General features: G+C 61.5%; 52 protein-coding genes, 1 tRNA gene and 3 riboswitches (1 of these 56 running past the window's edge). Of the genes, 27 read left to right on the top strand and 26 right to left on the bottom strand.

Translation table 11 applies throughout. The features are described from left to right. A protein-coding gene (locus tag ACP7B9_RS17150; protein ID WP_425865180.1) for an amino acid transporter crosses the window boundary here: on the top strand, window positions 1-1793 show its 3' portion. It extends 187 nt beyond the left edge of the window; only the last 1793 of its 1980 coding nucleotides appear in the window; the start codon falls outside the window, past its left edge; it ends in the stop codon at window positions 1791-1793. Window positions 1794-1970: 177 nt separating this feature from the next. Here the strand turns inward: ACP7B9_RS17150 and ACP7B9_RS17145 are convergent, their stop codons facing one another. Both ACP7B9_RS17145 and ACP7B9_RS17140 read right to left on the bottom strand, forming a co-directional pair. After that, the gene (locus ACP7B9_RS17145; RefSeq protein WP_425865179.1) at window positions 1971-2984 is read right to left on the bottom strand and encodes a DUF2804 domain-containing protein; all 1014 of its coding nucleotides are present in this window, start codon (window positions 2982-2984) and stop codon (window positions 1971-1973) included. Window positions 2985-3011: 27 nt separating this feature from the next. Continuing rightward, window positions 3012-3599, bottom strand: coding sequence for a helix-turn-helix domain-containing protein (locus ACP7B9_RS17140; RefSeq protein WP_425865178.1), 588 nt, complete (start codon window positions 3597-3599; stop codon window positions 3012-3014). Between the two features lie 170 nt (window positions 3600-3769). On the opposite strand from ACP7B9_RS17140, the gene ACP7B9_RS17135 reads away from it, so the two are divergent. Continuing rightward, window positions 3770-5305: a sodium:solute symporter gene (locus tag ACP7B9_RS17135; protein WP_425865177.1), complete on the top strand. Its 1536-nt coding sequence runs from the start codon at window positions 3770-3772 to the stop codon at window positions 5303-5305. A gap of 87 nt (window positions 5306-5392) precedes the next feature. Next, a riboswitch (SAM riboswitch) is annotated at window positions 5393-5503 on the top strand. A gap of 12 nt (window positions 5504-5515) precedes the next feature. After that, the gene (locus tag ACP7B9_RS17130; protein ID WP_425865176.1) at window positions 5516-5800 is read left to right on the top strand and encodes a hypothetical protein; all 285 of its coding nucleotides are present in this window, start codon (window positions 5516-5518) and stop codon (window positions 5798-5800) included. An 85-nt stretch (window positions 5801-5885) separates the two neighbouring features. On the opposite strand, the gene ACP7B9_RS17125 is transcribed toward ACP7B9_RS17130, so the two are convergent. Both ACP7B9_RS17125 and ACP7B9_RS17120 read right to left on the bottom strand, forming a co-directional pair. Then, window positions 5886-6137, bottom strand: a complete 252-nt coding sequence (locus ACP7B9_RS17125) for a biotin/lipoyl-containing protein (protein WP_425865175.1) — start codon at window positions 6135-6137, stop codon at window positions 5886-5888. 135 nt (window positions 6138-6272) lie between these two features. Next, window positions 6273-6494, bottom strand: a complete 222-nt coding sequence (locus ACP7B9_RS17120; protein WP_425865174.1) for a hypothetical protein — start codon at window positions 6492-6494, stop codon at window positions 6273-6275. 196 nt (window positions 6495-6690) lie between these two features. Here ACP7B9_RS17120 and ACP7B9_RS17115 point away from each other — a divergent pair, with 196 nt between their 5' ends. Beyond that, window positions 6691-7782 (top strand): VIT1/CCC1 transporter family protein, encoded by a 1092-nt coding sequence (locus tag ACP7B9_RS17115; RefSeq protein WP_425865173.1) that lies wholly within the window; start codon window positions 6691-6693, stop codon window positions 7780-7782. A gap of 204 nt (window positions 7783-7986) precedes the next feature. Here the strand turns inward: ACP7B9_RS17115 and ACP7B9_RS17110 are convergent, their stop codons facing one another. After that, complete coding sequence (locus ACP7B9_RS17110) at window positions 7987-9057, bottom strand: LOG family protein (protein ID WP_425865188.1); 1071 nt, start codon at window positions 9055-9057, stop codon at window positions 7987-7989. Between the two features lie 147 nt (window positions 9058-9204). Between ACP7B9_RS17110 and ACP7B9_RS17105 the strand changes: the two genes are divergently transcribed. After that, complete coding sequence (locus tag ACP7B9_RS17105; RefSeq protein ID WP_425865172.1) at window positions 9205-9513, top strand: rhodanese-like domain-containing protein; 309 nt, start codon at window positions 9205-9207, stop codon at window positions 9511-9513. A 90-nt stretch (window positions 9514-9603) separates the two neighbouring features. Here ACP7B9_RS17105 and ACP7B9_RS17100 read toward each other — a convergent pair whose 3' ends face one another. Then, entirely contained in the window at window positions 9604-10431 is an 828-nt protein-coding gene (locus tag ACP7B9_RS17100) for an aldo/keto reductase (protein WP_425865171.1), read from the bottom strand. A 24-nt stretch (window positions 10432-10455) separates the two neighbouring features. Next, the gene (locus ACP7B9_RS17095; RefSeq protein WP_425865170.1) at window positions 10456-11679 is read right to left on the bottom strand and encodes an MFS transporter; all 1224 of its coding nucleotides are present in this window, start codon (window positions 11677-11679) and stop codon (window positions 10456-10458) included. 147 nt (window positions 11680-11826) lie between these two features. On the opposite strand from ACP7B9_RS17095, the gene ACP7B9_RS17090 reads away from it, so the two are divergent. Continuing rightward, window positions 11827-12285 (top strand): MarR family winged helix-turn-helix transcriptional regulator, encoded by a 459-nt coding sequence (locus ACP7B9_RS17090; protein ID WP_425865169.1) that lies wholly within the window; start codon window positions 11827-11829, stop codon window positions 12283-12285. Between the two features lie 67 nt (window positions 12286-12352). Here the strand turns inward: ACP7B9_RS17090 and ACP7B9_RS17085 are convergent, their stop codons facing one another. Then, window positions 12353-12850 carry a DUF4253 domain-containing protein gene (locus tag ACP7B9_RS17085; protein ID WP_425865187.1) on the bottom strand — a complete coding sequence of 166 codons (498 nt, stop codon included), beginning with the start codon at window positions 12848-12850 and terminating at the stop codon, window positions 12353-12355. Window positions 12851-13471: 621 nt separating this feature from the next. Between ACP7B9_RS17085 and ACP7B9_RS17080 the strand changes: the two genes are divergently transcribed. Beyond that, the gene (locus ACP7B9_RS17080; protein WP_425865168.1) at window positions 13472-14842 is read left to right on the top strand and encodes an NAD(P)-binding protein; all 1371 of its coding nucleotides are present in this window, start codon (window positions 13472-13474) and stop codon (window positions 14840-14842) included. A gap of 169 nt (window positions 14843-15011) precedes the next feature. Here the strand turns inward: ACP7B9_RS17080 and sucD are convergent, their stop codons facing one another. The 5 genes from sucD to ACP7B9_RS17055 all read right to left on the bottom strand — a co-directional run bounded on the left by sucD (window position 15012) and on the right by ACP7B9_RS17055 (window position 21566). After that, the gene (sucD, locus tag ACP7B9_RS17075) at window positions 15012-15914 is read right to left on the bottom strand and encodes a succinate--CoA ligase subunit alpha (RefSeq protein ID WP_425865167.1); all 903 of its coding nucleotides are present in this window, start codon (window positions 15912-15914) and stop codon (window positions 15012-15014) included. A gap of 13 nt (window positions 15915-15927) precedes the next feature. Beyond that, window positions 15928-17097 carry an ADP-forming succinate--CoA ligase subunit beta gene (sucC, locus tag ACP7B9_RS17070; protein ID WP_425865166.1) on the bottom strand — a complete coding sequence of 390 codons (1170 nt, stop codon included), beginning with the start codon at window positions 17095-17097 and terminating at the stop codon, window positions 15928-15930. A gap of 191 nt (window positions 17098-17288) precedes the next feature. Beyond that, window positions 17289-18017, bottom strand: a complete 729-nt coding sequence (locus ACP7B9_RS17065; protein WP_425865165.1) for a hypothetical protein — start codon at window positions 18015-18017, stop codon at window positions 17289-17291. A 7-nt stretch (window positions 18018-18024) separates the two neighbouring features. Then, entirely contained in the window at window positions 18025-20592 is a 2568-nt protein-coding gene (pcrA, locus tag ACP7B9_RS17060; protein WP_425865186.1) for a DNA helicase PcrA, read from the bottom strand. 128 nt (window positions 20593-20720) lie between these two features. Further along, window positions 20721-21566 (bottom strand): inositol monophosphatase family protein, encoded by an 846-nt coding sequence (locus tag ACP7B9_RS17055; RefSeq protein ID WP_425865164.1) that lies wholly within the window; start codon window positions 21564-21566, stop codon window positions 20721-20723. A gap of 32 nt (window positions 21567-21598) precedes the next feature. Between ACP7B9_RS17055 and ACP7B9_RS17050 the strand changes: the two genes are divergently transcribed. The 4 genes from ACP7B9_RS17050 to ACP7B9_RS17035 all read left to right on the top strand — a co-directional run bounded on the left by ACP7B9_RS17050 (window position 21599) and on the right by ACP7B9_RS17035 (window position 23265). Then, complete coding sequence (locus ACP7B9_RS17050; protein ID WP_425865163.1) at window positions 21599-22225, top strand: hypothetical protein; 627 nt, start codon at window positions 21599-21601, stop codon at window positions 22223-22225. Window positions 22226-22306: 81 nt separating this feature from the next. Further along, a tRNA-Arg gene (locus ACP7B9_RS17045) sits at window positions 22307-22378 on the top strand. Window positions 22379-22470: 92 nt separating this feature from the next. Then, complete coding sequence (locus ACP7B9_RS17040) at window positions 22471-22806, top strand: YnfA family protein (RefSeq protein ID WP_425865162.1); 336 nt, start codon at window positions 22471-22473, stop codon at window positions 22804-22806. 27 nt (window positions 22807-22833) lie between these two features. Further along, window positions 22834-23265 carry an NUDIX hydrolase gene (locus ACP7B9_RS17035; protein ID WP_425865161.1) on the top strand — a complete coding sequence of 144 codons (432 nt, stop codon included), beginning with the start codon at window positions 22834-22836 and terminating at the stop codon, window positions 23263-23265. Between the two features lie 27 nt (window positions 23266-23292). Here the strand turns inward: ACP7B9_RS17035 and ACP7B9_RS17030 are convergent, their stop codons facing one another. Further along, window positions 23293-25194 carry an ABC transporter ATP-binding protein gene (locus tag ACP7B9_RS17030; RefSeq protein ID WP_425865160.1) on the bottom strand — a complete coding sequence of 634 codons (1902 nt, stop codon included), beginning with the start codon at window positions 25192-25194 and terminating at the stop codon, window positions 23293-23295. A 354-nt stretch (window positions 25195-25548) separates the two neighbouring features. Here ACP7B9_RS17030 and ACP7B9_RS17025 point away from each other — a divergent pair, with 354 nt between their 5' ends. From ACP7B9_RS17025 to ACP7B9_RS17000, 6 genes are all read left to right on the top strand, one after another. Continuing rightward, complete coding sequence (locus tag ACP7B9_RS17025; RefSeq protein WP_425865159.1) at window positions 25549-26361, top strand: amino acid ABC transporter substrate-binding protein; 813 nt, start codon at window positions 25549-25551, stop codon at window positions 26359-26361. Between the two features lie 59 nt (window positions 26362-26420). Then, complete coding sequence (locus tag ACP7B9_RS17020; RefSeq protein WP_425865158.1) at window positions 26421-27080, top strand: amino acid ABC transporter permease; 660 nt, start codon at window positions 26421-26423, stop codon at window positions 27078-27080. Next, window positions 27067-27876: an amino acid ABC transporter ATP-binding protein gene (locus ACP7B9_RS17015; RefSeq protein ID WP_425865157.1), complete on the top strand. Its 810-nt coding sequence runs from the start codon at window positions 27067-27069 to the stop codon at window positions 27874-27876. Before ACP7B9_RS17020 ends, ACP7B9_RS17015 begins: the two co-directional genes overlap by 14 nt. Before the next feature lie 149 nt (window positions 27877-28025). Beyond that, window positions 28026-28862, top strand: coding sequence for a hypothetical protein (locus tag ACP7B9_RS17010; protein ID WP_425865156.1), 837 nt, complete (start codon window positions 28026-28028; stop codon window positions 28860-28862). Further along, window positions 28859-30316 carry a hypothetical protein gene (locus ACP7B9_RS17005; protein WP_425865155.1) on the top strand — a complete coding sequence of 486 codons (1458 nt, stop codon included), beginning with the start codon at window positions 28859-28861 and terminating at the stop codon, window positions 30314-30316. The genes ACP7B9_RS17010 and ACP7B9_RS17005 overlap by 4 nt, the downstream gene beginning before the upstream one ends. A 45-nt stretch (window positions 30317-30361) precedes the next feature. Then, complete coding sequence (locus tag ACP7B9_RS17000; protein ID WP_425865154.1) at window positions 30362-30730, top strand: hypothetical protein; 369 nt, start codon at window positions 30362-30364, stop codon at window positions 30728-30730. Here ACP7B9_RS17000 and fdhD read toward each other — a convergent pair. After that, window positions 30727-31560: a formate dehydrogenase accessory sulfurtransferase FdhD gene (gene fdhD, locus ACP7B9_RS16995; RefSeq protein WP_425865153.1), complete on the bottom strand. Its 834-nt coding sequence runs from the start codon at window positions 31558-31560 to the stop codon at window positions 30727-30729. The two genes, ACP7B9_RS17000 and fdhD, sit on opposite strands and share 4 nt — an antisense overlap. A 66-nt stretch (window positions 31561-31626) precedes the next feature. On the opposite strand from fdhD, the gene ACP7B9_RS16990 reads away from it, so the two are divergent. Beyond that, window positions 31627-33954: an FdhF/YdeP family oxidoreductase gene (locus ACP7B9_RS16990; RefSeq protein ID WP_425865152.1), complete on the top strand. Its 2328-nt coding sequence runs from the start codon at window positions 31627-31629 to the stop codon at window positions 33952-33954. Window positions 33955-34048: 94 nt separating this feature from the next. Here ACP7B9_RS16990 and ACP7B9_RS16985 read toward each other — a convergent pair whose 3' ends face one another. The 5 genes from ACP7B9_RS16985 to ACP7B9_RS16965 all read right to left on the bottom strand — a co-directional run bounded on the left by ACP7B9_RS16985 (window position 34049) and on the right by ACP7B9_RS16965 (window position 39495). Continuing rightward, a complete protein-coding gene (locus tag ACP7B9_RS16985; protein WP_425865151.1) occupies window positions 34049-35299 on the bottom strand; it encodes a molybdopterin molybdotransferase MoeA in 1251 nt (416 codons plus the stop codon). 6 nt (window positions 35300-35305) lie between these two features. Next, window positions 35306-36310: an NTP transferase domain-containing protein gene (locus tag ACP7B9_RS16980; RefSeq protein ID WP_425865150.1), complete on the bottom strand. Its 1005-nt coding sequence runs from the start codon at window positions 36308-36310 to the stop codon at window positions 35306-35308. Window positions 36311-36463: 153 nt separating this feature from the next. Then, the gene (locus ACP7B9_RS16975; protein ID WP_425865149.1) at window positions 36464-37267 is read right to left on the bottom strand and encodes an NlpC/P60 family protein; all 804 of its coding nucleotides are present in this window, start codon (window positions 37265-37267) and stop codon (window positions 36464-36466) included. A gap of 4 nt (window positions 37268-37271) precedes the next feature. After that, window positions 37272-37470: riboswitch (cyclic di-AMP (ydaO/yuaA leader) on the bottom strand. Between the two features lie 151 nt (window positions 37471-37621). After that, window positions 37622-38293: a M23 family metallopeptidase gene (locus tag ACP7B9_RS16970; RefSeq protein WP_425865148.1), complete on the bottom strand. Its 672-nt coding sequence runs from the start codon at window positions 38291-38293 to the stop codon at window positions 37622-37624. A 142-nt stretch (window positions 38294-38435) separates the two neighbouring features. Next, window positions 38436-38663, bottom strand: a riboswitch (cyclic di-AMP (ydaO/yuaA leader). A 136-nt stretch (window positions 38664-38799) separates the two neighbouring features. Next, entirely contained in the window at window positions 38800-39495 is a 696-nt protein-coding gene (locus ACP7B9_RS16965; RefSeq protein WP_425865147.1) for a metal-dependent transcriptional regulator, read from the bottom strand. Window positions 39496-39725: 230 nt separating this feature from the next. On the opposite strand from ACP7B9_RS16965, the gene serC reads away from it, so the two are divergent. Further along, window positions 39726-40853, top strand: a complete 1128-nt coding sequence (gene serC, locus ACP7B9_RS16960) for a phosphoserine transaminase (RefSeq protein WP_425865146.1) — start codon at window positions 39726-39728, stop codon at window positions 40851-40853. 78 nt (window positions 40854-40931) lie between these two features. On the opposite strand, the gene ACP7B9_RS16955 is transcribed toward serC, so the two are convergent. Together ACP7B9_RS16955 and ACP7B9_RS16950 are read right to left on the bottom strand one after the other, a co-directional pair. Next, window positions 40932-41570 carry a DUF3027 domain-containing protein gene (locus ACP7B9_RS16955; RefSeq protein WP_425865145.1) on the bottom strand — a complete coding sequence of 213 codons (639 nt, stop codon included), beginning with the start codon at window positions 41568-41570 and terminating at the stop codon, window positions 40932-40934. A gap of 11 nt (window positions 41571-41581) precedes the next feature. Beyond that, entirely contained in the window at window positions 41582-41962 is a 381-nt protein-coding gene (locus ACP7B9_RS16950; RefSeq protein WP_425865144.1) for a cold-shock protein, read from the bottom strand. Between the two features lie 198 nt (window positions 41963-42160). On the opposite strand from ACP7B9_RS16950, the gene ACP7B9_RS16945 reads away from it, so the two are divergent. The 4 genes from ACP7B9_RS16945 to ACP7B9_RS16930 all read left to right on the top strand — a co-directional run bounded on the left by ACP7B9_RS16945 (window position 42161) and on the right by ACP7B9_RS16930 (window position 46909). Next, a complete protein-coding gene (locus ACP7B9_RS16945) occupies window positions 42161-42400 on the top strand; it encodes a hypothetical protein (RefSeq protein WP_425865143.1) in 240 nt (79 codons plus the stop codon). Between the two features lie 12 nt (window positions 42401-42412). Further along, entirely contained in the window at window positions 42413-44278 is a 1866-nt protein-coding gene (locus ACP7B9_RS16940) for a helicase-associated domain-containing protein (protein WP_425865142.1), read from the top strand. Beyond that, window positions 44271-45932, top strand: coding sequence for a DNA repair helicase XPB (locus ACP7B9_RS16935; protein ID WP_425865141.1), 1662 nt, complete (start codon window positions 44271-44273; stop codon window positions 45930-45932). The genes ACP7B9_RS16940 and ACP7B9_RS16935 overlap by 8 nt, the downstream gene beginning before the upstream one ends. Window positions 45933-46117: 185 nt before the next feature. Then, window positions 46118-46909, top strand: a complete 792-nt coding sequence (locus ACP7B9_RS16930; protein WP_425865140.1) for a class I SAM-dependent methyltransferase — start codon at window positions 46118-46120, stop codon at window positions 46907-46909. A gap of 74 nt (window positions 46910-46983) precedes the next feature. Here ACP7B9_RS16930 and ACP7B9_RS16925 read toward each other — a convergent pair whose 3' ends face one another. Together ACP7B9_RS16925 and ACP7B9_RS16920 are read right to left on the bottom strand one after the other, a co-directional pair. Further along, the gene (locus ACP7B9_RS16925) at window positions 46984-48390 is read right to left on the bottom strand and encodes a sulfatase family protein (RefSeq protein ID WP_425865139.1); all 1407 of its coding nucleotides are present in this window, start codon (window positions 48388-48390) and stop codon (window positions 46984-46986) included. A gap of 141 nt (window positions 48391-48531) precedes the next feature. Further along, on the bottom strand, window positions 48532-49476 hold the full coding sequence (locus ACP7B9_RS16920; protein ID WP_425865138.1) for a sugar phosphate isomerase/epimerase family protein: 945 nt from the start codon (window positions 49474-49476) through the stop codon (window positions 48532-48534). Window positions 49477-49659: 183 nt separating this feature from the next. Here ACP7B9_RS16920 and ACP7B9_RS16915 point away from each other — a divergent pair, with 183 nt between their 5' ends. The 3 genes from ACP7B9_RS16915 (at window position 49660) to ACP7B9_RS16905 (ending at window position 52326) form a co-directional block, all read left to right on the top strand. After that, window positions 49660-50370, top strand: a complete 711-nt coding sequence (locus tag ACP7B9_RS16915) for a response regulator transcription factor (protein WP_110484446.1) — start codon at window positions 49660-49662, stop codon at window positions 50368-50370. A 14-nt stretch (window positions 50371-50384) separates the two neighbouring features. Next, window positions 50385-51896, top strand: a complete 1512-nt coding sequence (locus ACP7B9_RS16910; protein WP_425865137.1) for a sensor histidine kinase — start codon at window positions 50385-50387, stop codon at window positions 51894-51896. Between the two features lie 136 nt (window positions 51897-52032). Then, window positions 52033-52326 carry a WXG100 family type VII secretion target gene (locus ACP7B9_RS16905; RefSeq protein WP_425865136.1) on the top strand — a complete coding sequence of 98 codons (294 nt, stop codon included), beginning with the start codon at window positions 52033-52035 and terminating at the stop codon, window positions 52324-52326. Window positions 52327-52404: 78 nt separating this feature from the next. On the opposite strand, the gene ACP7B9_RS16900 is transcribed toward ACP7B9_RS16905, so the two are convergent. Together ACP7B9_RS16900 and groL are read right to left on the bottom strand one after the other, a co-directional pair. Beyond that, window positions 52405-53394 (bottom strand): RNase H family protein, encoded by a 990-nt coding sequence (locus ACP7B9_RS16900; RefSeq protein ID WP_425865135.1) that lies wholly within the window; start codon window positions 53392-53394, stop codon window positions 52405-52407. 233 nt (window positions 53395-53627) lie between these two features. Then, window positions 53628-55256 (bottom strand): chaperonin GroEL, encoded by a 1629-nt coding sequence (gene groL / locus ACP7B9_RS16895; protein ID WP_425865134.1) that lies wholly within the window; start codon window positions 55254-55256, stop codon window positions 53628-53630. Window positions 55257-55719: 463 nt separating this feature from the next. Between groL and ACP7B9_RS16890 the strand changes: the two genes are divergently transcribed. After that, window positions 55720-56277 carry an NINE protein gene (locus ACP7B9_RS16890; protein ID WP_425865133.1) on the top strand — a complete coding sequence of 186 codons (558 nt, stop codon included), beginning with the start codon at window positions 55720-55722 and terminating at the stop codon, window positions 56275-56277. Window positions 56278-56399 lie beyond the last annotated feature (122 nt).

The following is a 56399-nucleotide window of genomic DNA, read 5'->3' as shown; positions in this document are numbered from 1 at the left end:
TGGATTATTTCTCTACCCTTGGCTACCAGCCGGCCATCGCAGCGTTGGCGGCCGGCGTGCTGGCACCACTGGCCACCATTGTGCTGGTGCTCGTGACCTTGCTCGGCGCACTCCCCGTTTACAAACGTGTAGCCAGGGAGAGCCCCAACGGTGCCGGTTCCATCGCCATGCTCGAACGTCTCCTCCCCCGCTGGTGGGGCAAGCTGTTCGTCCTCGCCCTGCTGGGATTCGCCGCGACCGACTTCATGATCACCATTACGCTCTCCGCGGCCGATGCCACGGCCCACGTCATTGAGAATCCCTTTGCCCCGGATTTCCTGCACGGACAAAACATCATTATCACGCTCGTTTTGGTTGCCGCCCTGGCCGCGGTATTCCTGCGCGGCTTCAAGGAGGCCATCGGCATCGCCGTGGTTCTGGTGGCCGTCTTCCTGACGTTGAACCTCGTAGTCATCACGGTTTCCCTCATAAAGGTGGTGCACAGCCCACTTCTGACGAACGATTGGTGGACCGCTCTCACCACCCAGCACGGCAACCCGATCATGGTCGTTGCCATCGCCCTCCTGGTGTTCCCGCGCCTCGCGTTGGGACTCTCCGGATTCGAAACGGGCGTGGCCGTCATGCCCCAGATCAAGGGCCCAGCCACCGACACCGACGAAAACCCGGAGGGCCGCATCAAGGGCGCCCACCGCCTACTGACCACCGCCGCGGTCATCATGAGCACCTTCCTCATCACGTCATCCCTGGCCACCACCATCCTGATTCCTGCGGCCGAATTCCAGCCCGGCGGGGAAGCCAACGGTCGCGCCCTGGCGTTCCTTGCCCACGATCTCCTGGGCGAAGGCTTCGGCACCGTTTACGATGTCAGCACCATCGCCATCCTTTGGTTTGCCGGGGCCAGCGCCATGGCCGGACTGCTCAACCTAGTCCCGCGCTATCTGCCGCGCTTTGGCATGGCGCCCGAATGGGCCAGCGCCGTCAGGCCGCTGGTACTCGTGTTCACCGCCGTCGCACTTTTGATCACCATTATTTTCAAGGCCGACGTCGATGCCCAGGGAGGTGCCTACGCCACCGGCGTGCTGGTGCTCATCACCTCGGCGGCGATCGCCGTCACGCTTTCTGCCAAGCGCAAGGGTGAGCGCGGCAAGACCATTGCCTTTGGCGCGGTCTCGTTGGCGTTCCTGTACACCACCGTGGCGAACTCGATCGAGCGGCCGGACGGGCTGAAGATCGCACTCATGTTTATTTTGGGCATTGTGGTGGTCAGCCTCCTTTCACGTATACGCCGCTCCTTCGAGCTGCGGGCTACGTACATCCGTATGGACGAGGCCGCGATGGGCTTCGTGGCCGCAGTGGATGAGGGCAACATCCGGATCATTTCCCACGACCCCAAGAAGCGCAGCGCTGCAGCGTACCGACGCAAGCTGACCCAGGCCACGCAGGTCAATGAGATGGGCGATCCGCGCTGCGTGCTGTTCATGGAGGTCATTGTGGATGACTCATCGGACTTTGAAACAGCCCTCGAGGTCCGCGGCATCACCCGGCACGGCTACAAAATTCTGGAGGTGCACAGCTCCAACGTGCCGAACACGATCGCCGCAGTACTGCTGCACATTCGCGACGCCACCGGCATGATCCCGCACATTTACTTCCGCTGGACCGAGGGCAACCCCATCAGCAACCTGCTCAAGTACCTGCTCATCGGCGAGGGCGAAATCGCTCCTGTCACAAGGGAAGTGCTGCGCGAGGCCGAACCCGAGCTCACCGAACGCCCCTGGGTTCACGTCGGCTAAGGCGCGATTGGCCCACGACGGCTACGAAAATGCGCCATGAGGTGCATTTTGGGAGTCGGACATGCCCGTCTCTGCGTTGAGTCGTCACGTAACGCCCTTTAGAACGTTTCTAAAGGGCGTTACGTGACGGGTCGACGAACGAAGGGCCGAGGCACGAGGTCAGGGAGGGCGTGGGGACTACCAGCGGTTGTGGACGTCCTCGGCCCACCCCAGAATGTTGGCCACCCGGATCCGTGCGCCTGCGCTGTCGGTGATCGCGCCGTCGTAATGGCCAAAGCACTGATGAGTTTGATTCCCCAGCACGCCGAGATTGATGGCGGAAACCTTGTCGTAAAACGGGGTGAACACCAGGTCCGCGCTGGCGCCGTGGATGTGCCACGGCGCCAGCCAGGCGGTAGTGCTGTAATCCCAGACAAGATTCTCACTGATCTTGTGCAGGCGCCCATCCACCAAGAGCGAGTTCTCGGTGGCGCCGGTGCCGTCGGTCCATTTGGAACCGAGCTGGATGCCAATGATGCGCCCGTCCGTGACCCCGGAACCGGCTCCCCAGTTCCAATGCATCGAGTAGGGCCAACGCCCGCGGCCGTGGTCCAGCACCGCCCACGATTCGCCCGTCGGAATCTCAATAGCGACGCCGTCAACCCACAATGATCCGCTGGCCGGCCGGGCAACATCCTTGACCGTGTACTGAAATTGACGCTCATTCCAGGGCACCACAACACCGAGCGATTCATGCCCGGCAGGCCGTTCCGCCACAACATCCAACCGCACCCGATCCGTCACGGCACGCAGCCGCGTCCCACCGGGCAACTCATCAAGGTCAATCCGCAGCTTCTTGGTCCTGGCCCGGGCCGGCCCGTCCCCCAACGACGGCGCAAGGGTGGCACTGCCGCCGAGCACGCCGGTCACGTTGGCGCCGATCGATTCGCCCGTGCTCCGATCCAGCACCCACAATTCATGCACGGCTGCGTAGTCAAGCGAGGAAACCGTCAAGGCAATGATGTGAGTTGGGGAGGTCACCGCCCAATACTCCCAGCGCTTGTTCCGCCCCCATCGCTGCCTGCCGCGACCAATGCCGGAGGTGTCGTGCAGCGGTGTACGGGTCCAGCCCACCGCTGCAGGATTGAGCCGGCCGTTGGGCAGAACCAGCGCAACGGGGGCCGTGATTTCGGTTTCCACCAGCATGCTCATGACGTCGTCCTCGGGGTGGGTTGACGGTCAGCTGGCGCCGGAGCCCGACGCGGCCGGAACGAGAATCCAGAGCGCTTCCACGGGATGAGGTGAACGGTTTTCCCAAGTGTGCGGCTCACGGCCAGGGAACGACAGCGTGTCCCCGGCTTTTAGGTCATAGGACTCCTGCGTCATGATTAGGGTCAGTTCTCCGCTAATGATGTGCAGCACGTCAACATCGCAGTCCACTGTGTACAGCTCGGATTCGCCGCGACCGTAGGGGTCAATCGTGGCACTGAGGACTTGCAACTGGCGTTCCGAACGGGACGTCAGGAGCCGTTCGACGATTCCCTCGCCGCCCAAGGAGATCTTCGGACCCTCTCCCCTGCGGCTCAAATGGGTTTCCGAAGCGGCAAACAAGTCACCGATGTTGATGGAAAGCACCTGGCACAGCGTGACGAGTGAGGCCACACTGGGCGATGTCAGGTCTCGCTCGACCCTGCTGAGAAAGCCTTTCGTCAGCCCGGTGGCGGCGGCCACTTGTTCAATCGTGAGCCGCTGGTCCTGACGGGCAGCGCGGATGCGCGATCCAATAGCCACCGGATCGGAGCTTGGTTCTACGGGCAATGCTTTCATGACGGCTCCTCTTCGTGCCCACATTTTCAAGCAGCGTATTGACTGTAACTACAATCACAGTTTAGCCTAATAGACAACAAATGTTGCTTAAAGGGCAATTCCCGTTAGATGGAACCCAACTTCCATATTTCTAGGGTAGATCCCATAACTTTCGCATACTGGAGCATCACATGGATTTAAACATCGGCATAGTTGTCTTGTATTTAGTGGCCATGTTGGCCTTTGGCTGGTGGGGTAAATCCCGTACCAAGAACAATAGCGACTTTCTGGTGGCCGGCCGTCGCCTCGGTCCGTTCCTGTACACCGGAACCATGGCAGCCGTGGTTCTTGGTGGCGCCTCCACCGTGGGCGGTGTGGGCCTTGGCTACAAGTTCGGCATCTCCGGCATGTGGCTAGTAGTGGCGATCGGCGTCGGCGTATTGCTGTTGAGCCTTTTGTTCGCACCCACCCTGCAGAAGCTGAAGATCTACACCGTTTCACAAATGCTCAGCTTGCGGTACGGCCGGGAAGCAACGAAGGCCTCCGGCATCGTGATGCTCGCGTACACGATCATGATTGCCGCAACCTCCACCGGCGCCTATGCAACCATCTTCGTTGTCTTGTTCGGTTGGGACCGCTGGCTCGCCATCGCCGTCGGCGGCGCGATCGTGCTGGTCTACTCCACCATCGGCGGAATGTGGTCCATTACGCTGGCCGATCAGGTCCAGTTCATCATCAAGACCGTCGGCATCTTCTTCCTCATGCTGCCTTTCACGCTCAACGCCGCCGGCGGTATGACCGGTATCAAGAGCCGATTGGAAGATAGCTTTTTCCAGTGGGACGGCATCGGCGTAGGCACCATCGTGACGTTCTTTGTGGTCTACACCTTGGGCATTCTCATTGGCCAAGATATCTGGCAGCGCGTGTTCACCGCTAAGACTCCCGCCGTGGCACGCTGGGGTGGCGCCACTGCCGGTATCTACTGCATCCTGTACGGTGTGGCCGGCGCCTTGATCGGTCTTGCCGCCCGAGTTGCCCTTCCCTCCATTGATGTTGCCGCCCTGGGCAAGGACGCGGTCTACGCCGAAGTTGCCACGAACATCCTGCCCATCGGCATCGGTGGCCTAGTGATGGCGGCTGCCGTCGCTGCCATGATGTCAACCGCATCCGGCGCCTTGATTGCCGCAGCAACCGTTGCCCGCAAGGACGTAGTCCCCTTCGTGGCCAGCTGGTTCGGCAAGACGATCGACAACTCCGATTCCTCCAATCCGGAGCATGACATCAAGGGCAACCGACTCTACATTCTGGTACTGGGCGTCTTGGTCGTGCTGATCTCCATCCTCGCCTCCGACGTTGTGTTCGCCCTGACGATCGCCTACGACATTCTTGTGGGCGGCCTGCTCGTGGCCATCATCGGTGGACTCGTTTGGAAGCGCGGCACTGGCCATGGCGCCGCTTGGTCCATGGCGGCCGGTTGCGCCGTAACCCTGGGCCTGCTGGTCCTGTACGGCTCGGGCGTGCTGCATAGCTTTGATCCGTTCAACGACGGCATCTACGCCAACGAGCCCATCTACTTTGGCCTCGCCGCTTCCTTGGTGGTTTATGTAGTGGTGTCACTGCTGAGCACACCCACCCCGGTCCACATCCGCAAGGCCTGGGATGACCGCCTCGCAGCGGCCGCCACGGATTCCAACCCCGATGAGGTTGCTGCAGAACTGCAGAAGTAAGCGCCTCACGTTCGGGTGGGGGCGGGTGACGTAATTTATTACGTCGCCCGCCCCCACGGTGCTTTAAAGCAGTAGCCTAGGAAACAGCTTCATGAGATGCGATGTCAAGCTCCGACTGGTCGCACACCAACCCCATGCTTCACGGGTGGTTCGGATGAGGAAGTGACCGGTGGAAAAGTTCCACGGTAAGAGCACGCAAAGGCATTCACCATGACTCTGACTTCTGTAGCCCCCGTAATCAAGCGCCAGGCCGCCCGCACCTCCGGTATTCCGGTGCTGCCTGGGGTGGACGTAAACCTTGGTGCCGTCACTTTCTTCACCCCCACCGGCCACCACGCTTACTTCTCGCCCGAGCCGGCGGAACTTGTCGCGGCGCTGGAGAAGGCAGTACGCCCGGCCTTGTGGATCCCCGAGATTGGCACCTTGGTTGTAACCGTGGCGCAAACCGGGGTGCGGGCCGGTCGCGGATTGGGCTTCCGGCTGTCCGCCTACTAGGCCTTTACAAACCGCGTACGACGCCGGGTGCCCGGCCCGGGCTGGCCCCTCGCCTTGGCGCTGGGCTGCTCCGGGAATCACCCAACTAGGCGACTGCCGTCGGCAGGCCTTCCTTAACAGTGGCGATTACGGCACCTTGAGCCACCTCGTCGCCCTCAGCAACCAGCCACGCCAACGTGCCGGAAACCGGGGTGTTGATCTCGGCGTCGAACTTGTTGACAGTAACCTCAGCAATCACTTGGTAAGCCGTCACCGCGCAACCGTCCGCCGCACGCCATTCCATAAGGACTCCGGGCTCGGCGGGATCACCCGACATCATCGGGAAGAGAATATCCATAACCCACCGCCCTTCGGGCCGGCTGTTCGACCCCGCAACGACAGCATATGCGAGTCCCGTCCCCTATGGAATGCGCAGTGCCAATGTTCAGCGGGAATGTACAGCGGGAACACCGGCCTACGAAATCGGATCAGTTCAGGAGCCGGCGGCAGCCTTCTTCTTCGCGAACGTGGCGGATGCACTCCACGCGGCGGCCAGCGCTGCGGCGGCGCTCGATGCCATCACCACCATGCCGGCGTTCCCCTTGACGAGTCCCGCGATGAACAATGCGGCCATGCAGACCAATCCCATGGCGAATCCCATCCACTGGTAACGGGTTCCGTTGTTGCGGGCGGCGGCGTTAGTAGTAGCATTCATGGCTGGCTCCTTGGGATGGAAAGCAGATAGTTTGATGCGATGCCACGACTCTACGCAAGTACTTTCCACATTGGCAAGTACTTTCTGAAGCTTGATGGAAGATTCCGGTGACCCGAAACTTTTTCGCGAGGACAACCGGCCGAAAAACCGCGAAAATCCGCGCTAAAGTGGAGGCTGACTTTGAGGAGCAAGACCCGTGGCAGAACGCATTCCCACCCCAGCCGAGATCAAGCGGTGGCGTCAGTACCTGGCCGACGAACGGGCCGAGGCTGCCGTGTACCGTGATTTGGCCAAACGCCGTGAGGGTGAAGAACAGGCGATCCTCCTATCCTTGGCCGATGCCGAAGGGCGCCATGAGCAACACTGGCTGACACTGCTGGGCAGCCATGCCGGTTCACCAGTCAGGGCCTCTCTGCGCAACCAGCTGCTGGGCTTGTTGGCTCGCCGTTTCGGTTCGGTCTTCGTGCTAGCCCTGGCCCAACGTTCAGAATCGCGTTCCCCCTATGCCACCGATGTCGATGCAACCGCAGCCATGGCCGCGGATGAATCCATCCACGAAGAAGTAGTTCGGGGCCTTGCCACCCGAGGCCGGATCCGCCTCTCAGGAACGTTCCGCGCCGCCGTCTTCGGCGCCAATGATGGCTTGGTCAGCAACCTTTCACTCGTCGTCGGCATGGCCGCTACCGGTGTTTCGAGCCAGGTTGTCCTCTTCAGTGGGATCGCCGGTTTATTGGCCGGAGCGTTGTCCATGGGTGCCGGCGAATTTGTCTCCGTCCGCTCACAACGCGAGCTATTGGACGCATCCCAGCCAACCCAGATCACCTTGACGGCCGCCAAGTCGTTGGACCTTGAGAACAACGAGCTGGTGCTGGTTTATTTGGCACGCGGCATGTCGCACGAAGCGGCCGAACACCGGGCAGCCGAGCGCATGGGACAGTTCACCTGCGACTGCGACCCCAGCCTGTCGCTGCGTCCGGAGAATTTTGAGTCCGCCAATGAGCATGAGACGCTCGGCACCGCGTGGGGCGCCGCGAGCTCAAGTTTTTGCTTCTTTGCCTCCGGCGCCATCATTCCCATCATTCCGTTCCTCTTTGGGATGACGGGAATTGGATCGCTGGTACTTTCCTGCGTTCTGGTGGGTCTGAGTCTCATGGGAACCGGCGCCATGGTGGGCCTACTTTCCGGCGCCTCCCCGATGTGGCGCGGACTGCGCCAGCTTGCCATCGGCATGGGTGCCGCCGCCGCGACCTACCTTCTTGGCCTCGCCTTCGGCGGCGTGATCGGCTGATAGCAGCACTGCCTCTCCCCCGATGCAACGCTCGCGCAGCTATGACAAGTTTTTGAGGAACGCTCGCGCAGTAAAGAGCAGGTTTTGACGAACGCTCGCGCAGTTACCTGCGCGAGCGTTGCTTGTTTTCGCCCCGCTACTGCGCGAGCGTTGCCTGTTTTAGCCCCACTACTGCGCGAGCGTTCCAAGGGATGGGGCGGCAATTCACTTGGCCAGAAGTTGGCATGCCTCCGCGACGGTGTCCACAACATGCACATGGGGTGCCATGGAACGCCCCACCGCCAATTTCCTGAGCAGGGGCAGGACCGGGACCTCTTCTTCCCAATAACGGCAGCCCACCAAAACCATGGGTACCACGGCACCTTCGGCCGCATAGTAGTTCTCGCAGGCGTCCTGAAAAATTTCTTGGACCGTTCCCGCTGCTCCGGGCAGGAACACGATTCCGCCCCGTGACCGGTCCAGCAGGACCGCCTCGCGCAGCGCGTTCGTGAAGTACTTCGCGACCTTCGTTGCGAAAATGTTGGGCGGTTCATGCCCGTAGAACCATGTGGGAATGCCCAGGGTTTGGGCACCGTCAGGATACTCAGCCACAACCTCAAATGCGGTCCTGGCCCACTCGGTCACCGAGGGGCGGAAGCCGGGGATGGCAGCCAAGGTGAGGAGGGCTCGATCCAGGGTCCCGGCGTCGTACGCGGAAAGGTAGGCACCCAAATTGGCGGCCTCCATCGCTCCGGGGCCACCGCCGGTAGCCACCAGGAAACCGGCCAAGGTGAGAGAGCGGCCGAGCTCCGCGGCCTGGGCATATTGAACACTGCCGCGCGGCGCATCGTGGCCACCCATGACACCCACCACCGGAGTTGGCACCGCGGTCAAAAGATCATCGAGAGCATCGGAAATGGCGTGGTCATGCATGGCGGTGGCGAGCGTGGCATGTAGCGACGGGGCACGGCCCGCTTGGAGACTCCACTGGTAAATACGGGCATCGGGGACGCCCTCGTACTCAGCGTCGTCGATACCTGCGAAGAGTTCGGCGCCGGTGTAAAGATGCCCACGGTAGGCGTTAAACGGAAGATGGGGCAGCGTCGGGAAAATCAAGGCGCCGCGAGAACGCAGCAACTCCTCTACTCCAGGATCGAAGGTGCAACCCATGAAAACGGCCCCCGAAGCACGCAATGCCACGAGGATCGGTGACTTGCCGCGCAGATCCAACGATTGAAAGTGCCAGCCCCGCATGGACTTGGCGCCATGGGCCACCAGCTCATCAAAGCGGGGCATCGATTCAATCTCAAGGTCGCGGGGCGCAAGGGGTGCATTCACGCATTCAGCCTAGCCGCGGGGACGTCAGCCGGCGCCCCAAAATCCCGTTACGGTTGAAGTGATACTTTCAGGCGCCGCGCTGGCGCCCCACCAGGAGGAGCACCCATGCAGGAAATCAACACCGCCGATGTTTTGGCCGCGGATTCAAACGTCCAGATCATTGACGTGCGCGAGTCCGCAGAGCTGTCCACCGGCATGATCGAAAATGCTGTGCATATTCCTTCGGGATCGGTGCTGGACCGCGCAGGGGAACTCGACAAGTCGCGCCGCGTCATCGCCGTCTGCCACGGCGGCGGGCGCAGCAGTCGCGTTGCCGAGATGTTGACCGAGCTCGGATTCAATGCCGACACTCTGGGTGGCGGGATGAGCGGCTGGGAAGCCGAAGGCCTGCCGATGGTTCCGCCAGCTCAGTAGCGGCCTGAAGTTAAAGGAAACAGAAAGGGTCTTTGCCGTTGATATCAACGGCAAAGACCCTTTCTGTGTCCTGGATGCAGTACGGCCTGTTTAGCCGTTGAAGTCAGCCGGGTTCGGGCCCGTGCGGCCGTCGCGCTCCAGCGCATCGATTGCGGTCAGCTCGGCGTCCGTGAGGTCAAAGCCCAGGATGTCCAGGTTCTCGGCAATGCGGGCCGGAGTGACCGACTTAGGAATGATGACCCTCCCCTGCTGCAGGTGCCAGCGCAGGACCACCTGAGCGGACGTGCGGCCATGCGCTTCGGCGATCGCCAGCACGGCAGGTTCATTCAGGACGGCACCCTGCGCCATCGGGCTCCACGCCTCGGTGACAATGCCGTTCGCAGCAGCAAAGGTGGAGATGGCTCGCTGCTGCAGGGCCGGGTGGATCTCAACCTGGTTCACGGCCGGGACGGTCCCGCCCAGGGCAATGACCTTTTCAAGGTGCTCGGGCAGGAAGTTGGAAACGCCGATGGACCGCACACGGCCGGCAGCCAGCAGTTCCTCGAGGGCCTTCCACGAGTCCAGGTACGAATCCGTTGCGGGAGCCGGCCAGTGGATGAGGTACAAATCGAGGTAGTCAAGGCCCAACTTGGCCAGGCTGTCCTCATACGCGGCCAGGGTTGCCTCGTAGCCGAGATCGGCGATCCAGACCTTCGAGGTGATGAACAGTTCCTCGCGGGCCAGGTTTGAGGCGGCCAGCGCCCGGCCAACACCTTCCTCGTTGCCGTAGATGGCGGCGGTGTCGATGCTGCGGTACCCGGCTGCCAGCGCTGCCGTTACAGCCACCTCGGTCTCATCGTTGGGCACCTGGAAGACGCCGTAACCGCTCTGCGGCATGACCACACCGTTGTTGAGCGTAATCGTGGGGATGGAATTCATAATGTTCTCCTTGAATTGGATGGTTTAGAGGGCTTGTGCAGGCTCGCCTGCATGCGCGGCAAGAGGTTCGACGTCGGATGGCAGCTTTGCGTCGTCGGCTGCACTGAGCTTTTTGGCGTTCGCTGCCGCGTAGCTCATGACAATGACTGCCAGCACTGTCAATCCGGCACCGGCCCAGATGGGCGAGGTGTAGCCAAGTCCTGCCGTGATGGTGACGCCGCCGAGCCAGGCGCCCAGCGCGTTGCCGAGGTTGAAGGCGCCGATGTTGGCACCGGAGGCCAGCGTTGGCGCCGCTGCCGCGTACTTCATGACGCGCATCTGCAGGCCAGGAACGGTGGCGAAGCCAAATCCGCCCATGAGGAACAGGGAGGCGATGGTCATGGGCTGGCTGCTAGCAGTGAGTGCGAACAGGGCGAGAATGACCACCAGGACTGAGAGGGCGATCAGGAGCGTCTTGTCCACGTTCTTGTCCGCGGCCTTGCCACCGAGCGTATTGCCGATGAATAGGCCCACGCCGAAGAGGATGAGCAGCCACGGCACGGTTGTTGCGGCGAAGCCGGTTACGTCGGTCAGGGTGAAAGCTATGTAGGTAAACGCACCAAACATGCCGCCGTAGCCAAGAACCGTCACCGAGATGGACAGCCACACTTGGCGGGACTTGAAAGCTCGCAATTCCCCGCGCAGTCCGGCTCCGCGTTCATGGTGCAGATTGGGGACCAGTGCCAGGATGCCAATCAGCGAGATCACGCCGATGGCCGTGATGGCCCAAAACGTTGAGCGCCACCCGGCATGCTGACCCAACAGTGTTCCGAAGGGAACACCCAGCACGTTGGCCGCCGTCAGGCCGGTGAACATGATGGCGATGGCTCCGGCCTTCTTGCTCGGGGCCACCATGTCGGCTGCCACTACGGCGCCAATGCCAAAGAACGCTCCGTGACACAGGGCAGCGATGATGCGCCCAATCATCATGGTGGTGTAGTCCGGCGCCATGGCGGAAATCAGGTTCCCCACAATGAAGAGGACCATCAGGCCGGCAAGTACGGGCTTTCGCGGAAGTCGAGTCACGGCTGCCGTCAGGAACAGCGCACCAACGACCACGCTCAAGGCGTATCCGGAGATCAACCAGCCAGCGGTGGCCTCGCTGACCTGGAAATCTGCCGCAACGTCAGGGAGCAACCCCATAATGACAAATTCGGTGAGTCCGATGCCGAACCCGCCAAGTGCTAATGCGATCAGGCCGAGTGGCATGATTCTCCTTCAAAGACTTGGGAATGTGAAATAAGGCGCGTAGGCTAGTAGTTGCAGACGCTTTATAAATTGTTGCACACGCAATTAGCAGGCGCAAGCAACTAAATGCCTTTGTGCCACACCACACATTTCTCGAGAGGATCACGCATGGGAATCCAGGACGACGCCGTCGAAATTCGCGCGCAGGGTTGGCGGACCTTGGCAGCCCTCCACGGCCTCATTGAAACGAGCATGGAGAAAGCCCTCCAGAACGACGCCAAGTTGTCCGTAGTTGAGTACACGGTTCTGGATGCTTTGGCGCGACAGGATGGATGGCACATGCGCATGCAGCAGCTGGGACGCGCCACGGCCCTGAGCCCGAGCGCCACCACGCGACTAGTCAACCGCCTTGAGGACCGCGGACTACTCACGCGCATTCTCTGCGCGGACGATCGACGCGGCATCTACACCGAGCTGACGGCCGCGGGCTCTGAATTGCTGGCCACGGCACGCCCCGTCCACGACGAGGCCTTGGAGTGCGCCCTGGCCGAGGCCGCAGCACTGCCCGAATTGGCGCCGTTGGTCGAGGCACTGCCCCAGCTGCACGCCGTGGTGCCTGCCGGCTAAACCAAGAATGCCGCCAAACGGCGGCATTCTTCACACGGTGTAGCGTTTTTGGGCTGCGACTTGAGGTTCAGTCCCACCAAAAGTCCCAAACCGGAGCATTGACCAGCCGCTGCGCATACTCATCCTTACTAAGCGGCTCGTTCCCGTCCTGGGAGCAAAAGTTGTCGAAGCACAGCAAATAATGCTCTTCCATGACAGCCCTGGCCCCGGCCAACGTGGTTGGCGGGCGCGCAACCCGCAACGTCATTGTTGTTCGTCCCAGTTCGTACAAAACGGCACCGAACCGGTCCTCCCATGACCTGAGAACGGCTGATATGTCACGGCCTGCCAAGTCATGGTTGCACGGCCCGGTCCAGCCGACGAGTTGGGGCACATCTGCCGGGCGCGTTGCCGGGACAAGCAAGATCCCAGCCTCCACTCCACCGTAGCCTGACCCCCACCCACCCGATTGCGCCAGAGGAACGCTCTCGACGTTTCCAGCTGGCGGAGTCCCTGGTCCAATCCCAGGAAATGGCGGCCTTCTTTCCGGCACGGGTTCACCCGTTTCACCGTTCACAAGCCGCATTCCATCCCAGCAGCCTTGAAGCACATTAGAGGCTTCGTCACCATGGTCACGGCTCGGTGACTGGCCGGAAAATTCGTGTTCCGGATCGCCGCAACGGTTTCCTGGGCCGCCAACGACCGGCCACAGGCCAGTGCGTTTGAAAGCCCTCGCCAAGTCTCCCCAAAGGGCGCCGGTCCTATCCCAATCCGTGGGCGTGTACCACCCGATGTGTGGCAGCTCATCGCTGAGCGTTTCCTTGCCCGGACCTTCCCAGATCTTGTACCTTTCGGGCCGCAACGCAAACCCAGGCGGGACCGCTACGCCACCGACCTTCGATGTACCGTCGGCTGGGAATGCACCGCGTTTTTTGGCCCTAATGGCGATGTCGACCGGCGCTTCAGTTGAAAGGGTGCGGCCGGAGGGCATGCCCCACATACTGTCTCCAAAAATATCCATGTATCGATCGTGGCCCTGACCGCCGGCACTGACAATCCTCCGCTTTCCTAATGTGGATAAGGTGCAGGTTAAAGGGCCCTGTGGAGGAATGATCCGGCACTCCCCAGCCGAACGCCGCCGGATATTGAACTTCATAGACCCTCCATTTCCCTTGTTCTGCAGGCACGGTGGTGCTTGGATTAGTCCATGACGCACGTGGTGCAGGCAGACTACCTCGTGGTCGGGGCCGGGGCCGCGGGCATGGCCTTCACGGATGCCCTGATTGACCATTCCAACGCGCGCGTGGCCATCGTGGACCGGCGCCACGGGGTCGGCGGTCACTGGCTGGATGCTTACCCCTTCGTCCGCCTACATCAGGCATCTGCGTTCTACGGCGTCGCGTCCACGCTGCTGGGCCGTGGCCAGCTTCAACATCGGGGTCCGGAAGTCGGACTGCACGAGCGCGCCGACGCCGCAGAAATCTGTTCCTATTACAGTCACATCCTGACGGACCGGATGCTGGAGTCAGATCGGGTGGAATTCCTTCCCAATTGCGAGTACCTGCCCAACGCTCAGATTCGATCTCGCGTCTCGGGCCAGCTCCTGGAGATGTCCCCGGATTGCCGCGTTGTGGATGCGCGCTACCTCTCCCCCGATATTCCGGCGAAGACCCCCGCACCGTTCGAGGTGGCCGCCGGCACTCGGGTCATTCCCGTCGGCGATTTGGCCCAGATAGATGTGGCGCCAAGCCAGTACGTCATCGTTGGCTCGGGCAAGACGGCGAGCGACGCCTGTATCTGGCTGCTCAACCATGGCGTGGATACCGGGAACATCTGCTGGGCCAGGCCCCGGGAACCCTGGATGCTCAACCGGGCAGTGGTTCAACCGAATCCAACCGTTTTCCTCGGCATGGTCGCCGACATCATGGAGGCGGCTGCGACGGCAGACTCGCTCGATGAGCTGTTCCTGCGGATGGAAGACGCCGGCATCATGCTCAGGATCGACCGCTCCGTCACGCCAACCATGGCGAAAACCCCCACACTGGCCATCTGGGAACTAGAGCTGCTTCGCACCATTGAGCACGTGGTGCGGCTGGGGCATGTCCGCTTGGCCGAGCCGGGGCGCATCACCTTCGACCAGGGATCGGTTTCGACAGCGAAGGACGCCATCGTGGTTCACTGCGCGGCATCCGGCCTGAAGTACCCGCCCACCATACCCATCTGGGGCCGGACCGCCATCACCTTGCAGCCCATCCGGGCAGGATTCCCTTGTTTCGGGGCCGCACTTGCGGGCTATGTGGAGGCCACCCGCAATGACGACGCGGAAAAGAACCGGCTCGGCCCGCCGACACCGTATCCGAACAGTCTTGCCGAGTGGGCCACCATGAACATTCTGGGAACCCGGGCCGCAATGGCCTTCGGATCTGAACCTGACATCAAGGCCTGGGCCGACGGCGTCGCCATCAACCCTGCTGCTCTCCCGCCGGAGCAGGACAGGTCCGTGGCACTGCAGGACGTGCTCGGTCGTCTAAAAATCCAGGTACCTCGGGGCCTTGAGGGTTTGGCCAAAATCAGCTGAGGCTGCCGAAGGTGAGACCGAAAGCGAGCTACGCGAAGCGAAGGTGCGCCAAGGCTGAGCGGCGGGAAACGGCGTCGTACCTTTTGCTCGGGACACGGATGTGGGCACAAAAAAGCGCGGCCACCCCACCGTGAAAGTGGGGCGGCCGCGCTTTCGCGTGTAAGAAGACTTACAGAGCTGCGAAAACTTCGCGCAGCAGTGTGGCGGTCTCGGAAGGCGTCTTGCCAACCTTTACACCGGCAGCCTCGAGGGCTTCCTTCTTGGCCTGGGCCGTACCTGCGGAGCCGGAAACGATGGCGCCAGCGTGGCCCATGGTCTTGCCCTCAGGAGCGGTGAAGCCTGCAACGTAGCCAACAACGGGCTTCGTGACGTGAGCCTTGATGTACTCGGCTGCGCGCTCTTCAGCGTCGCCACCAATTTCACCAATCATGACGATGGCCTTGGTCTCCGGGTCAGCTTCGAACGCAGCAAGTGCGTCAATGTGCGTGGTGCCGATGACGGGGTCGCCACCGATGCCGATCGCGGTGGAGAAGCCCAGGTCGCGCAGTTCGAACATCATCTGGTAGGTCAAGGTACCGGACTTGGAGACCAAGCCGATCGGACCCTTCTGGGTGATGTTGTTCGGCGTGATGCCAACCAGTGCTTCACCGGGGGTGATGATGCCGGGGCAGTTCGGGCCGATGATGCGGGTGATCTGCTTGCCGTCGGCGTCAACCTTGGACTGAGCAAGTGCCCAGAACTCGGCTGCGTCCTGAACGGGCACGCCTTCGGTGATGACAACGACCAGCGGAACGCCGGCTTCGATGGCTTCAACAACAGCGTCCTTGGTGAATGCCGGGGGGACAAACACGATGGAGACGTCTGCGGCGGTCTTTTCGACAGCCTCAGTGACGGTACCGAAAACGGGCAGTTCAACGTCGCCGTGAACAACCGTGGTGCCGGCCTTGCGTGCGTTCACGCCGCCGACTACCTGGGTGCCAGCCTTGAGCATGAGGGCGGTGTGCTTGGTGCCCTCGCCGCCGGTGATGCCCTGAACGATGACCTTGGAATCTTTATTCAAGAAGATAGACATAAGTTTCTTTCCCCTACTTCGAGGCGTTGGCGAGTTCGGCGGCCTTGTCGGCGCCCTCGTCCATCGTGGCGGCCAGGGTTACCAACGGGTGGTTGGCTTCGTTGAGAATGCGACGGCCTTCTTCAACGTTGTTGCCGTCGAGACGGACAACCAGCGGCTTGTTGGCAGCTGAACCGAGCTCGGCGAGTGCGCCGACAATGCCCTTAGCAACAGCGTCACAGGCAGTGATGCCACCGAAGACGTTAACAAAAACGCTCTTGACCTGAGGATCGTTGAGGATGACGTCCAAACCAGCGGCCATGACCTCTGCGGATGCTCCACCGCCGATGTCCAGGAAGTTGGCGGGCTTGACGCCGCCGTGGTTTTCGCCAGCGTATGCAACAACATCCAGCGTGGACATAACCAGGCCGGCACCGTTGCCGATAACTCCGACTTCGCCGTCGAGCTTGACGTAGTTCAAGTCCGCAGCCTTAGCCTTGGCCTCCAACGGGTCAGCTGCAGCAGCGTCTTCGAGTTCCAGGTGGTGCGGGTGACGGAAGTCGGCGTTCTCATCGAGTGAGACCTTGCCGTCCAGAGCCACGATGTCGCCGGCGCCGGTGAGAACCAACGGGTTGACCTCTACGAGGGTGGCATCTTCCTTGACGAAGACGTCCCACAGCTTGATGATGGTTGCGGCAACCTTGGGTGCCAGCTCAGCGTTGAAGCCTGCAGTTGCAACGATCTCGTCGGCCTTGGCCTGATCGATGCCAACGGCGGGGTCCACTGCAACGCGGGCCAGAGCCTCGGGGCGCTCAACGGCGAGCTCCTCGATTTCCATGCCGCCTTCTACCGAGCACATGGCCAGGTAGTTGCGGTTGGCGCGGTCCAGCAGTACAGAGAAGTAGAACTCCTCGGCAATGTCTGCACCCTGGGCGATCATGACCGTGTTAACGGTGTGACCCTTGATGTCCATGCCGAGAATGTCAGAGGCATAACCGAACGCTTCTTCAGCGTTCTTGGCTACCTTGACGCCGCCAGCCTTACCGCGGCCACCGACCTTCACCTGTGCCTTGACGACGGTTACGCCGCCAATCTTCTCGGCTGCTGCCTTTGCTTCTTCAGGGGTGTGCGCCACGATGCCGGCCAACACGGGAACGCCGTGAGCCTCAAACATGTCGCGCGCCTGGTATTCAAACAGGTCCACGGATTAGTGTCCTTCTGCGTCGAAGTAGTGATTTTGAGGGCGTTAACCCCCTTTCACACATTACCGTCTCACACCGCAAGCACATATTTGGCGCGCTGGCCACAGTATATTGCGGTTATTCAGCTCACAATTACTTGCTTTTAGCGCACGACGGCGTAACTCAACTAGCGGCGTCAGCTCGCCTGGCTCGCCTAGCTTGCAGCTTTCGCTGTGGCTTTGTCTGTGCCGAACAGTTCGTATTTCTCCGCGGCGACAAAAAACCCAAGGCCACTGGCCAGATTCGCGCAAGCTACGCCGTCGTCCATCGGCGCACAGCGGTAGCCCTGGGCCTCAATGGCCTGGCCCGGCGCGAGAACGGGGATGCTCGCCATTTCCTGCGTCACGGTTCCCTTGGCACCAAAAGCGGCCTCAACGGCTGTCACTCCAGCCCGACAGCCGCCATAGATTGCAGCGTCGGGGTACAGCACGGCAGTCCCGCCAAGGTAGCCAACATTGGTCCCGGAACAGTTATCTTTTTGATCGGCTTCCTTGACAGCCGGGTACCCCGCCATCTGGCAATTCACCACGGGAATGGTGGGAGCGGCCGCAATCGCGGAATCGGAAAAGTTGTTAGGTTCCCACGGCTGGTTCAGGTTGCCGGCTTTGGACCCCGTAAACACGCACGCGATATTGCGTGAATCCGTCACAAACTGCGGCAGCTCCGTTTCCACGGCGTCTTCGGTGGCCTGAGCGACGGGCGTTGCCTTGAGCCTGTCGACGTAGGTCAATGGCGTAGTGGGGCCTTGGGTTGCGGCGGGAGTTCCCCCATTCACCGGAACGGTGATGCACCCGGCCAACGCCAAAGAACCAAACAGCACAACAACAACCGCGGTTGCCCGCCGTCGAAATCCTGGCCCTGAAGCAGTCCGTTCCCGGCTCATACCGTTACTACCCTTCGACCTTGACCAACGGTGCGTAGCGCAGCAAGAGACGCTTTTCACCAATATCGAAGCGAACCTTGGCCACCGATTTGTCCCCCGCACCGCTGACTTCCAGTACCGTGCCGTTGCCGAAGCTCGTGTGGTTGACCTTGTCGCCCACACTGACCGAAACAACTTCCTTTTGCGGCTGCACGCGGCCGGCCACGGCACGGGCAGAAATGCTCGGGGGAAGCGTCCCGGAATCACGCCCACCGACGGCAGAGCCAGCACCCCACGATGAACCCGAATAGCGGCTGCTGCCAAAGTCCCCCGACACGGGAGCCACGCGTGCGGTGCCTTCGCGCTTCCACTCAATGAGCTCGGCAGGCACTTCCTCGATGAACTGGCTGGCGGGGTTGTACTGGCTTTGGCCCCACAGGCTGCGCACTTCCGAACGCGTCAGGTACAGCCGCTTGCGTGCCCGCGTCAGACCCACGTAGGCCAAACGGCGTTCCTCCGCCAGTTCCTTGGGATCCGTGGCCGATCGCGAATGCGGGAACAGTCCGTGTTCCATACCGGTCAGGAACACTACGGGGAATTCAAGGCCCTTGGCAGTGTGCAGCGTCATGAGCGTCACGACACCCAAGCGCTTGGCTTCGGCTACGGCCGCCGCGGCCTCGGCTTCGGAACCACCCGGGGCATCGGGAATCTGATCGGCATCGGCCACCAGCGAAACCTGTTCGAGGAATTCTCCCAGCGTGCCCTCCGGGTTCTCCTGCCCAAATTCACGCACGACGGCGAGAAGTTCCGCCAGGTTTTCAACGCGGGACTCGTCCTGTGTATCCGTGCTGGTACGCAACGCCTCCAGGTAACCTGTCTGCTCCAGCACGGCTTCCAAAGCCGTGGCTGGGCTGGCTGTTGCGGCCACCTCGCCCAGGTCCGCCATCATCTTGGCGAAAGCGTTGACGGCGTTGAGGGAACGTGAGGCGATGCCGGGTGCTTCATCGGCGCGGGCCAAAGCCGCCGAAAACGTAATCCGTTCCCGCTCTGCCAAGGCCGCGACCGCACCTTCGGCGCGGTCGCCGATGCCGCGCTTTGGTTCGTTGAGAATCCTGCGCAAGTTGACGTCGTCGTCCGGGTTTACGAGGGCTCGCAGATAGGCCAGCGCGTCCTTGATTTCCTTGCGCTCGTAGAATCTGGTGCCGCCAACTACGCGGTACGGCAGCCCGACGCGGACCAAAATATCCTCGATGGCGCGTGACTGGGCGTTGGTGCGGTAGAAAATGGCCACATCGCCGGGACGGATGTCGGTCTCGTCCTGGAGCCGGTCAATCTCTTTGGCGATGAAGCGGGCTTCCTCATGCTCTGACTCGGCAACATAGCCGATGATCTTTTCGCCATCGCCTTCGGCGGTCCACAACCGCTTTTCGCGGCGGTTGGGGTTGCGGGAGATCACGGCGTTGGCGGCACTGAGGATGTTCTGCGTGGAGCGGTAATTTTGCTCCAGCTTGATGGTGTCCGCGTTGGGATAGTCCTGTTCGAACTCCACGATGTTGCGGATGTCCGCGCCACGGAACGCATAAATGGACTGGTCTGAATCGCCCACAACCGTCAGCTGTGCCGGTGCCATCTCGGTGGTTGAGCCTGCCGAATCGCCGGCGTCCGTGCCAACGATCTCCTTGACCAGCGCATATTGGGCGTGGTTGGTGTCCTGGTACTCGTCAACAAGCACGTGCCGGAACCGGCGCCGGTAGTAATCGGCAACGCCCGGGAAGGCCCGGAACATGTAGACGGTCTGCGCAATGAGATCGTCAAAGTCCATGGCGTTGGCCTGGCGCAGACGCTGCGCATAGCCCTTGTAAACTTCGGCGACTGCAGCGGCGAAGGGGTCGTTGAAATTGGTGTTCATGGAGTTTTCATCGTCATCGATGAGCTCGTTTTTTAGCGCCGAAATCTTGTGCATGATGGCCTTGGGCGCGAACTTCTTCGGGTCCAGGTCCAGCCCCTTGGAAACGAGCGTGATCAAGCGCAGTGAATCGGCGGAGTCATAGATGGAGAAGTTTGAATTGAGGCCGATGGTCTTGGCCTCGCGGCGCAAGATTCGCACGCACGACGAGTGGAAGGTGGAGATCCACATGCTCTTCGCCACGTCACCAATGAGGGCCTCGATGCGTTCACGCATCTCTGCGGCGGCCTTGTTGGTGAAGGTAATGGCCAGGATCTGGCCGGGATGAGCCTGTCCCGTAGCCAAGAGATACGCGATCCTATGGCTGAGGACACGGGTCTTGCCCGATCCGGCACCTGCCACGATCAGCAGCGGCCCACCGGTGTGAACCACGGCTGCTTCCTGCTCGGGGTTCATTCCTTCAAGCAGCCCCGCGGGGTCCGGCCAGCGGCGCGCCGAGCTGATGCCTTCACTGCCGTAGTCCGGTCCCGGGGCACCACCGAATGCCGGCGGCTCCGGAACGGCTCCGTCGGCACCGAATTCGGGCGCGTCAGCACCCGGATCGTCCTGTTCAAAGGACGGCCAGACTGGCAGACCGGCACCTGCACTGAGCTTTGGTTTGGACTTTTCGGGGTAAGGGTCAAACAACATATCCATGGTGCCATCCAGTCTAGTTGGCCCCACCGACATTCCCCACGACCTCCCATCCACTCGCAAGCTCGCGGCGGGGCCCTCGGTCGTGTGGGCCCATGTCCGCCCTCGCGGCACTCCCTCGCAAGCTACGACGGAAGGGTGCCGCTTTCCAGCGCCGCCTTGACCTGTGTCACCGCGTGCTGCGGTCCGGCCACAAACCAGTCAAGCCCGTTGACATGTACGACGGCGGTGTCCCCACCTGCCGCCCGAACGATCCCCTTGCCGGGGAGCCAGTCCCAGGACGGGCAGCTGTGTTGGAACCAGGCGCCCAGTTCACCCTGCGCAACCCGTGAAAGATCGCAGGAACCCGAGCCCATCATGCGCAGAGTTGCCGGAAGCCCCGCGGCGGCCTGCCACGGCGCGGCCGCTCGGGGTTTGGCCAGCCAGCTCGGGTGAATATAGGTACCGGCGGACAACTGCGCAATGTCGTCCCGGGAATCCACCGCGATCGGTTCACCGTTGAGCGTTGCCGGGTGTTCTGTTCCACCCATCCACAGCTTGTCCTCTTCCGGCTGGTAGACAGCTCCTAGCAGTACCTCAGCGTCGGCGAGGGGGTCCGGCGTCGTACTTGCATCCGGGACGGCGGCCAGGGCCATCGCGGCACACCAATAGGTCGATCCACTGGTGAAGTTATAGGTTCCGTCAACCGGGTCAATCACCCAGCAGCGGCCCGAGGTTCCTTGATATCCGGCGCCTTCTTCGCCAAGGATCGAGTCCTCGGGGCGGGCGGCGCGCAAGGCATCGAAGAGGTATTTTTCGGCGGCGAGATCGGCGGCCGTGGCAAAATCGGAGACGCTGCCCTTGATCTGGCGGCCGTCGCGGAGTTCGGCTAAACCGCCTGACCGGATCGAGTGGGCTAGGGCGCCGGCGTCGCGCAGTAGTTTCGCCGCCAATTCACTGTCGGTGGGCGCTGAGGGAGATTCATTAGCCATGGCTCCACCCTAATCTGGGCGATAATGATTTCATGGCTAAAACTCCCGCCCAGCGCGCTGCAAAACATGGCAATGCCGCCACACCACCGGTCGCTCCCGTGGTCAACACCAGCACCCAGCGCTCTCCGCACAAGGCTCAGAGCAACGCGAATATGCTGCTGATCGCCGGTTCCGTGGCCTGCCTGTTCCTTTTTTGGTACTTCCATCTGCTCACGCTGAACCAGATGACTGACATTTCCGGCGGCTTGACGATGCCCGATTCCATGGTCTTCGGTTTTGACGTCGCCCATGTTGAAGCGTTGCGGTCCGCCATGGACTCAGATGCCCGTGGCCAGTTGCAGTTCGTTCACAAGACCGCAGGCATGCTCTTCCCCTTGGTCCTTGGCTTGGTTGCCATGACCATGATCGCCATGAACGTTGCGAAGAAATCCCTCCGGCGCATCCTGTGGATCTTCCCAGTCCTGTTTGCCGTGGCACAGTTGTGGGCCAACGTGTCCATCGACAACATGCTCGGCGCGGAAACCCTGGACTCCGGGGCAGTCGCTCTGGCTTCGGCACTGGTCTCTGCGAGCTGGCTGCTGCTGATTTTGACCCTGGCAAGCATCGGTGTGGCCTTGTTCCTTGGCCGGAAGAAAAACCCCGTTCCCTCTCAGGCCTAGCGGACGGCCGGGCGCCTCCCCCGACGCCCGGCCGCCGTCCGTTTTTTGCTTGCCTGCCTAGTCCGCTAGGCTTGGTGACGCGCCTCTGTAGTCCAATGGATAAGACAGCCCTCTCCTAAAGGGCAGATCCGGGTTCGATCCCCGGCGGGGGCACTCTTTCAATCAGCAAGGAATAGCCATGACCTCTGGCGCCGACCCTGTTTCTTTGCCCGCGTTTCTCCGTCTGCGTTTCGTTGTCCGCGGCCATGACAATCCTTAGAACCGTTGTGCTCTTTGCACTGGCCGCCGTGGCCGAGATTGGCGGCGCCTGGCTAGTGTGGCAGGCGGTCCGCGAGAACAAATCGTGGTGGTGGGCCGGCCTCGGCGTCGTAGTCCTGGGCGCTTATGGTTTCATCGCCGCCATGCAGGCCGACGCCAACTTTGGCCGGGTCTTGGCCGCATACGGCGGCGTTTTCATTGCCGGATCCCTCATTTGGGCCATGATCTTCGACAAATTCAGCCCCGACCGTTGGGACGTCATCGGCGCACTCATCGCTTTGCTCGGGGTCAGCGTCATCATGTTCGCCCCACGCGCCAGCTGAATCGTCCCTCACGAAGCCTTCGATAAGATGAGCGCTAGGATCGAAGGCGTGAAAACTGTTCTCAAAGTGTCAGCCGTCTGCATCTACGATCCCACCGGCCGGCTACTGACCGTCCGCAAGTCCGGCACCACCAAGTTCATGCATCCCGGCGGCAAGCCGGAGGTTGGCGAGAGCGCCGCCGAGGCCGGCTCCCGCGAACTGTCAGAAGAAGTGGGCATCAACGTTGCCCCCGCCGATCTGGAACTTCTCGGCGTCTGGACGGGAACGGCCGCCAATGAATCCAACACGGACATCGAGGCCACCGTCTTCACCGCCCCTGGCACTTGGGATGCAGAGTCAATACGGCCGACGGCGGAAATCGCCGAGTTGCGCTGGATGGACATTTCACGGGCGGCCGACCACGACGATCTCGCTCCACTGCTAACCGAGTACGTCCTCCCCCGCCTGCTGGCGAGCTGATTCGGCGCTGCCGCACCAGCGGCGGCGCTACGCTTCCTCGGGGATCGCAGCCTCGGAAACGGCAGCAACGGCCTGGGCGAACTGGGTGTCGTGAAGTTCCGCGTAGCGTCCGCCACGGACGATGAGTTCATCGTGCGTTCCGCGTTCCACAATGCGTCCGGCCTCGAGCACCAGAATGACATCAGCCGAGCGGATCGTGGACAGCCGGTGGGCAATGACGAGTGCCGTCCTACCTTCCAAGGCCTCGCCGAGCGCGGCCTGAACAGCGGCCTCATTCGTTGAGTCGAGGGCCGCGGTGGCCTCATCCAAGATCACCACGGCAGGCTGGACCAACAACAACCTGGCAATGGTCAGACGCTGGCGTTCGCCACCGGAAAGCCGGTAGCCGCGCTCACCCACCACGGTGTCGAGTCCGTCAGGCAGGGCGCGGGCGAAGTCCTCAAGCCGCGCACGTTCCAACACATCCCAGATCTCCGCATCCGTTGCGGTGGGCTTGGCCAGACGCAGGTTGGAGCGGATCGTTTCGTGGAATAGGTGACCGTCCTGGGTGACCATGCCAACGCCTGCGCGGAGGCCATCGAAGGACAGGTCGCGGACGTCTACGCCACCGAGGCGCACGGTGCCGGAATCGACGTCGTACAGCCTGGAGAGTAGCTGGGCAATGGTTGACTTTCCGGCGCCAGAGGATCCCACCAGGGCGATGGTCTGGCCGGGTTCGGCACGGAAGGAAATCTCGTGCAGGACATCCTCACCGCCGCGGTTGTCCAGCACGGCCACGTCCTCAAGCGAGGCCAGCGAAACCTTGTCGGCCGAGGGGTAGGCGAACTTAACATCGTTGAACTCAACGGCCAACGGCCCGGGAGGCAGCGCAACGGTGCTGGACTTCTCGGCGATCAGCGGCTTGAGATCGAGGATCTCGAACACGCGATCAAAGGAAACCAGCGCACTCATGATGTCCACGCGGGCATTGGCCAGCGCGGTGAGTGGCGCGTAAAGGCGGGTCAGCAGCAGTGCTAGCACCACGACGTCGCCCGCGTTAAGCGTGCCGCCGATGGCCAGCGCGCCACCGAGGCCATACACGAGGGCCAGCGCCAGCGAGGAAACGAGCATGAGTGCCGTGAAGAACACGAACTGCATGATGGCCGTGCGGACACCAATATCGCGAACCCGGCTGGCCCGTGAGGCAAACTCGCGGGACTCCTCGGCAGGGCGGCCAAAGAGCTTGACCAGAGTGGCGCCGGGGGCCGAGAAGCGCTCGGTCATCTGTGTGCTCATGTCGGCGTTCAGGTCCGCGGCCTCGCGGCGAAGTCCTGCCAACCGGCGGCCAAAGCGGCGGGCCGGCATGAGGAAGATCGGCAGCAGCACCAGGGCCAGCAGCGTCACCAACCATGAAGTATTCAGCATGACGATCAGCGTCAGGATCAGCTGGACGGAGTTGGAAACGATGCCAGAAAGCGTGCCGCTGAACGCCTGCTGCGCACCAATGACGTCATTGTTGAGCCGGCTGACCAGGGCACCCGTGCGGGTTCTGGTGAAGAAGGCGATCGGCATGCGCTGCACGTGATCAAAGACGGCGGTGCGCAGATCCAGAATCACACCTTCACCAAGGTTTGCCGAAATCCAGCGGATCACCAGTGACAGTCCGGCGTCGAGCACGGCAACAACGGCGATCAGCACGGCAAGGCGTACCACCACGTCAACGGCCGACTGCGCAACAATCGCATTCACAACCTGCCCGGCCAAGACCGGAGTGGCCACGGCCAGCGCCGCGGAGGCCACCGAAAGCGCAACGAAGACTAGTAGTTTTCGACTGTAGGGCTTGGCAAAAAGGACCGTGCGGCGCAGGGTGTCCTTGGAGATGCCGTCGTTGGATTTGTCCGAGCGCATGGTGCTCCAAAGTGAGCTCCAGGCCGCGCCTTCCATACTCATGCGTGTATTCCTTACTCATTAAGAGGGCAAGCTATAAGCCTAAACGCCCAACCGTGCCAGGGGAATTCCCGTGGCACCAATTCCGCTGCAGGCCTTGCTAATGCGCACGCCTGGGCCCGAAAAGGAACGACACCGGGGCTGCCGCCACCACCGCCGCCATCTCACCGCGGCCTCACCGCTGCCGGGTGTGTCAATTCACACGCTTCATATTTGCGCAATGGAGGGAAATATTTGGGCGGGTTTTCCGGTTGGCCAGTGGTAGCGTCCTGTAATGGACTGCCGCGGCCTGATCTTTTCGCGGCTTAGTGGATCTCCTCCCTTGGGCGATCCTTCACAGCAAAGGAACACACAGTTATGAATCGTCGCAGCTTTGGACTCGTTGGCTTGTTGGCCGCAACATCATTGGTCCTCGCGGCATGCGGTGGCGGTGCCAGCGACGGCGCCTCCTCGGCCAGCGGCGATACCTCCTTGAGCAGTGTGAAGGACGCCGGCCAGATTATCTTCGCCACGGAAGGCACCTACAAGCCGTTCAGCTTCCACGAAGGTGGCGCCGGCGAGCTCACCGGTTATGACGTTGAGGTGGCCAAGGCCGTTGCAGAAAAGCTGGGCGTGGACGCCAAGTTCGAGGAAACCCAGTGGGATTCCATTTTTGCCGGGTTGGAGGCCAAGCGCTTTGACGCGATCGCCAACCAGGTGACGGTTAACGCCACCCGCCAGGAAAAGTATGAACTTTCCAGCCCGTACACGGTTTCCCAGGGCGTCATCGTCACCGTTGACAGCAACTCGGACATCACTTCTTTTGAAGATCTCAAGGGCAAGACCACCGCGCAGTCCCTGACCAGCAACTGGTACACACTGGCCACGGAAAGTGGCGCCAAGGTTGAAGGAGTTGAAGGCTGGGCGCAGTCGGTGTCGCTGCTCAAGGACGGCCGTGTTGACGCCATTGTCAATGACAAGCTCACCTTCCTTGACTACCAGGTGACCAACCCGGATTCCGGCTTGAAAATTGCCGCGACCACCAAGGAATCCTCGGATTCATCCTTCGCTTTCCGCAAGGGCTCCACGGCCTTGAACGAAGCCGTGAACACCGCGTTGAAGGACCTGGCAGCCGACGGCACATTGGCCACCTTGAGCGAGAAGTACTTCGGCCAGGATGTCAGCAAGTAGCCCGGCGCGGCGCCACGGGCACGCAGTCCAACTAGGTGCCCGCGGGTTAGAGTTCAGCCATGGACTTTGATCTTTTTTGGAGTTCCCTGGGTCCGCTGCTTTTAGGCGCCGTCCGGGGCACCATCCCCCTAGCCTTGGCCTCGTTTGCACTGGGCCTGGTGATCGCGCTGCTCATCGCCATGATGCGCATCAGTTCCAGCAAGCTGGCCAATGGCGTTGGGCGGGTCTACATCTCGCTCATCCGCGGCACACCCCTGTTGGTGCAGTTGTTCGTGATCTTCTACGGGCTTCCTGCCATCGGCGTGAAGATCGATCCCTGGCCCAGCGCCATCATCGCCTTCTCCCTGAATGTGGGTGGTTACGCGGCCGAGGTTATCCGCGCTGCCATCCTTTCGGTGCCCCAGGGCCAGTGGGAGGCGGGCCACATGATCGGCATGTCCCGTAACCAGACCTTGTTGCGGATCATCCTGCCCCAGGCTGCCCGCGTGTCCGTCCCGCCGCTGTCCAACACGTTCATCTCCCTGGTCAAGGACACCTCCCTTGCGTCGTTGATTCTTGTCACGGAAATGTTCAAGGTTGCCCAGCAGGTTGCGGCGTTCAGCCAAGAGTTCATGTTGCTGTACCTTGAGGCGGCTTTGATTTACTGGGTCATCTGCCTGATTTTGTCCACTGTCCAGACCCGTGTGGAGAAGAGGTTGGATCGCTATGTCGCCCACTGATACCGTTCTGCAGGTTCGCGGCCTGACCAAGTCCTTCGGCACCAACACAGTGCTGCGCGGAATTGACCTGGATGTGCCCCGCGGCAAGGTTGTTGCCCTGATCGGCCCGTCGGGTTCGGGCAAGACCACCATCCTGCGTTCCCTTAACGGCCTTGAGGTGCCCGACGCCGGATCGGTCACCGTAGGTGCCTCCGCCGACAAGGCCCGCGGAACAGGGCAAGCCCTGACCGTCGACTTCGACGCCCCACAGCTGTCAAAGAAGGCACGTGCTGCAGAAATTGCAGCTTTGCGCGATCGCAGCGCCATGGTCTTCCAGCACTACAACCTCTTTCCGCACATGACGGTGCTGCAAAACGTCCTCGAAGGGCCCGTTCAGGTGCAAAAACGGCCGCGGGCCGAGGCCGTTGCTGAGGCTGAAAAGCTGCTGGCCCGTGTTGGCTTGCTGGAAAAGAAGGACGCCTATCCCTTTGAGCTTTCGGGCGGTCAGCAACAGCGCGTTGGAATTGTGCGCGCACTAGCGTTGCGGCCGCAGCTGCTGCTCTTCGACGAGCCAACCTCAGCGCTGGACCCCGAGTTGGTGGACGATGTTCTGGCCGTCATCAAGGAGCTGGCTGATGAAGGCTGGACCATGGTGATCGTGACCCATGAACTCGCCTTTGCACGTCAGACGGCCGACGAGGTGGTCTTCATGGACGGCGGTGTGGTGGTTGAACGCGGCCCGGCAAGCCAGGTCTTGCGCAACCCGAAGGAAGAACGTACACAGGCCTTCGTTCGGCGCCTCCTCCACGAGATCTAGCCACACTCCCCCGCCCCGCACTTCCCGCCCCGATTTTGGATCTGTGGCCGGGGAATGGGGAGTGCACCCCATCGTCACCCCCGCAGTGGTGACGTAGCGTGGTGCAAAGTTGATCCACATCGGATACGACCTTGCATCGGGGGAACCACATGAGCGAAACAGCAGCACCGCGTCCCATCGTTTTGCGGCGCGTCCAACTCAGCACCGCTGCATGGCAGCTAATGTGCGAATCGACCAGCGCAACCTTGGGACTCCAAGAAGCGACACCCACGGGAGGTCCGGAGCAGCCCGCCCCCTTGGACGAGGCAGCCGCCGCAGCTGGCTGGGCCGAACTAAACAAGCTCGAGATGTCCCCAGCAGCGGGCGAGGTGAAGCGGCAGTGGGCTGGCGCCGTCGCACTTCTGCTGACCGCCCCCATCACTGTTACGGCACGCGCAACCTTCAACGATGTCAGCACCACCAGTGTTTTGGGGCTGCGTGCAGGGCGCGGTCTGGCCGTCCACCAACGGCACCTTTCCGAGCGCGACGGCGAATCCACCGTGATCACCGGCAGCGAAGACAGCGTTGAAATCACCTTGTTCGACGAGGAAAATATCTGGGGTGCAACGGCCCGACTTCTGCCGCCCCTAGATATTCTGCGAGCCGCCGCCACGGCAGCCCCCATGGGTCTGCAACCGGCCGCGGTGGTCAGGGCAGGATCGGATCCGGACAATCTACCGGAACCGGCGGCAAGCCTGGTCCACGACGAGGACGCCAACGTCACCCTTAGCGTTGTCACCTCTGCCGCCGGGCAACCGTCCCGGTTGTGGGCTGGAATGTGGTCGGTCAAGGGCGAGCAGCTGTTTTCGGTGACCACCCGCAGCGGCGACACCCCGGAGCTGCGCCTGACCGAGGTCCCCGCCGGACACATCGCCAATGAACTGGTGTTCGCGGTAGTTGGTGCCCATGACGCCCTGGCCGCCGTTGCGAAGGACGGCGCGCTATGAGCCTCGGAATTCAGGGCCTTGATCCCCAAGACTGCCGAGAGCTGGTCAAACTACTGAAGAACTCCGCCCACCAGCTTGAACAGACAAGCGGCCAGTTGAGCCAGACCGTTGCCCGTACAGGTTGGCAGGGGCCGGACAGCCAGCAGTTCCGCGCCCAATGGCCGGGCAACCGCACCCGCCTCCACCAAGCCGCCAAAGACATGACAGAGATGGCTCAGGTAGTTCTGCGCAACATTGCCGAGCAGGAACGCACCAGTGCCGTCGATGACGGCGGCGGATTCCTCGGCGACCTCCTCGACGCTGGCAAAGACCTGTGGGACGACTTCACTGAGGGTGCCGAGGATGTACTTGACAGTGTCGTGGACGGTATCGGCGACGGCTTTGAATGGCTTGGTGGCGTCCTCAAGGGGAACATTGATCAAGCTGGTGGATCGTTCCTCTCCAATCTGGCTCACTTGGGGAAAATGGGCGTGGATATACTGTCCGGCAATCCTCCCTCGGTAGCGGGACTATTTTCTCAGCTCCTCCTCACAGGTGGTACCGGACTTAACCAGCTCATTGTGGATTCGACCGGAGGGCTCATCAACCCCCACATTTTCGACGACGGGACTCCTTACGCGGGCGAACCCCAAACGATCACTCGTGGATCCGATAACCCTTTGCAGTTACCCACCTCCGCAAGTGCGATCTTCGGCAGCGTCGAGGACGCGTACGCCATGGGCCACGTTCCGGGCACCGAAGACGGCGACATTCGGATCGTCAAGGTGGAACAAGCCGACGGCACATTTGCCTACATCGTCAACATTCCGGGAACGGAACAATGGGTTCCCAACGGCAGCGGCCAGGCCCGAGATTTGACCAGCAACCTCATGCTCGTGGCCGGGCAGTCCACCACGGCCCAACGCGATATTGTCCTTGCCATGGAACGGGCCGGCATCCCCGCGGACGCACCGGTCATGCTGGCCGGGCACAGCCAAGGTGGCATGTTGGCCGCGCAACTGGGCTCGGATCAGGAGTTCCTGTCCCGGTACAACGTCACCAACATCATGACGGCTGGCTCCCCCATTGACGTGAACAATGTTGACCCAGGAATCAACGTCTTGGCGGCGCAGCATGGGGGCGATATTGTCCCGAAACTGGACCTTGGCGGGCTGGATACCAACCTCACAATGCCGGGTGCGTCCAGCAACGTCAGCGTTGTCACCATGGATGACCCGCCTCGTGACGTCCTGGGAAATGTCCTGCATTACGCGCCCTCACCCTTGGGCAATCTTGTCCAGGATGTCAGGGACGTCATGGGTAATCATGCAACAGACGGTTACAGGGCCGATCTGGCCAACACGGACAAGTACCCTGAGATAGCGCAGTACGAACAAGACCCCTCCATGAGGGTCTTCCTCAGCGATGACCCGTCCAGGGTCACCGGTGTGGATGTTCCCGTTGGCCGCAAGTAACTAGGAATGGACATGATGACCCGCAGACTGAGTATGGTTCTTCTTATGGGAATCTTCGCAATGCTTCTGGCCAGCTGCGGTGGCGGCGCGTCGTTTGCCAAGGACATGGATGCCGCCCTTGGCAAGGTTCCCGGCGTGGTTTCCACAGAAACGCAGTACAACAACAGCGCGGGCATGAGCACTCGCATCAATGTGCGCATCACGGCGTCCACGGACGCCGATCTGCCAACGGTCTTGGACGATTCGCTGCGCACCTTCGCTGCCACTTCGGGCGACACCAAGGGCAGCATCTCCGTGGCCTACTATGTCTTCGCTGAGGGAGCGGAGGAAGAGGGGCTTCGCCCCGACGCCGTGGGCTTGACCATCACCCCTTCAGTGGACGAGATCCGCCAATATGCCAACTCCGGAGACTAGCCAACCCGGCCTAGATGCGTGTACACATTCATGGTGTTCCCACGGCTGAAGCCCACTAAGGTGACGCCGGCGGTGTTGGCCAGTTCAACGGCCAAGGACGACGGCGCGCTCACGGCCGCGAGCATCGGCACCCCTGCCATCGCGGCCTTTTGAACGAGCTCAAACGAGGCCCGTCCGGAGACCTGCAGGACAGCGCCGGATAGGGGAAGTTGCTTCTCACGGAACGCGGATCCAAGCACCTTGTCCACGGCGTTGTGCCGCCCAACATCTTCGCGCAGTATCAACAGTTCCCCATCGGGAGCGAAGAGACCGGCCGCATGAACACCACCGGTCTTTTCAAAGAGCTTTTGCTGCTCGCGCAGGGTATCGGGCAGGACCGCAAGGACGGCGGCCCCGATCAGTGGCTCATCAACGGGCGCGGCCATGTCAAAGTGTGCGGATTTCTGGACAGCATCAATGGACGCAGTGCCGCAAATGCCGCACGCGCTTGACGTGGTGACGTGCCGTTGCGCGGCTGCCAACGGCATCGCAACATCGGGTCGCAACTGCGCCTCAACCACGTTGAATGTCTGCCGGCCATTTTCATCTTCCCCTGCACAGAAACGCAGGGAAATTAGCTGCTCGGGTTCAAAAATGATGCCCTCGGACAACAGGAATCCGGCCACCAAATCAAAATCATCGCCCGGAGTGCGCATCGTGACGCTGAAAGATTCGTGCCCCAGCCGGATTTCCAGCGGCTCTTCCACGGCCAACGCTTCCTCACGCACCACCCGGCGCGCCCCGGCGATGTCAATCTTTGTAGCTTTAACCCGTTGGACCAGTCGTCCCATGCAATCCTCCAAAAGAAGCAATACGTCTAGGATCAGACTAGATGCTTCACGCTGAAGGGAACGATCATGGCTGGCAAGGCGCCCCGCGAAAACATTGATGAGAGCCAACTTTCCGTTGGACCGGTGAAGAAAGCTGCCGTGGGCATTCCCGGCATTGTGCACGCCTTGGAGGCCTCCTTCAATCAGATGGGCGTTGTCCGCTCGGCACAGGCGCTGTTGCACATCAACCAGAAGGATGGCTTTGACTGTCCCGGCTGTGCCTGGCCCGAAGCAGACAAACGCCACAAGGCCGAGTTCTGCGAGAACGGGGCCAAGGCGGTAGCCGAGGAAGCCACAAAGAGGCGCGTGCCGCCGTCGTTCTTTGCAGAGCACAGCGTCAGCGAGCTTCGCGGTTGGGACGATTACCGCTTGGGGCAACAGGGGCGGCTGACGGATCCCATGTTCCTTGCCGAGGGCAGTGATCACTACGTCCCTGTCTCCTGGGATCGCGCGCTGGGGATCCTTGCGGATGAACTGCTGGCGCTGAAGGACCCCAACGAAGCCATCTTTTATACCTCCGGGCGCACCTCCAACGAGGCGGCGTTCCTGTACCAACTTCTGGTGCGCGGGCTCGGCACGAATAATCTTCCTGACTGCTCCAATATGTGCCATGAATCGAGTGGTTCGGCCCTGACGGAGACCATTGGCATCGGCAAGGGCTCTGTCTCCCTTGACGACATTCACCATGCAGAGCTCATCCTGATCGCGGGCCAGAACCCTGGAACGAACCACCCGCGCATGCTCAGCGCACTTGAGAAGGCCAAGAAGAACGGCGCCGTGATCGTTGCCATCAATCCGCTCCCCGAGGCCGGGCTGATGCGTTTTGAAAACCCGCAGACTGTGCGCGGCATGGTGGGCGGCGGCACGGCACTGGCCGATGACTTCCTGCAGATCAAACTTGGCGGCGACCAGGCGTTGTTCCAGGGTTTGGGCAAGTTCCTGTTGGAGGAACAACGCCGCCCTGGATCCGCCCATGCCGGACGTGTGTTTGATACTGCCTTCATCGACTCCCACACGACGGGTCTTGGCGAGTATTTGGCGCAGCTTGAGGCGGTCACGTGGGAGGAAATTGTCACCGCAACTGGGCTCACCGAGGCTCAGATCCGCAGCACCGGAGAGAAGCTCGTGGCGTCCAAGGCCACCGTTGTGTGTTGGGCCATGGGCCTGACGCAGCACAAACACTCCGTTTCCACCCTCCGCGACGTTGTCAACGTGCTGCTCCTGCAGGGCAATATTGGCAAGCCCGGCGCCGGTGTGTGCCCCGTCCGCGGCCACTCCAACGTCCAGGGCGATCGCACCATGGGCATCTTTGAACGCATGCCCGCCTCCTTCCATGACGCCCTCGATCGTGAGTTTTCCTTTGCTTCCCCGCGCCCGCACGGCTTCGACACGGTCGCGGCCATTCAGGCGATGCGCGATGGCAAGGCTGGCGTCTTCCTCGGCATGGGCGGCAACTTTGTGCGCGCAACCCCGGACTCCGATGTCACCGAGGCTGCGCTGAACAATCTCTCCCTCACGGCGCAGATCTCCACGAAACTGAACAAATCGCATCTGGTCACGGGCCGCCAGGCACTCATCCTTCCCACCCTTGGCCGCACGGAGCGCGATGCCCAGGCCGGCGGCGACCAGCGTGTCACCGTGGAGGATTCCATGAGCGCCGTCCACGCCTCGCGCGGACGGCTTGCCCCGGCGTCGGAGAACCTTCTGTCAGAGGTTGCCATTGTGGCCCGCCTGGCCAAGCTGCTCTTTGAAACGGACGACGGCGGCGCCCGCCCGGGTGCGCCGGTGGCCGACTGGACCGCGTTGGCCGGCGATTACAGCCGGATTCGTTCCCACATTGCTGCGGTGATTCCAGGGTTCGAGGACTTTGAAGCGAAGATCGACAAGCCCGGCGGTTTTGTCTTGCCGAACGGCCCGCGCGATTCGCGATCATTCTCCACGGAATCCGGGCTGGCCCATTTCACGGCCAACCTCCTTGAGTATCCCAAGGTTCCGGCTGGCCGGCTGCTCCTTCAAACACTGCGTTCACACGACCAGTACAACACCACCATTTACGGCAAGGATGACCGGTACCGCGGCATTAAGAATGGCCGCCGCGTGGTGTTCGTGAACCAAGCGGACCTTGACGCCTTCGGCATTGCCGACGGGACCATGGTTGATCTGGTTTCCGAATGGAAGGACGGTGTGGACCGCCGCGCCCCTGACTTCCGCGTCGTGGCCTACTCAACGCCCGTGGGTTGCGCGGCAGCCTACTACCCCGAAACCAACGTCCTGGTGCCGCTTGATTCCACGGCTGACATCAGCGGCACCCCCACCTCGAAGTCCGTGGTGATCCGTTTGGAGCCCGTGGCGTAGATCGGGGCGTAGATCGGGGCGCTGACCGGCTGGTCAGTAGGCAGATAATGCCGCTATGAGCAATCTAAACGGCATTATCTGACCACTCAAGCGTCTAGCTCCACGGCAAGGGCATGGCTATGAGTGATTCCCCCATTTTGGTGCCATGCGGCGGGACCACCATCACGCCGTCGGCCGCTGCCAGACCGCGCATCATGGCGGAATCTGTGTACGCGCAAGGGGATGCCAACCCGTAGACCAGCCTGTACGGCATGATGCGGGTGGGACCTTGAAATTCCTTGATGGGACTACCACAGGCCACCTCCGTAGTGGCGGGGCGGGGACGGCTGCCCAATCTGGCGAGCAACGGGGCACCAACTGTTATGAGCCCCATGATCGCCGCGAGCGGATTGCCGGGCAGGCCCAGAATGAAGCGGCCGTCGGGGAGTTCCGCCAGCAAGGTGGGGTGGCCCGGGCGCATGGCGATGTGTGAAATGTGGAGTGTGCCGCCCATGGTGGTGATGGCCTCGCGCAGGAAGTCGGCGCTTGAGTTGCCGGTGGCACCCGTGGTGATGATGACGTCCGCGGGATCGTCGCCGTCATCGGCAAGGGCATCAAGCATAGAGGCGAGGTTGTCGGCGGCGCGTTGCAGCCCCACCACCGCTCCCCCAAGCATGGCCACGACGGAACCGAGTTGCGGCGAAAACGCGTCACGGACAAATCCGGGCTCGGGAATGCCGGATGCCACAACTTCATCGCCGGTCAAGACCAACTTCACGGCGGGCTTGCCCAGAACGGCAAGCTCGTCCATGGCACCCAGCGCGGCCAGCGAAATATGGGCAGGGTTAAGGACAGTGCCTGCCTTGATCAACAATTCATCCAGCCCCGCTTCCTGGCCGGCCGGACGGATGTGCTGACCGTTTTTCGGTTCCCCCGGCCGGGCAGTTCCGCCAAGGACCAAAACCGGCAAACCGTCGTCGTCCTTGGAAATAAGGCCGGATTCGCTGCGCAGAACAGACTTGGCGCCTGGTGGAATAAGCCCGCCAGTAACGATCGGGACGGCCTGTCCTGCGGAAAGTTTCGCGCCCGGTTCCGCCAGAATCCAGGGCGGACTGCCTGCAACGGCCCATCCGTCCATGGCCGAAGACGCATAGTGAGGCATGGCGTGGCGCGCAAACACGTCCTCAGCAAGGATCCGTCCCAGTGCCGTCGCCAGCGGGACCACATGCGCCGGCAGCGGCAGGGCCGCCTCCCAGGCACGCTCTCGCGCCTCCTCCCACGTGTGAGGAAGGCTCCGGACCTCGGCGGCGTCGGGAAGCGCGGCTCCTGAATCCTCGGCCGGACTCGTGCTGGCGGCGGTCACCATGAACCGTTAGTTCCCGGCGGGGGTTTGCGCATCCGGTGCGACCGGCGGCACGGCAGCTGCTGGCTCTACGTGCGCTTCCGCGGCTGCCAATTTCCTGGCCAAGCCCAACGCCGCCGCCATGGCGGTAGCCTCGCTGGCCTGTCCCGTTCCAGCGGCAAGTCCAGCGGCAAGTCCCGCCACGAAGGTGGTCAGTGGGGCAGCCGGACGAACGATCGAATGCGCGGCCACGCCAGCAAGGTTCAACACGGCGTCAACGTCGACATCAATGTCTGCAATTTCAAAGGCCTCAAGGAGTTTCTTTGTCCAGGCCTGCAGAGCCTCGTCGTGATTTTCCAATTGCTGCCCTTCTGCGTCGGCCGGCCCCGCGCCCATGCCTTGCGCGCGGGCATCCGCCCAAGTGTCGATATCGGCCGCGAGCCCGGATGGCACGGCACATTCCTTGATGTTCACATTAGCAATCAGGGAGAAAACAGAGGCGTTCTCCAGCCGGTGCGCCGCCCGCGCCGCACCCACAGCGTTATGCAGTTCCGCGAGTGGATAGATGGCGGCCAGTGGTTGCTTGCGGCCATCTGCAACAGCCATGACACCCTCCCCCGGCGCGCAGCTTGCCAGTTTCGGCGCAAGGAGCTCCACAATGGCGCCGGCGTGCGGCATGTCGCACGCAAGGACGAGCACGTAGCCAGCGTCCCCAGCATCCTCAGTCAAGGCAGACAGGCCGGCAGCAATGCCCGCGGCCGGACCTGCAAATGGCGGGTCCTCCTGCACTGCCACTGTAGCTGCGCCGCTCTTGGCAGTAGCCAGCCACTCGGCAATACGATCAACGGGACCCACGACGACGATGGGAGCTGGGCGCCGCCCGTCACCAATGGATGTGGCAGGCTCCGCGGCAAGAAAGTCTGCTGCCGCGTCAACGGTGCGAGCCAGGAGCGTTTGCCCGTCCAGCAAAAGCCCCGCCTTGGGTACACCGCCGAGCCTGCGGGACAATCCACCCGCCAAGATTATGGCCTGCACGCGGGTCCTTCGAAAGTTTTCATGATTGCCATGCTATCTCTCGGCCGTAGCAAGGTCTCAGGTGAGAATCCTAGAATTCAAGCCTTGTCCGTGGTGTGCAGATTAAATAAATGAACCCCGTCCGAAGACGGGGTTCATTTGGCAAAAAAGTTCTTAGTGACCCATTGCAATGAAAACGGGACCCGAACCGACGTTGGCGGAGAAGACAGCAGTCATGCCGCCGCCCCATCCACCGTGTACGGCCTGGCCGTTGCCAATGTAAACAGCGATGTGAGCCATGCCCATGCCGCCATCTGCGTAGTAGATCAAGTCACCGGGCTGTGCTTCGCCGGCGGAAACCGTGCGGCCCAAGCTCAGGTAGCCAGCGGGCCAGTCGTGGAAGTTAATTCCAGCGGCAGCCAAGGAGTTGCTAGCAAGCGCGGTGCAATCCTGAGCAACGCCAATCTGCGACAAGGCAGCGCTGGCGATTGTGGCGCCAATTCCGCTTGCAACTGCAGGCTTGGCAGCGACCTCAGGGGTGCTGGTGGTTACTGTCGGAGCTGCGGCTACTGCTACAGCTGCTTCTGCTGCCGGTGCGGCAACTTCTGCTGCTGCGGCGGGAGCAACGTCGCTGCTCTGTGCCTCTACAACTGCCGGTGCCTCAACAACAGGAGCCGGGGTGGAGGTGATTGCGGGGGTGGCGAAGGAGATCTTCACCGTGGACGCTGCGGTGATCGCGGAAGCAGCTTCCGTGTTCAGGTTCAGCGTAGTTGCACCATCAGAAGCGCGCTCCACAGTGGGAGTAGCCGCGTTTGCTGCGATGCCGGATGTCAAGACCAAGCCTGATGCCGCTGCGATAACAGCTGCCTGACGACCAACCCCGCCGACATTGGAACTGACGGCTTTCGTGAGGGTGGAGATCGGACTGGTCTTAGCAACCTCGGCGCGGTGGCGCCCAAGAGCAATATTTGAAGCCAAGAAGGTTTCCTCTCCCAATGCCTGCGAGGTAAGCTGTCGGATTCGGATGGGAGTCACCCGGCCGCTCCACATTTGAACAGCGAAGGAATTTCTTCCTCTGCATGAACTAACGCTTCGCGGCTTCACCCCAAGGTCTTCGCGCATTGCGCTCAGACCGATAATTGGTTCCCCCGCCCCTGCCAGACGATTGATACGAACGGACCATGTGCAGTGGCAGAGCTAGGCAATCTACGCATGGGCGCCAACTTGATTCGAAGTTGACGCGATTACGAATCTACAACAGATTTTTCCCAATGTCACGTTCAGGTCACGGTCTTGTGACTTATCCGTAACTAAAAGTGGGCTGTGGAGGAATTAAAGCCAGCCGAGGGGGTCGACGGTCTCGTCATCGACGATGACCTCAAAGTGCAAGTGAGGGCCGGTAGAGGCGCCAGTGGAGCCACTGAAACCTACCAATTCGCCACGTTCAACCTTTTGGCCAACCTTGACGGCATTGCTGCTCATGTGGTTATAGGACGTTGAGAGCCCGTTACCGTGGTCAACAACCACACGGTTGCCACCACCGTAGGTGTGCCAGCCCGAGAAGGTCACGGTGCCACCTGCGGCCGCAAGCACGTCGGTGCCGCTGGCGATGGCAAAGTCCTGGCCGGTGTGGTGTTCGTCAACCTGGCCCGTGATGGGGCTAATGCGATCACCAAAGGGAGAGCTTGGAACCAGATTTTTCAGCGGGGCTGAAAGGGTTCCCTTGGAGGCCTGCGGGGTGACATTGGAGGCTTCAACCTTCAACGTTTCCTTGAGCTGGCCATCCGGATTAAGGGAGCTGCCGATCTGGGGGGCGGCGAAAGTAATGGGAACATCAGCCGCTGCGCTGACAATAGTCTCCACTGAGGAGACCGAGGAAGCCTGAATACTGGGCGCTTCTACGGCTTGAGTGGAAGGCAGGGTTACCGCCAGCACCAAGCCGGCGGCGGCCATGGCCACGCCAACTTTTTGCCCGGCGCCGCTAGCGACACCTGCACGTAGCATCTGAGCTACGGAAAGACTGGGGGTTGAGCTTGCGCGCTCTGCTGCGAGAGCTTCGCGACGGCTACCTGCATGAACTGACAGCTCATGTGTTGCCGGCAATGACGCCCTACGGCGTCCCCGCTGATTGATCTCTGACACTAATTGCCTCTCTATAGATCACCTGCGAAGTTAGCTGTCGGATTCGGATCAGAGAGTCAAGCTTTCGATCCGGCCCCATTCTCTTGGCACGCGTCAATCGGTGGCGCTTTCCCATGGAAAGCGTCACTTCAACGTGATGCATAGAGATTGGGCTTCACCCCAAGGTTGGCCATTTGGCCAACCAAAAGTGGTTCCCCCGTCCTTGCCTGTTTATTTTCAGTCCATTGTGCGAAGGCAAGGTTCGGTGTCACACAAAGGTAACGCTTTGGTTACGGCGTTAGATATTTACTATACGGTACAAGCGGTAAACGTGATAATTCCGTTACCTGTCTTGTCAATAGCCGCCTATCACTGCGAGTCGGCAGTGATTAGCTCATGGAAACGAACACATGGGAGGCAACTTCCGGAGGCAACTCCAGCGCTCCTTCGATGCCTGGCACGCGCACAGAGATGTACTCTCCCACTTGTTCTAGCGAGATTCGCGCCCCCGGACGCAGTCCACCTTCATCCAGCTGCAAGAGCAGTTCGGGCTCAACCTGGATACGTTCAGACAGGCGATGGATGACAACTTCCTGACCCGGAGCGTAGCTGCTCATGGCGTCGACAAGTGTGACCAATCCCGCAGCAAAGAGCGGGGAAACTTGCCCTCCGAGCTCCTCGAGCCCAGGGATCGGGTTGCCATACGGGGACTCTTCTGGATGGCCAAGGAGGTCAAAGAGGCGCTGCTCCACGCGCTCACTCATGACGTGTTCCCAGCGGCAGGCTTCCTCGTGTACATAGGCCCAATCCAGGCCGATGACGTCGGAGAGCAGGCGCTCTGCCAGTCGGTGCTTTCGCATGACCCGGGTAGCCTTATCGCGGCCAGCCGGGGTTAGCTCCAGGTGGCGGTCGCCTGAGACGATGACCAGACCGTCACGTTCCATCCGTCCGATGGTTTGAGAAACAGTGGGCCCTGAATGGTGGAGACGCTCGGCGATGCGGGCGCGCAGGGCAACAATGTTCTCTTCTTCCAACTCCAGGATGGTCCGCAAATACATCTCGGTCGTGTCGATCAAGTCAGCCACGTGAGCATCCTCCTGTTTTTGGGCAAGTTTTTGGTGCAAAGACTTTAGTCTCTACGTTAGCCTGATTGCCGCGATCCCGGGAAACCACACCATCCATTGGAAACCGTCACCGGCCAGGAATATTTCTTGCCGTACGGACACTTTTCCCCTATCGGCGGAATGTACGGCAGAATTGGCAACAGCCCTTGGCAACCAATGAAACTTCCATCGCTTAATTTTTGGAGTAACCCGTGAGCGAATCCACGCCCCTCACCATTCCCGCCAACCTGCGTCCTGTTGATGGCCGCTTTGGTGCCGGCCCGTCCAAGGTCCGCCCCGAACAGGTTGCTGCGCTCTCCGAAGCTGGCTCAAAGTTGCTCGGCACCTCCCACCGCCAGGCGCCGGTGAAGAACCTCGTAGGCGATGTCCGCAGCGGCCTGAAGCAGTTCTTTGGGGCTCCGGATGACTACGAGGTCATCCTGGGTGTTGGTGGCTCCACCGCGTTCTGGGATGTTGCGGCTTTTGGCCTCGTAGAGAAGAAGGCACAGCACCTCTCCTTTGGTGAGTTCGGCTCGAAGTTTGCCTCGGCCACGAACAACGCCCCGTTCCTGGATGCCTCCTCCATCATCACCTCAGCCCCCGGCACCCGCCCGGTGGCCGTCGCTGAAGCCGGCGTCGACACTTACGCCTGGCCGCAGAACGAGACGTCCACGGGCGTTGCAGCCCCCGTCAAGCGCGTTGCCGGTGCCGACGACGGTGCGCTGGTCCTGATCGATGCCACCTCTGCTGCCGGCGGCTTGGCCGTGGATGTGAGCGAGAGCGATGTCTACTACTTCGCGCCGCAGAAGAACTTTGCGTCCGACGGCGGCCTGTGGCTTGGCCTTTTCTCCCCCGCCGCGCTGGAGCGCGCCAAGCGCATTGGTGCTTCCAACCGCTGGGTGCCCGACTTCCTGAACCTGAACACCGCCATTGACAACTCCCTGCTTAACCAGACGTACAACACGCCTGCACTGTCCACGCTGGTGACCCTGAATAACCAGGTGCAGTGGCTCAACGACAACGGCGGCCTTGAATTTGCCTCGGCACGCACCGCCGATTCCGCAGGCCGCCTGTACACCTGGGCCGAAGAATCCGCCGTCGCCACCCCGTACGTGGTCAACGCTGAGGACCGCTCGAACGTCATCTGCACCATCGACTTTGATGAGTCGGTGGATGCGGCAGCCGTGGCCAAGGTGCTGCGCGCCAACGGTATCGTCGACACCGAGCCTTACCGCAAGCTGGGCCGTAACCAGCTGCGCATAGCAACGTTCGTTGCCATCGATCCCGAAGATGTCACCGCGCTGACCAAGTGCATCGACTACGTGATTGAGAACATCTAAGACGTACCTTTAAAACAGCAAGGGCCGCTTCCCCACCGGGGAAGCGGCCCTTGCTGTTTAGCCGGTCAACTCAGGTGGTTAACCTGTGAAAGTTGGCTGGTTGGACTCCGTCGATTCGACGCCCTGCGGCTGCTCCATGTCGGCTGTGGCTTCGTCGTCGTCGGCTTCGTCGTCCGCAGCAGCAGCGTCGGAAGAAGCGTCGTCGTCGGACTCGTTCTGAGTCAGCTCCTCCGGGTGCGGCTCCCCATGGGCCCCATAGCTGGCGGCTTCATCGGCTGCCTGCTGGTCTTCGGGACGGACGCGCTCCGACCACGGCACCCAAGCCGGGGCCAGCACGGAATCCTCGGTAGGCAGCATGCCCACTTCGTTGACAGTTGCCTCTTTCCCGCGCGAAATGCGTGAAAGCGTGGCAAACCACACCCAGCCACGGTACCCGGGCTTCTCGGACTCAAAGAGGTGAGTCACACAGCGAACGCCCTCGCTGCGGGCTCCCACGTGCTTGCCAATGTCTTCAGTTGCAGCAATGCTCAGCACGGCCTTGCGGGCAGCCGATACCTCGCCAGCAAGGAAGGAATCGGGCTTACCCACACGCCAAAGCGGAATGCCGGGGCGCTGCGATTCGGACTCAACAGCATCTGCTGCGTCGGTCAGGGCGGAGTCGGTCGAGACGGAGTCGGCAAGGACGGAGCCGGTTGATTCACCAGAAAGTTCGGTCATGATGGGCCCCGTTACGCGTCGAAGTTGTCGGCAACCTTGCGCAGTGCTGCAGCAATCTTGCTCGCGTCACCGTCAGGATACTTGCCGTTATTAAGGGACCCAATGGAGTGCTCCAGAAGGGAAACGAGATCCTGCACAATCGGAGCCAGATCCCTGGCCGGCATGCGCTTGGCCTTGGCCACGGATGCGCTGCGGTCAAGAATCTTCGCGGCCATGGCCTGGGCGCCCTTGCGGCCATCGGCCACGCCGAATTCCATGCGCATGCCGGGCTTGATGTCGCTGGCGTCGGCGGGCAGGGCATTGGCGCGCAGAAATACTTCGCGTCCGTCATCTGCTGCGATGATGCCGAAGCCTTTTTCGTTGTCGTACCACTTCACTTTGCCGATTGGCACTTGCTTTACCCCTTTAAAAGTCGTTGGCGTGATTCACGATCCTGCCTTGTGCGGCTGCTCTTCGCCGTACTCGCGGCCGGGAATCTTGCGGCCGGTACGTGCAATGGCTGATCGTATAGCTCTACTAGTGTCTAGGTTACCGCGTTGGCCACAGTACCGCGGCTTTGTGCTGAAACTGTCCGCTGTTAGCGTTATGGCATGAGCCCCCTTTATTCCGCCCCGCAAACCGTCGGCCGCGGTTGGCAGATCTTCAATTACACAGCCATGGTCATGGCCCTGGTGGCGCTGGTGGCGCTGATTATTGTCCTCATAAGTAAGTGGGCAGGCGGCGCACCTTGGCCCGGGTTCAACTGGATCTCCATGATTGCCCTGCCGCTGGCATTCCTCATGATGGGTGCCAGCGTCCTGCACTCGGTGACTGCCCGACGCCGTCTTTAGACGTTCGCGTCCATGAGCACCCTCGCCGAGCTTGCCCAGGATCTGACCCAGCGTTCCGATGCTCAGCTGGCGCGTCTCCTCGCGCTGCGCTCGGATGCCATGACACCCCCTGTCGCCAATTTCGCCGACCTGGCCAGCCGCCTCACCTCCGCACACAGCATCAATCTGGCCCTCGATCGTCTGAATCTCCCGGAACTCCAGACTCTTCGCCAATCTCCCGCAGCTGAAGGCGAGGCTTGGCTTCCGTTGCTCCACGAGCTTGCCCTCGTGATCGTCTCCCCTCTTCCAGCGGACGACGCCGGATCTCACCATTTCCTGCCCCTCCCCGCCGTGAGACTCGCCTTGGGCGCCGGCTTAGTGCCGGAAGCTGTGGCGGCGGGGGACCCTAAGTCTGCGGCGAAAGCTGTGCCGGTGGTGGCGTCGCGGACGGCCGATCCCGGACCGCCCTTCCTATCCGGACCGTTCCAGGCCCAGCCTCCAATGCCGCACATGGTCGTGATAAGCCGGGGTCTGCGCGATAACGCCGCTTCGAGTGCCATCGAATCCCTGCTCCGGCATGTGAGCGTGCTGCTGGAGCACATCCACCTCACTCCCCTTGATTCATTGCGGGGCGGAACTGTAGGAGTCCGAACCGTCAGGAAACTCGCAAAGGACCTGGAGATCGAAGAAGCACTGTTGTGCTTCTATTTGGAGCTCGCGGCCGCAGCCAATCTCCTTCATTTCCATGACGAAGAACAGCAATGGTGGGCCACCGATGACTCCTGGCACCGCTTGGACAGATCGGAACAGTGGCTGCACCTGAGCGGTGCATGGCTGGGCAGCACACGTATCGTGGGCAACAAGCCGCTGGGAATCAACCCGAATACGCTGGCATGGCCAATCCGCCGCTTTGCTCTTTCAGCCGTCCTAGAGTTGGTCGGCGCGGAATCGGCGGCCCCAGCGGTCACGTCCGTCGTTGGGCTTCTTTGCTGGCGGCACCCACGCCACGGCGCAGCCCTAGCCGAACACGTTCCAGACATCTTGCGAGAAATGGAGCTCATGGGCATCACGGGTGCTGGCGCTCCCAGCGCGCCCGGACAGGCTCTCGGCATTGGCAGCGGAACGGGCAGTGACGCCAAAGTAACAGCAGCCCTGGCCGGCCTTCTGCCCGAACCCATCGAGCATTTTGTCATTCAAGGGGACCTGACAGCGATTGCTCCCGGCTTCCTCTCCCCTGCTGTCGCCGCCCGGCTGAAATGCATGGCGGCACCAGAGGGCCAGGGCGCGGCAGCAATCGTCCGCTTCAGCCAAACCACTCTTGAGGCCGCCATGACCGGCGGGATGGCAGCCGATTCCATCCGCGACTTTCTGCACAAGCATTCCAGCACAACTGTGCCACAATCGCTCGACTACCTGATCACGGCGGCTGCCCGGCGCGTGAAAGCACAAGGAGCACCCCAGGGCCCATTGATTCACGCCCAACTGCGGAAGCCACCGAAGCCGAGACAACCGCAGCAGGCGGGATCCGGCGTCGTCCATTCCTTGGCCAAGAGTCCCGCCGAAACCGATATCGCAGCCCAGATTCTGCGACTACGCAGCCAGCCCACATGGGGAACGCCGGACAGTGGTGAATCGGGCCCGGCACTGGTCATGGAAGAATTGCGGCAGGCCATCCGAGCCGGCACCTCTGTGTGGCTGCGTTGGGTGAATGCGCAGGGCGAGGTTGAGCGGGCGATGCTGCGGCCCGTCTCGCTCGCGGAGGGCACGCTCAGGGCGCGGGTTCCGGGCGGGACCCGCGAGCGGCGGTTCAGTATTCATCGCATCATGGCTGTGGAAGCGGCGGACGCTGCGGATCCGATCGGGAAAGGTCCGGATATGAAAGGGGCACAGCATGGCTGACGGTCCCTTGATCGTGCAGGGCGACAAGACGGTATTGCTGGAGGTGGCGCATCCGGATTCGACCGAGGCACGCCATGCCATCGCAGCCTTTGCCGAGCTGGAACGGGCACCGGAGCACATGCACAGCTACCGAATTACGCCGCTGGGACTGTGGAACGCGCGGGCCGCCGGGCTCGATGCCGAACACGTGGTTGACACTTTGCTCAGGTTTTCGCGCTACGCCGTGCCGCACTCGCTGCTGTTGGACATTGTCGAGATCATGGCACGCTATGGCCGGCTGCGGCTGGAAAAGGATCCACAGCACGGCCTCGTGTTGCGCAGCGATGACGAGCTGATCCTGACCGAGGTGTCGCACGCGAAGAAGGTGGCTGCGCTGCTGGGCGCCCGGATCGATCCTCTGACCGCCGTTGTGCACGGCTCGGCCCGCGGTGAGCTCAAGCAGTTGCTGCTCAAGGCCGGCTGGCCAGCCGAAGATCTGGCCGGTTATGTTGACGGAACGGCACATCTGATCGCCCTGACCGAGGGGGCTGCGCTTACCGAGGGTGCCGCACCGTGGACGCTGCGTGATTACCAGCGCACGGCCGTGGAGAATTTTTGGGCGGGCGGCTCCGGCGTGGTGGTTTTGCCTTGCGGGGCCGGTAAGACAATTGTGGGTGCCGCCGCCATGGCCGCCTCCGGAACCACAACCCTGATCCTTGTCACCAACACGCTTTCGGCCCGTCAGTGGAAGGCCGAATTGCTCAAGCGGACCACGCTGACCGAGGCCGAGATTGGTGAATATTCCGGTGCTGTAAAAGAGATCCGGCCCGTCACGATTGCCACCTATCAGGTCCTCACAACGCGCCGTAACGGCATCTATCCGCACCTGGAACTGCTCAACGACAACGATTGGGGGCTGCTTATCTATGACGAGGTCCATCTGCTGCCCGCCCCCATTTTCCGCATGACAGCAGATCTCCAGGCCCGCCGGCGTCTGGGCCTGACGGCAACGCTGGTGCGCGAGGACGGCCGCGAGGGTGAGGTGTTCGCACTGATCGGCCCCAAACGGTACGACGCCCCGTGGAAGGAAATCGAGGCGCAGGGCTACATCGCCCCTGCGGATTGCGTGGAGGTTCGTGTGGATCTTTCCCGGGCAGAGCGGCTCGCGTATGCCACCGCGGACGACGGCGTGAGGTACCGCTTGTGTGCCACGTCCCCGGCTAAGGCCGTGGTTGCGCAGGCACTTGTGGCGACCCATCCCGGTGAGCAGATTTTGGTCATTGGGCAATATATAGACCAGCTCGATGAGCTTGCCGCGCGGCTCAACGCACCCCTTATTAAGGGGAGCACCCCGGTCAAGGAACGTGAACGGCTCTTTGAAGAGTTCCGCCGCGGCCGCATCTCCGTGCTGGTGGTCTCCAAGGTGGCAAACTTCTCCATAGACCTGCCCGAGGCATCCGTCGCCATTCAGGTCTCCGGAGCCTTTGGTTCACGGCAGGAGGAGGCTCAACGTCTGGGACGGCTCATGCGCCCCAAGGCAGACGGCAGAACTGCCCGCTTTTACACGCTCGTTGCCCGCGACACCGTCGATGCCGACTTCGCCGCCAAGCGTCAGCGTTTTCTGGCCGAGCAAGGCTACGCGTACAGAATCATCGACGCCGCCGACGCCCACTAAACGCGGCACCACTTTCGGGCCGTTTTATCTAAACGCGGCACCACTTTCGGGCCGTTTTCACTAAACCCCGCATCCCAAAAAACCTCGTGCCCCACCAGCTCTTCCGGAGTAGGATCAAAAATGAGGTTTCGCCGCCGGGCGCGGGTGCCCTCAACTGAATGCGGGTCCATATATATGGAGGCGTCATGAGCACCGAAGAGTCAGTTGCAGCCCACTACAGCCGCGGCAACGTTGAACAACTATTGCTGGGCATTATCACCGCGGCAGGGGGAAATCCCGAGAGCTTTGCGCCCGTCGAGCTTCACGGCGCAGACCAGCTGCACATCGGAGGGGCCCTGGCCACAACACGCGTGGCCACACGGGCCGGCATCAATGCCGGCAGCCACGTCATTGATCTAGGTTCAGGAACCGGGGGCGTGGCCCGTCATCTCGCCCATGACTTTGGTGCCACCGTCCACGGCGTTGACCTGACCCCGCAATTCGTTGCCGCAGCGCGCTCCCTCACCGACCGCACAGGCTTGTCCGGCCTAGCGACATTCAGCCAAGGCAGTATTTTGGCGCTGCCCTTCGAAGACGCATCCTTCGATGTGGCATTGATGGTGCACGTGGGCATGAACATTCAGAACAAGGACAAGGTCTTTGCTGAGGCCGCTCGGGTCTTGCGGCCCGGCGGCATCATGGCCGTGTACGACGTCATGCTCATGGGCGGCGACGTTGAGCAGTATCCGCTCCCGTGGGCCGCAACATCGGACACCTCGTTCCTCCAGCCACCGCTTGCCTATAGCGATGCGTTGGAACAGGCCGGGTTTGAGGTGGACCAAGAAGTGAAACCGCTGGCCGAAGGCATTGAATTCCTGGAAACAGCCATGGCCTCCAGTGGTCCCGTGGGCGTTGACATGGCAGCATTGGGCAACTTAATGACAGCTTTCCGATCCGGCATCTTGGCACCGGTGGAGATTTACGCGCACCTGCCCTAGTGCCACTGTCCGAAATCTGAGGGATGGTCCGCTCCGCGGTTCGGCCGGAGCGGACGCTGCTCAGTTCGATCACATTATGGCTGCCGGTGCCCTCCGTCGACCCAGGCCGCATGAAGGGCCTCGAGTTCCGCCAATGCTGCGGGCTCCGCATCCTTCAGGTTGGTGGTCTCGGCGGGATCAGCGGCCAGATTACACAGGAAATAACCGGAGCCCGGTTCGGCGTGCTCAACATCCCTGATGGCTTGTGCTACTGGAGAACCGGGTTCAACCCACTTCAGCTTCCAATCGCCCCGACGCACCGACCATTGCCATCCGCAGTCCCAATGCAATGTCTGGTGCCCGGTGCCTGATTTGGCGTCCCCGGCAGCAGCCAGCAGGTCGATTCCATCGCTGTGCGCATACAGCTCCGGATCGGACCCCGCCGCGGCCAGCGCCGTGGGCAGAATATCCATGGAGCTGGTGAGCGCGGTACTGGTGACGCCGGCCTGGACACGTTGCGGCCACCGGAGAATGAAGGGGACTCGGACGCCACCTTCCCAGAGCGTGTATTTGGTTCCGCGCAGCGGAAGGTTCACGCCGTAATTGCAGGTTGAACCGCCATTGTCGGTCAGGTAGAAAACAAGAGTGTCCTCCGCCAGGCCCAGCTCGTCGAGCTGATCCAGGATGAGACCGATCTGTGCGTCCATCAGTTCCAGCTGGGCCAGGTAGTACGCGCGCCCGTTCTCCAGATGGGGGCTAATGGCACCGTCGTACCAATCGATGTACTCACTAGCACCCGGGTTCCAGTCGTCATAGGCGGGAAGTCCGCGCTTCTCCAGTTCCTGCGCAGGCAGCTGCCAGCAGAAGTTGTGGACCGCGTTGAACGCCACGGTCGCCATGAATGGCTTGTCGGCATGCTCCGCCACAAACTGCCGGCTCCGCTCGCCAATGGCGTCCGTGAGGAATCCCTCCAGTTCCTGGGGCTCCTCACCGTTCCACAAGGGCTGGACGGCCATGGGATAGGCAGCCTCACCATATGATTCCACAGCGGTGTCCGAGTGGTGGAGGTAGTTCAGCCTGCCCATGGACTCCCCCGCAAGGCCGTAAAACGATTCATCGTAGCCGTGACGAGGTGGCGTTCCACGATCTCCGTGGTTTTCCGTGCCGTAGTGAACCTTGCCGAAGTAGCCTGTGGTGTAGCCCTCGCCGCGCAGCAGTTCGGCCATGGTGGGTACGCCGTCCGGGCTGATCTCCGAATCCGTGAACCAGTGGGCACCCCATCTCTGCTGGTAGCTACCCGAGGCCAGCCCGGCCCGGGACGGCGAACAGATAGGCGCGGTGACATACGCATCGCTATAGGAGGTGCCCTGCTGCGCCAAACGGTCGAGGGCTGGCGTGGATACATCGGCCTGGACTCCCAGAATGGAGCGGTCGGCGTAGCCGTGATCGTCGGAAATGATGACTACGATGTTGGGCTGACGCGACTTTGTTTCACTTGGCATTGATGGATTCTCCTGAGCAATGGGCTTGGCTTGTGGGCTCGTTTGTCGTCCAAACGGCGCCCCCAAACAGCCCCACCAAGGAGCTGAAGCAATCCTTGCATGAACTGCCCCGGCTGACGGCTTTTGATGACTACAGCCGTGTCAAGGCAGGAGCACGGCTTTCAGCGCAGCCAGTGCGTCGGCAACCGGCGGCAATTCGGGATGCCAGGCTCGCTCCCATTCCAGGGAAACCCAAGGATCCGCAATTCCTTGCCTAGCCGCAATGCCAGCGGCCAGCAACTGCATTTCCGCCAAGGGAAGTGCGCCCTCCCCCGGCAGGGTCAGCGTCACGGTACTGCCTTCAGCATTCCGGAAACCGTCCTTGTATTGGGCATAGGCCAACGAATCGGCCAGCAGCTCGGCCGTGCAGCCCGGCGCCTCATCGTGTCGCCAAGGATGCATGAGATCCCAAATGACCTTGACCGGCGCATCGGCATCAACATGAGCCAAAATCCGCGCAACGTCCGATCCCCGAGGATGCGAATCATGCGTCTCCAACAACATGGTCACCCCGCGCTCCGATGCCAGCCGGGCCGCGGCGTTGAGTCGGCGCGCACCCAGCAAGTCGGCGGCCATCATCTCCGCAGACGGCTCCTGACCCGGAACGCATGGCACCAAGTCTGCACCCGGGAAAACGCGCACCTGGGCACCTGCCCATCCAAGAGTGCCGTTCCCTGCGGAAAGATCCGCTGCAAGTTCGACGGCGGCCAGCAGCTCCGCGAGCATCGGATCGTTGGTGCCGGACCCAAGCGAAGCGACGGCGACGTTGGAGCCAGACTTGGCGGAAGCACCGGCGTCGTCCGCCGGAAGAGTGGCAGGCAGCGGCGCGCAAACCTTCACGTAGCTGGCCAGGGACAGCACTGTCAGCCCGGCCGCGGCGAGCTCCGCGGAAACCTCAGCTCGCGCGGCGGCGGTCATGCCGGGAAAGACGAACTCGCCGTCGGCCGCGCGCAACTCAAGTCCGGTGGCGCCGGAAGCATGGGCCGTGGCAATGACCTGGGCCAGGGAATCCCCGGGGCATCCAAGAGTGGAGAACGCCAATGGCATGGCAAACCTTTCAGCGGCGAACGGTGACGATAGTTCAACACTAGCTCGGCAACCGCTTTCCAGCAACGGTGCGCTACGAACGCCTAGCCCTACTAGTCGCTGGGAACTCTCTGGGCGTAAGCTGACAGTACTTACCCACGGAATGTCCAGCATATTCCCAGCCAATGGTCGGAGACTGAAATGGTGAAAAAGACCGGACCTGAAGCCAAGTTGCTCGTTGTTGACGACGAGCCCAATATCCGCGAACTACTTTCGACCTCCCTGCGTTTTGCAGGTTTTGAGGTCATTGCGGCAGCAAATGGGCGCGAAGCCCTGGCCGCCGCCGAGGAGCACAACCCCGACCTTGCTGTCCTGGATGTCATGCTCCCGGACATGGATGGATTTACTGTCACCCGCCGGCTGCGCGCCGCGGGACGGCACTTCCCCGTCCTATTTCTGACCGCTCGCGACGACACCGAAGACAAGGTCACCGGCCTGACAGTTGGCGGCGACGACTACGTCACGAAGCCGTTCAGCCTTGACGAGGTGGTGGCCCGCATCCGCGCCGTTCTGCGCCGCACCCAGCCCATGGAAGATGACGACGCCGTCCTGCGCGTTGCCGATCTGGAGCTCGACGACGACGCCCACGAGGTGCGCCGCGCCGGCAAGACGGTGGAACTTTCGCCGACCGAATTCAAGCTGTTGCGTTACCTGATGCTGAACCCCAACCGGGTGCTGTCCAAGGCCCAGATCCTGGATCATGTGTGGGAATACGATTTCAACGGCGACGCCTCGATCGTTGAGTCCTATATCTCGTACCTGCGCCGCAAGGTGGACATTGATGCCTCGCTGCCTGCCCTGATTCAGACCAAGCGCGGCGTGGGTTACGTGCTTCGAACGGCTGATAAGCGCTAATTACCTTGATTACGTTGTGGAAGAACGCCTCCCTGCGCTCCCAGCTGGTGGCCATCATCAGCGCCCTACTGAGCGTGTCCCTTCTGGCGCTGGGGGCCACAACGTTCCTTTTGCTGCACTCCGTTCTGGAAGACCAGATGGACACGCAGCTGAGAACCTTCCAGACTTCCATCATCAAAAAAGGCACAGTGGATTCCCAATCCACAGGCCAGGCACCGTTTACGTTTGACTACTACGTAGGCTTCCACTTCGCGGATGGCACGCTAGCCGACCAGAACCGTTCGGGCAGTGACAAGCCCACGTACCCTGTCTACTCCTTGGCAGAAGCCAGGAAGTTGAATGGAACAACGTTTACCGTACCCAGCAGCGACGGGGGCGCCGCCTGGCGCATCACGATTCTTGCTCCACAAAGTTTCGACTTCAATCCGGCTGGCGGCCCCCTGAGCGCGCAAACTTATGAAGGATTCGTGGTGGTTGGGATCCCCTACGAGGGCCTCAACCTCACCATGGAACGGCTTGCCGTAGTGATTGCCGGGGTGGCAATTTTGACCATCACGCTGGGCACCATGATTGCGTACTGGACCGTCACTCGTTCCTTCAAGCCCCTGAGCCGGGTCGAGAAGACCGCTGCAGCCATCGCCGCCGGTGATTTATCGCGACGCGTTGACGTTGAAAATCCCGCCACGGAAGTCGGCCGGCTTTCAGTCTCACTGAACTCGATGCTTGCCCACATTGAGCATGCTTTCGCTGTCCGGACGGCTTCGGAGACGAAGATGCGCCGCTTTGTTGCTGATGCCTCGCATGAACTCCGGACTCCCCTCGTGACGATTCGTGGATTCTCCGAGCTTTACCGCCATGGTGCCCTGCAAACCACTGAGGACGTTGGCACGGCCATGGGCCGCATCGAAAGTGAGGCCAAGCGCATGGGTGAGCTCGTTGAGGACCTGCTGATGCTGGCCCGCATCGACGAGCAGCGCCCCTTGCAGCTCAAGCCGGTGGATCTGCTGATCATTGGCCATGACGCAGCCTTGGACGCTGCAGCGTCGGCGCGGGATCGCACCTTTGCTGTTGTAGGGCTCGACGGCGGCCCCGGCACGTCCGCGCCGGGCCTTGGCGACGATGCAAAATTGCGCCAAGTCGTGACAAACCTGATGGGTAACGCCCTGCGCTACACGCCCGAGGGATCACCCATTGAGATCATGGTGGGTACTCGCGCGGAGGGTGCAGCTACGTACTCCGTCATCAAGGTCCGCGATCATGGTCCGGGTATCTCCGAGGAAGAGGCGCCCCGCGTCTTTGAGCGCTTTTACCGCGCGGATTCTTCCCGCGACCGGAACACCGGCGGAAGCGGCCTTGGGTTGGCCATCGTTTCGGCCATCGTGGCCTCACATGAGGGGACGGTCCGCCTCGAACACACCCCGGGTGGTGGTGCCACCATGGCCATCGAGCTGCCGTACCAGCCGGCTGCTGGCGATGACCGCGACGACGCAGATTCCGACGGCTTCGACGATTCCGCAGTGGACTAATTCCTCCACAGGCGCTCCTAAAGCGCGGCTCATCCACGGATGTTGATGTGCCGCTTCCCGAGTCCGCGCATGAATTCTAGGCTGGTCCTTGTCAGGGCAATTCGCCCTGTTTCATTTCACAGACAAGGCACTTCCCATGGCACAGTTCAATGTCAATAGCGACGATCTGGCGCTCAAAAGCACCGCCGTCAGGGGTTCCGTGGACCGCATCCGGTTGGAGGTCGATTCCATGAAGCGCAACCTCTTGGACCTGCAGTCCACGTGGACCGGCACGGCTGCCACCAATTTTCAGGCGCTGCTGCAGGAATGGCATGCAACCGAACTCAAGGTTGAGGCATCCCTGGAGAGCATCAATGGCGCCTTGTCCATGGCGGCAACGCAGTACGCGCAGGCCGAAGACGCCAACACCCGGATGTTCACGATTAGGTGAGCATCCGGGCGTTGACTTGGCTTGGTTAGCTGGCGGAAGGACTGCCGGTCGGAAGCAGTGCCCAGCCCGGGGCTGCCTCTAGGCTTCTTTGGTTCCTTGGTGGTGTCGCAGGCGCCACTGGCCGTTATGACGCTGCCATAAAGAACTGCGCAGTGCGCTGCCATCCGGGGAGACGCTGCGGTACGTCAGGAGCGCTGTCTCGGCGTCCAACTGAGACAGGGAGAGAACCTCTAGATCGATGCTGGCCGGTTCCTCGTCGGTGAACATCTCTAGGATCTCTTGCCGGGACCTGCGCTGGCCAGATACACCTATTTCCTCAAAATTTGGGTGCAACAATTCCCCTGCCCGTAAAGGATCAGCACGAACCGCGGGATCCAGAAGTTCCCTCTCCAGCTCCACCACGGTCTCCAAGGAATCGGGCCGGTGGTCTGCGAAAGCCGGATCGACTTCGTCTTCCAACATGGAAAACAGGTCTGGTTGTTCAAGTTCGTCCAACAGCAACGCTGTCTGGACGGGAGCGGCCGCCGCGGCCATCGCGGGCGTGCCGGAGGTTTCGGAGTGGTTCTTGGCGGCGTCCGGCGCCTGCTCAGCGTCCACCTTGGCGCCAGGGAAACCTGGGCCGGCATTTGGGGATCGCTTGGCTTGGTAGGCCGTGGCGGCACCCCGTGCGCGATCGTCGGCTGCCTCATTCAGGTCATGTCCTGCATGGCCCTTGACCCATTCGAAAGTGTATTTCCGGCCAGCAATGGCGGCGTCGATGTCTTTGAGGAGGTCAACGTTTAGAACGGGCTTGCCGTCTGACTTGCGCCAGCCTTTGCGCTTCCATCCGGGCATCCACTTGGTGACGCTGTTAATAACGTACTGGCTGTCGCACAGGATGTGCAGCGGCTCTTCCGGCAAGTGGGCCGTTGACCTGAAAAGGTCAAGGACGGCCATGAGCTCGCCCATGTTGTTGGTGCCATGGGGCCAACCCCCTGCACGCCAGCAGTTGTCATCCACGTACCAGGCCCAACCAGCGGGACCGGGATTTCCTAAAGCCGAACCATCGGCAGCAGCAACAATTGTCATAAGTCCATACTTTCAGACTCCACCGACATCTCATTGCAAGAGCCACGGCTTTGGCCGCTCAAGCAGGGAAATGAAAAACACCCCTGCCCGTAGCGGGGATGGCGTAAGTCCGCTCCCAACACTCGCAAGCTCGTGTTGGGACCCTCGCGTCCTTACTTAGGACGCATGGTTTGCGAAATCTTACTGCCCGCGGGGCAGGGGTGTTTTTGACTAACCGATCAGGGGTTGGGGGGTTAGAAACCGCCCATGCCACCCATGTCGTCGCCGCCGCCGCCAGCCGGGGCAGCCTTTTCGGGCTTGTCGGCTACAACAGCCTCGGTGGTGAGGAACAGACCAGCAATGGAAGCCGCGTTCTGCAGTGCAGAGCGGGTTACCTTTACCGGGTCGTTGATGCCGGCAGCCAGCAGGTCCTCGTAAACGCCAGTTGCAGCGTTCAAGCCGTGACCGGTCGGCAAGGAACGAACCTTGTCAACAACAACGCCGGGCTCCATGCCTGCGTTGAAGGCAATCTGCTTCAAGGGAGCATCGATAGCAACCTTGACGATGTTCGCGCCGGTTGCTTCGTCGCCGGTCAGGTTCAAGCCTTCGAAAGCCTTGACGCCAGCCTGGATGAGGGCAACGCCACCACCGGGGACGATACCTTCTTCAACAGCAGCCTTGGCGTTGCGCACTGCATCTTCAATGCGGTGCTTGCGTTCCTTGAGCTCAACTTCGGTAGCGGCACCGGCCTTGATGACTGCAACGCCGCCGGCCAGCTTGGCCAGACGTTCCTGCAGCTTCTCACGGTCGTAGTCGGAATCGGAGTTTTCGATTTCGGCACGGATCTGTGCAACGCGGCCAGCGATGGCTTCAGCGTCGCCAGCACCGTCAACGATGGTGGTCTCGTCCTTGGTGACAACAACCTTGCGGGCCTTGCCCAGCAGCTCAAGGGTGGTGTTTTCCAACTTGAGGCCGATTTCTTCAGCGATGACCTGGCCACCGGTGAGGATGGCGATGTCGGCCATCTGGGCCTTGCGGCGGTCACCGAAGCCCGGAGCCTTGACGGCAACAGACTTGAACAGTCCACGGATCTTGTTCACGATCAGAGTTGCAAGGGCTTCGCCTTCAACGTCTTCGGCGATGATCAACAGCGGCTTGTTGGAAGCCATGACCTTCTCCAGAACAGCAACCAGGTCCTTGACGCTGGAGATCTTGGAGTTGACGAGCAGGATGTACGGGTCTTCAAGAACCGTTTCCTGACGCTCAGTGTCGGTCACGAAGTAAGCGGAGATGTAACCCTTGTCGAAGCGCATGCCTTCGGTGAGCTCAAGTTCCAGGCCGAAGGTGTTGGACTCCTCGACGGTGATAACACCTTCCTTGCCAACCTTGTCCAGGGCTTCGGCGATAAGTGCGCCGATCTCGGGATCACCGGCAGAGATGGATGCAGTTGCGGCGATCTCTTCCTTGGTCTCGATTTCTTTGGCGTCTTCAAGCAACTGGGCGATGACGGCTGCAACAGCCTTCTCGATGCCGCGCTTGAGTGACAGCGGGTCGGCGCCGGCAGCTACGTTGCGCAGGCCTTCCTTGACGAGGGCCTGGGCCAACACGGTTGCCGTGGTGGTGCCGTCGCCGGCGATGTCGTCAGTCTTCTTGGCGACTTCCTTGACCAGCTCAGCGCCGATCTTCTCGTAAGGATCGTCAAGCTCGATTTCCTTGGCGATGGAAACACCATCGTTGGTGATTGTGGGGGCGCCCCACTTCTTCTCGAGAACAACGTTGCGACCGCGCGGGCCCAAGGTAACCTTGACGGCGTCGGCGAGGATGTTCAACCCACGCTCAAGGCCGCGGCGTGCCTCTTCATCAAATGCAATGAGCTTGGCCATGGAGGCTTCAGTCCTTTCGGGACAGTCATTTTACGATTCAAAGTCCTCATGTGGGTGCCCGCGACGGACGGATCCAATGGCCGATGATCTCTTTACATCGGCATCAACCCTCACCCAATGAGGAAAGTTCACTACTCAGACGGCGGGTGATTTGCTAAGTAATTAGCAGTCACCACCTCAGAGTGCTAAGTCAATAATTAGCACTCGGCACAGCAGAGTGCAAGCGGAGATCTGCGTATGTGCTCCGGGCGAACGTCTCCTCCAAGCCCTTGTTACTACAAAGGAACATCAGAACTGCATCGAATTGGTCATATTTACCCCACATTTGCCTCAGAAAACGCCGCGTACTTTCGGCGACGCGTACAAACGGCTAGCGTTGTGCTTGTACATATTCCGATTTGCGCATAAGCATTGGACCCCCTGCCTCCCGGCAGCGGCTTGTGACTCAGCACCAGGAGACAGCATGACTGAAAACATCAATCCCGAAAAGACGCCGCCGACCCCGCCCGACGTCCCGGCCGGCTACGACCAGCCCGCTGATGCTTCCTCGAGCCACCAGGCGCCCCCGAGTTACGAGGCCCCCGCGTCTTTCGAACCACCGGCAGCCCCGAGCTACCAGCAGCCTGCAGAACAGCAGGCGCCCGCGTACCCCGCGTACCCCCAGACGGGTGCACAGCCCACCTACCAGCAGGGTTACCCACAGCAGAACATGCAGCAGGGCTACCAGCAGCAAAATGCGCAGCAGGGTTACCAGCAGCCCAGCTATGGCATGGCCGGAGCTGGAGAGCAGAAGTCAAAGGTTGTTGCAGGCATCCTCGGCATCCTGCTCGGTTCCTTGGGCATCCACAACTTCTACCTTGGCAAGACCAAAATCGCGCTGATCCAGCTTTTGGTCTCCGTCATCAGCTTGGGCACGCTTGCTCCCTTCATGGGAATCTGGGGCCTGATCGAGGGCATCTTGATTCTGGTCGGCTACGAAGGCTACCGCACCGATAGCAGGGGAATCCCGCTGAAGGACTAGCCCTCTAGCGCCACGCACCACAAAAGCCAAGTACGACGTCGGGGGGGGGCCAATTGGCCAAAAGGTACCCCCCGACCGGCGACTTGGGGGGGGAACACGTGGAAGGGGTTATTTTTATCCCC

It is taken from the genome of Arthrobacter sp. TWP1-1 (assembly GCF_049897845.1).
Taxonomy (GTDB): Bacteria; Actinomycetota; Actinomycetes; order Actinomycetales; family Micrococcaceae; genus Specibacter.
This window is presented reverse-complemented; position numbering and strand designations above follow the sequence as displayed.

Bases quoted from the DNA above. Each gene is read 5' to 3' on its own strand.
- ACP7B9_RS17140 (WP_425865178.1), bottom strand. From the start codon at position 3,599: ATGAAAGCATTGCCCGTAGAACCAAGCTCCGATCCGGTGGCTATTGGA.
- ACP7B9_RS17110 (WP_425865188.1), bottom strand. From the start codon at position 9,057: ATGCCCCGCTTTGATGAGCTGGTGGCCCATGGCGCCAAGTCCATGCGG.
- ACP7B9_RS16955 (WP_425865145.1), bottom strand. From the start codon at position 41,570: ATGACCGAACTTTCTGGTGAATCAACCGGCTCCGTCCTTGCCGACTCC.
- ACP7B9_RS17030 (WP_425865160.1), bottom strand. From the start codon at position 25,194: ATGAGTATGGAAGGCGCGGCCTGGAGCTCACTTTGGAGCACCATGCGC.
- groL (WP_425865134.1), bottom strand. From the start codon at position 55,256: ATGGCCAAGCTCATTGCATTTGATGAAGAGGCACGCCGCGGCCTTGAG.
- ACP7B9_RS16945 (WP_425865143.1), top strand. From the start codon at position 42,161: ATGAGCCCCCTTTATTCCGCCCCGCAAACCGTCGGCCGCGGTTGGCAG.
- ACP7B9_RS17130 (WP_425865176.1), top strand. From the start codon at position 5,516: ATGACTCTGACTTCTGTAGCCCCCGTAATCAAGCGCCAGGCCGCCCGC.
- pcrA (WP_425865186.1), bottom strand. From the start codon at position 20,592: ATGTTGTTTGACCCTTACCCCGAAAAGTCCAAACCAAAGCTCAGTGCA.
- ACP7B9_RS17055 (WP_425865164.1), bottom strand. From the start codon at position 21,566: ATGGCTAATGAATCTCCCTCAGCGCCCACCGACAGTGAATTGGCGGCG.
- ACP7B9_RS17080 (WP_425865168.1), top strand. From the start codon at position 13,472: ATGACGCACGTGGTGCAGGCAGACTACCTCGTGGTCGGGGCCGGGGCC.
- ACP7B9_RS17050 (WP_425865163.1), top strand. From the start codon at position 21,599: ATGGCTAAAACTCCCGCCCAGCGCGCTGCAAAACATGGCAATGCCGCC.
- ACP7B9_RS17010 (WP_425865156.1), top strand. From the start codon at position 28,026: ATGAGCGAAACAGCAGCACCGCGTCCCATCGTTTTGCGGCGCGTCCAA.
- ACP7B9_RS16935 (WP_425865141.1), top strand. From the start codon at position 44,271: ATGGCTGACGGTCCCTTGATCGTGCAGGGCGACAAGACGGTATTGCTG.
- ACP7B9_RS17035 (WP_425865161.1), top strand. From the start codon at position 22,834: ATGAGCGCTAGGATCGAAGGCGTGAAAACTGTTCTCAAAGTGTCAGCC.
- ACP7B9_RS17000 (WP_425865154.1), top strand. From the start codon at position 30,362: ATGGGAATCTTCGCAATGCTTCTGGCCAGCTGCGGTGGCGGCGCGTCG.
- ACP7B9_RS17020 (WP_425865158.1), top strand. From the start codon at position 26,421: ATGGACTTTGATCTTTTTTGGAGTTCCCTGGGTCCGCTGCTTTTAGGC.
- ACP7B9_RS16890 (WP_425865133.1), top strand. From the start codon at position 55,720: ATGACTGAAAACATCAATCCCGAAAAGACGCCGCCGACCCCGCCCGAC.
- ACP7B9_RS16920 (WP_425865138.1), bottom strand. From the start codon at position 49,476: ATGCCATTGGCGTTCTCCACTCTTGGATGCCCCGGGGATTCCCTGGCC.
- ACP7B9_RS17095 (WP_425865170.1), bottom strand. From the start codon at position 11,679: ATGCCACTCGGCCTGATCGCATTAGCACTTGGCGGGTTCGGCATCGGA.
- ACP7B9_RS17090 (WP_425865169.1), top strand. From the start codon at position 11,827: ATGGGAATCCAGGACGACGCCGTCGAAATTCGCGCGCAGGGTTGGCGG.
- ACP7B9_RS17120 (WP_425865174.1), bottom strand. From the start codon at position 6,494: ATGAATGCTACTACTAACGCCGCCGCCCGCAACAACGGAACCCGTTAC.
- ACP7B9_RS16905 (WP_425865136.1), top strand. From the start codon at position 52,033: ATGGCACAGTTCAATGTCAATAGCGACGATCTGGCGCTCAAAAGCACC.
- ACP7B9_RS17065 (WP_425865165.1), bottom strand. From the start codon at position 18,017: ATGAGCCGGGAACGGACTGCTTCAGGGCCAGGATTTCGACGGCGGGCA.
- ACP7B9_RS16940 (WP_425865142.1), top strand. From the start codon at position 42,413: ATGAGCACCCTCGCCGAGCTTGCCCAGGATCTGACCCAGCGTTCCGAT.
- ACP7B9_RS16970 (WP_425865148.1), bottom strand. From the start codon at position 38,293: ATGCTACGTGCAGGTGTCGCTAGCGGCGCCGGGCAAAAAGTTGGCGTG.
- ACP7B9_RS16930 (WP_425865140.1), top strand. From the start codon at position 46,118: ATGAGCACCGAAGAGTCAGTTGCAGCCCACTACAGCCGCGGCAACGTT.
- ACP7B9_RS17100 (WP_425865171.1), bottom strand. From the start codon at position 10,431: ATGAATTCCATCCCCACGATTACGCTCAACAACGGTGTGGTCATGCCG.
- ACP7B9_RS17015 (WP_425865157.1), top strand. From the start codon at position 27,067: ATGTCGCCCACTGATACCGTTCTGCAGGTTCGCGGCCTGACCAAGTCC.
- ACP7B9_RS16900 (WP_425865135.1), bottom strand. From the start codon at position 53,394: ATGACAATTGTTGCTGCTGCCGATGGTTCGGCTTTAGGAAATCCCGGT.
- ACP7B9_RS17005 (WP_425865155.1), top strand. From the start codon at position 28,859: ATGAGCCTCGGAATTCAGGGCCTTGATCCCCAAGACTGCCGAGAGCTG.
- ACP7B9_RS17125 (WP_425865175.1), bottom strand. From the start codon at position 6,137: ATGGATATTCTCTTCCCGATGATGTCGGGTGATCCCGCCGAGCCCGGA.
- ACP7B9_RS17040 (WP_425865162.1), top strand. From the start codon at position 22,471: ATGACAATCCTTAGAACCGTTGTGCTCTTTGCACTGGCCGCCGTGGCC.
- ACP7B9_RS17105 (WP_425865172.1), top strand. From the start codon at position 9,205: ATGCAGGAAATCAACACCGCCGATGTTTTGGCCGCGGATTCAAACGTC.
- ACP7B9_RS17085 (WP_425865187.1), bottom strand. From the start codon at position 12,850: ATGCGGCTTGTGAACGGTGAAACGGGTGAACCCGTGCCGGAAAGAAGG.
- ACP7B9_RS16985 (WP_425865151.1), bottom strand. From the start codon at position 35,299: ATGGTGACCGCCGCCAGCACGAGTCCGGCCGAGGATTCAGGAGCCGCG.
- ACP7B9_RS17145 (WP_425865179.1), bottom strand. From the start codon at position 2,984: ATGAGCATGCTGGTGGAAACCGAAATCACGGCCCCCGTTGCGCTGGTT.
- fdhD (WP_425865153.1), bottom strand. From the start codon at position 31,560: ATGGGACGACTGGTCCAACGGGTTAAAGCTACAAAGATTGACATCGCC.
- ACP7B9_RS17135 (WP_425865177.1), top strand. From the start codon at position 3,770: ATGGATTTAAACATCGGCATAGTTGTCTTGTATTTAGTGGCCATGTTG.
- ACP7B9_RS16925 (WP_425865139.1), bottom strand. From the start codon at position 48,390: ATGCCAAGTGAAACAAAGTCGCGTCAGCCCAACATCGTAGTCATCATT.
- sucD (WP_425865167.1), bottom strand. From the start codon at position 15,914: ATGTCTATCTTCTTGAATAAAGATTCCAAGGTCATCGTTCAGGGCATC.
- ACP7B9_RS16990 (WP_425865152.1), top strand. From the start codon at position 31,627: ATGGCTGGCAAGGCGCCCCGCGAAAACATTGATGAGAGCCAACTTTCC.
- ACP7B9_RS17025 (WP_425865159.1), top strand. From the start codon at position 25,549: ATGAATCGTCGCAGCTTTGGACTCGTTGGCTTGTTGGCCGCAACATCA.